Below are 57,671 nucleotides of genomic sequence, written 5' to 3' on the forward strand. Positions count from 1 at the left end.
CATCCCGATCGAGATAGGGAGAGCGGGCGTTTAGCGCCCGGCCTGACACCGATTATTTCTTAATGTCCAACGTATGAATATGAATTAGAAAAGTCGCGTCAAAGTCGCTTCGATCTGGTTAGGTCTCCTTTTGCTTTTGCAAATCTTTGTGGTTTTGAGTGCATGAAAGCTAAAAATAATTCATAAAATCAAAAGCTAAGTGCTAGAAATGGCGAGAATTAAAATCAATTCGAGAAGTTACATATGCGACATGCTCGATATTAAGGGTTACAAGTAAAAACCAAAAAGGAGTTTTAAATGAATGATGATGAAGTAATCAAAAAGCTACGAAGTGCAAAAATCAAGGTTGTTCTTTATGTTTCGGGACTATTCCTATTTCTAACCCTTGTTGATCTTTATTTGGCCAACAGTTCAGAAAAAATAACTGAAAGCATGCTATCAAATTCACCATTCTCTATTGTTATTTTTGTTTGTTTACAATTAGCGATAATGCTTGTTTTTACTTACTTAGAGAAAATTCTCGTAGGTATAAATAAAACAAAAGACAGTGTCAGCATATAGTTGCTTATAACAAGTTGCCTAAGTTCGCCGCGAAAGCACGGCTCGGACAAATGCTCTTTGGGCAAAGCCCAATAACGTTCGCATTTACCTCTTGGCAAAGCGTTAAAACCATCAAGCTCGAACGTCACTCAAACCAGCGAGTCAGGCATTGGTCAGGTTGTGGCAATGGTGACCATGACGGTGAAAACGTTAGAAGCACCAGAGGCTCAACAATTGCGGCTGATTGTTTTGATGTGATCAAGACTTTCTCATTTCTCACTATTTTACAGTTGTCACTATTCATGCTGCTGATTCATGTAACGTTTAGGCGATTGCCCTAACACTCCTTTAAACATGGTGATAAATGCGCTGACTGAGTGATAACCAAGATATTCAGATACGCGTTGCACCGACATTTTTCCAGTAAGTTTTTGCACTGCAATAATCATATGCAACTGGTTACGCCATTTACCAAAGGTCATGCCGGTCTCTTTTTTGATTAAGCGCGCTAACGTGCGCTCGGTCGTGGCCAGTTGGGCTGCCCACTGAGCTAGGGTTTTTCGCTCACACGGATTCAAAAAAAGTTGCTCAGCTAAGCGTGTCACTGTGGGGTGGGCTGACAGAGGTAAGTCGAAGGGCTGAGGGGGCATTTCGCTTAGTAAATCGAGTAATACCTGCGCCATTCGATGGGTGGCACTTAGTACTGAATAATGTTGATCTAATGTGGCAAAGTGACACACAAGCTCCTTGATTAACGGGCTAATTGCCAAAGTACAGGCGTGATCCGGCAAGCGTAGTTCACTTGGCTGAATGAATATATGACATAAATTGGCGTGGTTGAATGCGCGGTTGCTGTGGGGAATATGTGGGGGGATCCAGATAGCGCTATGGGTTGGCACCATCCACATTTTTCCTGCGATTTCACAGGTTACATAACCATGTAGCGCCAATATCAATTGCCCTTTGGGGTGCGTGTGAATAGGCAGTTCGTGGGTGTTATGGGTCTCTTCTATTCGGGCGACAATTGGCTGAGGCATCGACTCAAAATGTTGTAGTTTGTCCCAGTGTAAGTAGTTCAGTAACGTCATTTGTCAGTATTTAGGTGTTTATTGTCATTATTGCTCAATTATATTGCTTTGCTAGCCCATATAATAGCTTTCTCGTTTCACATACTGTCTAAACATAGGGTTATAAATGGAGTCTGTAACAAGGCTAGGTCGGTTAAGTCCTAGTATTTTGGCCTCTTCGTCGTTTGTTTTGGTGTTAGGCATATTTTTTGTCGCCGCTAATCTGCGTGCGCCAATTACCGGCATTGCACCGCTGCTGGACAAAATCATCGCAGCATTTGAACTCAGTAATACCCAAGCGGGTATGTTAACTACACTTCCGCTGATTGCTTTTGCAATTGCATCGCCTATGGCAGCATCACTGGCCAGAAAAATAGGCATAGAAGCCTCCTTGTTTATCTCTTTGCTGCTTATAGGAGGCGGAATTAACCTAAGACTGATTGACTCCGTGTGGGCGCTCTACATCGCCACAGCGACGATCGGCGTCGGTATTGCCATAGGCAATGTATTACTGCCTAGTCTTATCAAGCGCGATTTTCCTGCTCGCGTTGCAGTTATGACGTCGTGTTACGTGCTGGCTATGGGGATTTTTTCTGGCGGTTTTTCAGCGCTTGTTACGCCGTTAGCCAATATGCATTTCTTAAACTGGCAAGGTGCGTTAGGGGTCTTTTCATTAATCACTTTACTTAGCATCGTATTATGGATCCCGCGACTTCGCACTCGTACTATGCCAGACACCGTTACGGCGGACATGTCAGAACGGGTGCCGCCAAACAGTGCAAAAGCGAGTAAGGTGTGGCATTTCCCGCTGGCTTGGCAGGTAACGTTGTTTCTTGGCCTTAATTCTTTTATGACCTATATTTTGATTGGTTGGTTACCGAATATTCTGGTTGAATCAGGGCACACCCCTGAGTACGCCGGGGTGTTGCATGGCTGGTTGCAGGTGGCGTCAGCAGTACCGGGTTTTTTGCTGATCCCATTGCTGCCAAGACTCAAAGACCAACGGATACCGGCTGTCGTGATATCGATTATAGGTGCAGTCAGTACCCTAGGCTTACTGTACGCTCCGCAGTTTGCCATTTACTGGACCATAATGGTGGGCTTTAGCTCTGGAGGGTGCTTTATACTCGGTTTGTCTTTTATTAGCTTTCGTAGTCAAGACGCTGTGCAAGCGGCGTCACTCTCTGGCATGGCCCAGTCTTTTGGTTATTCTTTAGCGGCTATTGGGCCGATGTTGGCTGGTTATCTTTATTCGTCATTGGGCAACTGGTCAGGGGGTTTATGGTTGTGCGCAAGCGCTAGTTTATGTTGCGCCCTTGTCGGTTTAGGCTGCGGTCGTGATCATGTATTGCCTAAATTTCATCCGTCGTAACCGTAAGTGGCGTTCGCCCTAAAGACTTTACATCCCCACCTTGTAATATTTACGCCTATGGTAACACCGTGACTATTTAAGCTATGCCAATTAGGTGGGATATTGTCACCGACATATTTTTTTACGTTTACTTTGCGCCCCGAGCAGTATGACCTGTATCTAGTTTTGCGTTTGTCGTGATTTCATTTTACGCGTCTTGGCGCCTCATTTGCTCCTTGTTGGATGACTCCACATTCATTTTCAATTTTTAGGAGAAAAGAGTATGACAAACACTGTGAAGACGATTAATCCCACCACTGAAGAGCAACTCAGTGAATACACTCTGTTAACAAAAGAAGAAGCCACTAAGGCGGTCGATAAGGCGGATGAGGTATTCCAAACATGGAAGATCACCCACCCCGAAGAACGGGCTAAACTACTGAACAGCATGGCTGACGTGATTGATGACAATCGTGACGCGCTAGTGACGTTAATGATTGACGAAATGGGCAAAGTGAAGGAACAAGGTTACCAAGAAGTTGATTTATGTGCCGCTATTTGTCGTTACAGTGCCGAAAAAGGGCCCGATCTCTTAGCTGATGAGGAGCGTGATTACGAACAGGGTAAAGCACTGGTTAGCTACCGTCCCTTGGGCGTAGTTTTAGGCATACAACCTTGGAACTTCCCTCTTTATCAAGTTATTCGCTACAGCGCGTCGAACTTAATGGCAGGTAATGTAGCGGTGCTTAAACATGCTGCTAACGTGTTTGGTATGGCACAAAAGATCCAAGAAATGTACGAAACCGCTGGATTTCCCAAAGGTGCATACCAGTCAGTTCTAATTGACGGGGAAACGGCCAGTGAATTAATCAAACACCCTAAGGTCCGTGGCGTGTCTTTCACTGGTAGCGATGGTGTGGGTAAAAAAGTTGGTGCCTCAGCAGCTGAAAATGTTAAAAAGTCAGTCCTTGAATTAGGCAGTAACGATGCGTATGTGGTGCTCGACGACGCAGATTTGAACGTTGCTGTTGAAGCATGTGTTATGGGACGGGTTATCAATAATGGCGAAACATGTGTGTCAGCCAAGCGTTTTATCGTAACTGAAAAGAACTATGACGCGTTCAAAGGAGCATTTGTCGGCGCAATGAAAGCCATTAAGATGGGTGATCCGAACCTAGATGACACCGATCTTGGGCCCATGGCACGAGAAGACTTACGAGACAAGTTACATGACCAAGTTACCGATTCTATCAAGGCGGGTGCCACTTGTTTAACGGGCGGAGAAGTTCCAAACCGTAAAGGGTATTTTTACCCAGCGACAGTGCTGGAAAATGTGCAACCAGGTTCGCCAGCTTATGATGATGAGTTGTTCGGCCCAGTCGCGTCTTTAATTAAAGCTAAAGATGATGAAGATGCTATGCGCATTGCCAATGATTCACGTTATGGCTTGGGTGGCGGTATTTTCAGTAAAGATGAAGACAAAGCCATCAAGCTGGCACGTGAAGTATTTGAAACAGGCATGATCAACATCAACGGTTATGGCCTTGCGCACCCTGGTTTACCCTTCGGTGGGGTGAAAGACAGTGGTTACGGCCGTGAACATGGTGGCTTCGGTATTCGCGAATTTGTAAACGTGAAAGCAATTATGATCACCCAATAGTGGCGATCCTGTGGTATTGATTATTGTTGGTCATTAGCACTACATTGGTCGATGTGATTTCACAACTAATCGATTAACCATCATTAAGGTAGGTCAAAAAAAAAGGCAGCTAGACTACACTAGCTGCCTTTTTTATTTCTGTACTTATCTATAAGAAAGTATGCACATTTATAATGCCTATCGGCTAAAAGTAAGCGGAAGCACCTTGAAGGTATTGATTAAATGTACTTTGGTTAGCTTCTTTTAGCTGAGCGCATTGTTCCGATTCATCTTGGGCCACGTCATAGCTACGAGCCATACCGTCGTACTTGTCCATATGCTTTTGATAAAAATCTCGTGCCAATGCTATGTTATGAGCGCTACAACTCGCTGATACATACTCGGGCATACGAGCAATATGATACGCAGGCATTTTAGCCGTGACCTTGTCCATATTTTCATTTAACCATTGATACAAAATATCTTTGTCTTCTCTTGCCCCACTGACCGTTGATAAAAATCTAAGCACATTCGCTGGGCTGACCTCTTTATTAAGGCTCATATCCAATACTTTACGCATGGTCTTTGGCTCTGAGAACAACATGCCGTAACGGATAGCATTTTGGGTATTGGCATCTGTCGTGGCGAAATAGGCCGTTTGATAACGTTCAAACCAACTTTGATCACCACTGACTGCCAAGCTGCGCATGGCGTTGCCAGCAATAGCTCGGCCTGTGCTTGTATCATCTTGCAAGAATTTTTCGGTAATACGCTTGCTTTGAATCGCGACTTCAGGGGTTTGCGCATAACGCCCCAACATCCCAAATACATCGTTACGAAGCCGGCTAACGTCATTGCTGTCGCCTTCTTTTTCAACAACACCCAAGCGCACAAACCAAGGTGACAATTTTGCGCGAATGAAACGAGAAAATAGCGTTTTATTGCTATCGTCAACAAGGTAAGTTAAATCATTTAACGCCGCTACCACAGAGCGAGCGACAACAGGATCACTGTCTTGAGCGAGTGCATCAAGTACTGTCATATGTTGATTCAAACTGATTTTATCAGCGTTCAAAAGCGCATCTGAATTGTAAAGTAGCGACTTTTTCTCTCTGGCATTCAAAGTGTTTACGTCATCTAACAAGGCGCTCATTTGCGATGCTGGGATCTGCCAGCGCATATAACCCATGGCGTTATCATTCGGGTATATCCACTGGGCGTGGGCTAACTCACTGATATTTATTTTTGCTTTGTCTAAAAATAGAGTTGTACGTTGAATTTTATCGTTTTTCTTAAAGGTAATGGCAAGCGGCACTACCCAGGTTTGCGGGTTTACCTCTGCGCCTGTCAAATGATAGCGACTTTGCAGCACATCGCCGTTATTGGCGAAAGTAACTAACGGGTAGCCAGGTTGTTCTAAGTAGGTTTTCATCATTGCCGGTACATCAAAGTCAGCAACGGTAGAAAGTACTTCCCATAAGTCATCGGCCTGGGCATTGCCCCATGCATGTTTTTGCATATAGCTTTGTACGCCCTTTTGGAAGGCATCTTGGCCAACAAGGGCTTCAATCATTTGTAATACTGATTCCCCCTTGCTGTAGTTCAAGCCTAGGCCGTCCATTACGTCGGTTTGGCTGCGGACTTCTTTTTTTACTGCTTTGGTTGTTGGGCTGGCATCTGCGCCAAATGCGCCTTCTTGTACTAATTGTGCTTGGGTATTTTGCTCAGGATAGAGCGCCATGGTGATCTTGCTTTCCATCCATGAAGCAAATGCTTCGTTTAGCCATAAATCATCCCACCAGGCCATCGTAACCAAGTTGCCGTACCACATATGTGCCAATTCATGGGCGATGGTTTTGGTAGGACCACTTTGCTCGGTCAATCGAGGTTCATCATCTAACAGTAATAAGCTACTGCGATAGGTCACTAGCCCGGCGTTTTCCATCGCTCCGTGGGTAAAATTAGGCACGGCAATGAAATCGAGTTTTTCGTAAGGGTAGGGAGTACCAAAATAATCTTCTAAGGCATTGAGGATCTTAGGCGTTTGGGCAACAGCAAACTTCGTACGATGGGCTTGGCCTTTAGGTGTATATATTCGGCCTGGGACTGATAACCCAATGATTTCAGCGGAATCTAGCTCACCCACAGCAAAGGCAACTAAATAGCTTGGCATTGGTTTGGTTTTCTTGAACGTGACGGTTTGCCAGCCATCTGCAGTTGTTTTTGATAATACGGGGGTGTTTGATATAACGGTGTTAATTTGTGGTGCCGTAATCGTTAGCTGATATGGAATTTTAAAATTGGGTTCGTCAAATCCAGGAAAAGCACGTCTGGCGTGCATATCTTCAAATTGGGTAAAGATGTAATTACGCCCTTCAAAGGCAGACAAATACATACCGTCAGATGTGGTGTTCACTTTACCGTTGAACTGTATATGCAACTGATAGGTTTTAGCGGGCAATAATTGTGGGGCCTTACCTTGCTGAATATCATAGTTCTGACTTGTCACTGCCAACGGGATATGATGTTCGCCGTCGATTAATTCCGCTTTGTAAACATCTAATTCACGTTGATAAAACCGCACAATATCAGTGGCTTTATTAATTGTTACCGTGATGGTGGTTTCACCGCTAAAAGTCGCCTGATTCGGATCAATTTTAAGTTGAATTTGTTGAAATGTTGGTCTGACGTTTTCGCCTAGACGATAGGCCACGTCAGAGGCATGGGCTTGCGCAATGATGAAGAAGCTCAAAGCACTGCCCAAGCAGCGTTGTATCAATGTCATGGTTTGTCCCTGTTAAACTGATGTTTGTTATTGGCTGTGTGCGACATGCTTGGCAGTACATGCTATACCCAATGGCAGTACATGCTATACCCAATGGCGAGTATGCGCGGTACCTAGAATGCAATTTCTGACGGGCAGAGTAAGGTAAAATCACAAAAATGCAACTTACAAAGCGTTAACAGTTGTTTCGTTTGAAACAGGGGGGAAATATCAGCTTGTGAAATTAAGCTGCAGATAGCAAAAAAGGCTCATCAGAGCCTTTTATATTTTAATTGAACTTGAGAGCTAGCCAACTTTGTGAGGTGGGTTGGGGAACTCATATTCCTCGAAGGCCTTACGCAGAGCCAATTTATTTAATTTACCCGTAGCAGTATGGGGAAGTTCGTCTACAAACACGACATCATCCGGTAGTGACCATTTGTGCAGTTTATCTGTTAGGAACGACAATATATCTAATGTCGAGGCATCCACATTTTCTACACTTACCTTACGCACGGCAATAAGTAGAGGACGCTCAGTCCATTTAGGATGATATCGGCCAATTGCCGCAGCTTCAGCAATACCTGGGTGACTAACCGCAGCATTTTCAATGTCTATTGAGCTGACCCATTCACCACCTGATTTAATCACATCTTTGGTGCGATCCGTTATCTGCATATAACCCTGCGGATTAATAGTGGCTACATCGCCCGTTTCAAACCAACCTTGCTCGTCTACGGGGCAACCTTCTTCACCTGGAACTTGTGACATACCATAATAGCCACTGACGACCCATGGGCCACGCACTTTAAGTGCACCAAACGCCACTCCGTCCCACGGTAGTTCATTGTTGTCTTCATCAACAATACGCATCTCGATACCAAACACACCACGACCTTGCATAGCTTGTAGGTCGGTTATTTGATCGTCGGTGTAATCTTCCATACCGGGTTGTAAACCAAAAATAGTGCCAAGTGGGCTTGTTTCGGTCATGCCCCAGCCCTGGTATACCATAGTGTTGTGGTTATATTTAAATCGTTCAATAATCGTGCGTGGGCAGGCAGCGCCGCCTACTGATACGCGAGTAAGTGAAGGGATTTTTTTACCACTCTTGTCTAAATAGTCGAGTAACGCTAACCAGATAGTAGGGACACCTGAACTAAAGGTGACCTGTTCCGTTTCTATTAGATTTTGTAACGTCTCCCCATCACCCATTTTAGGTCCAGGCATAACTAATTTTGTGCCTGTCATGATGGTACCAAATGGTAACCCCCAAGCATTAACGTGAAACATAGGCACAACTGGCAGGCAGGTTTCATGACAAGAAGAACTAGTTACATCGGGTAAGGCACCCGCTAATGCGTGCAACAATGTCGAGCGATGGCTATACACCACGCCCTTAGGATTACCTGTAGTGCCAGATGTGTAACACATGCCGCTAGCGCTATTTTCGTCAAACTCAGGCCAGTCGAAGTCACTGGATTTATCCGCAATAAGCTCTTCATAACACAATACATTTTTAAGCGCTGTTTCAGGCATATTGTCTTTATTGGTCAGCACGATAAAGGCTTCTACATTACCTAAATGAGGCGCAAGTGCCTCCACAAGTGGCATAACTAATACGTCAACAAAAATGAATCGGTCTTGAGCATGGTTGATAATGTACGTCACTTGCTCAGGAAACAGCTTAGGATTAATAGTGTGGCACACCATGCCACTGCCTGAAATGGCATAATACAGCTCTAAATGACGGTAGTCGTTCCACGCAAGAGTACCGATACGATCGCCAAATTCTGCCCCTAACGAAGCTAGCGCATTAGCCAATTTCCGTGCTCTAGTGGCCAAATCTTTGTAGGTATAACGATGACGAGGGTTATCAGCGGTAACGGAGACAATTTCACGTTTGGGAAAGTTCTTCTCGGCATGTTTTAAAATATTTGAAATCATCAATTGTGAATTCATCATAAGTGCTTGCATTTGGGGTTCCTTATTCACGTCAAAGGGCAATCATATTGCCCTTTTAAAATCGGTATTTAACAATAATATATTGTGCTACTACCAAGCAGTAACACCGCCATCAAGGGCGATAGATTGTCCAGTCATATAAGTATTGCCAGGTGACAGTACTAAGAGCATGGCATTGACTATCTCTTGTGGTGTAGCTAAGCGTTTCATTGGACAACCCACAGCCAATTGGTTAATACCGTCTTGGGAAATTTCACCATCGATATTAAGGATATTAGTCGGCGTGTAAAAAGGGCAGATTGAATTAGCTCTAATTCCCTTGCGCGCATACTCAATGGCAGCAGTTTTGGTCAAACCGATAACGGCATGTTTGGCAGCGGCGTAAGCTGCGCCTTTAGGGGCACCACCAAGGCCAGCAAGAGAGCTAACATTCAAAATGTGGCCACTGCCTTGTTTTAGCATAACTGCAATTTGATGTTTCATACCGAACATAACGCCTTTTACGTTAACGGCCATCTGTTTGTCCATAGTCGCTTCGTCAAGAGTATGCATGGGCGCCATGCTGTGGGCTATGCCCGCGTTGTTTACGCCGATATCAACTCGGCCGAACTTTTCCATTGCACTATCAACCATGGCTTTGCAATCTGCTTCTTTTGATACATCGCAGTGTTGAGCTATAATGTTGTCAGAGAATTCTTTTAAACCGTCAACTGTCTCAGCTAAACCTTTAGGGTCAATATCACTGATCACGAGTTTACAACCTCGCTCGGCTAAGCCTTTTGATAATAATCGGCCAAAACCACTGCCTGCACCGGTAATTAATGCCACTTGTCCGCTAAAATCTAATAATGAATCCATGTTAAATACTCACTTCTAATTCGTTGAAATAGGGTTGTCGTTAATAAATTGCAAAAGCACTTTGGCTAACTGCACCGGTTGGTCTTCTTGTAAAAAATGCCCACCTTGTTTGATCGTAGTATGCGATTGACCTTGCGTACCCGGGATTAGTTTTTGCATGATCTCGTCACCGCCAGCGGTAACGGGATCACTATCGCTAAACGCAGTGATAAAAGGTTTTTTAAACTGTTGAAGCATTTGCCATGCTTGTCTATTCGCATCAGTTTGCGGGTCGTCAGTGCTAACGGGCACTAACAACGGGAACTGGCGAACGCCTGCTTTATATTCTTCTGTAGGAAAGGGCGCATTATAAGCATCAAGTACGTCAGCGGTTAATTCAGTCACGGTTGCGCCCTTAATAATGCCTGCTACTGGAAACTCAGGGACTTCTTGAGAAAAAGTACGCCACTTCATAAAGGCTTCACCAGGCGCATGATCGCCAGTGGGCAGCATCGTGTTAGCAGCTAACACCCGAGCAAACACCTCTGGGTGTTCTGCGACCAGACGCAGGCCTAGCAAACCGCCCCAGTCTTGGCAGACTAATGTCACTTGGCTTAATGAAAGCTGGGTTAATATATTGCGGATCCAATCTAAATGACGCTGAAAAGTGTAGTCGCCACGCTCGGTTGGTTTATCAGAGCGGCCAAAGCCAATTAAATCCGGCGCAATAACGCGATACCCTTGTTGCGTTAACGGTGAAATCATATTTCGATACAAATAACTCCAAGAAGGTTCGCCATGAAGCATCAATATTACTTCGCCGTCTCTCTCACCTTCGTCAAGGTAATGCATCCGCAATTCCCCCCCTTCGAAGTCATCCACATTAATGTAGTGGGGCTCGAACGAATAACCTGATAAATCTTTAAAGCAGGTGTCTGGGGTACGTAAATGTTGCATAGACGTTATTCCAATGAGTGCTTGAACACACGATGTAAGCACGTTGTTAAACTTGTAAATGAACTAATAGAAAATCATTTAGCCCTGTAAAAGTCAACTCGCCTAAATTAATGCAGAAGTATGAATTTAATGAATAATTAAATGAGAACGTGAATACCTGCGTTATCAGTTAAGATTATTAACAAATATAAAACCAATAAATTTGGATGATTAAGCTCCCTGACCTAGTATTCGTTTACTAATTTATCTGGTAAGAGGTCATTATGAGTCAAGCAGTGATAGCTGAAGTACAAGGAAACGTCGCGGTTTTGTATATGCAAAGCCCACCGGTTAATGCTTTATCTAAGTCAGTACGCGTTGGATTAATCGAAAATATTAAACAGGCGTTAGATAACGATCAAGTGAAAGCCATTGTTATCTCATCTAAGTTGGCACTGTTCTCTGGTGGCGCCGACATCAGTGAATTTTCAGGGGGTAACCTTGAACCACATTTACCAACAGTATTAGACGTCATAGAAAATGCAGCTAAACCCATTATAGCAGTGCTGAATGGTCCTGCGTTTGGTGGAGGGCTTGAAGTTGCTTTGTCATGTCACTACCGCGTGACTTTTGCCAGCAATAAGGTTGGCTTGCCAGAAGTTAATTTGGGTATTTTGCCGGGTGCTGGTGGTACGCAGCGTCTACCACGCCTTGCAGGCGTGCCAAAAGCGCTCGATATGATTGTGTCGGGTCGTCCAGAAAAAGCCAGCAAGCTTAACGGTGTGTTCGATCTAGTGGTTGAAGACCCAAGCAACTTACTGGCTGAAGCAATGGCGTTTGTTGAGAAGGTTATTGCTGATGGTGCGAAAACACGTAAAACATCAGACATCGAAATTGATAAAGCTAGCGCACCAGATGAACTGTTCGCGCAGTATCGTCAAGGCCTTAAGAAGCAAGCTCGCGGTTTCTTTGCCCCAGAACGTTGTATCCAAGCGGTTGAAGCATCTGTTTCATTGCCGTTTCAGCAAGGTCTGGTTCGCGAAGGTGAGTTATTTATGGAATGCATGGGCTCAAAAGAAGCGCGTGCTCAACAACACTTCTTTTTTGCTGAACGTGCAGCTTCACATGTAAGCGACTACGATAAATCTACGCCGGTTCGAGACATTAAAAAGGTCGGTATTATCGGTGCCGGCACTATGGGCGGTGGTATCGCCATGAACTTCGCTAATGCGGGTATCCCGGTCATTATGCTTGAGCTTAAGCAAGAAGCACTTGATAAAGGCCTAGCGTTAATTCGTAAAAACTACGAAAATTCTGCCAAGAAAGGCAAACTTACCGCACAAGCTGTTGAAGATAGAATGGCGCTACTGCAGGGCTCTACTGAATATGCTGCCCTAAGTGACGTAGATTTGGTTATTGAAGCCGTGTTTGAAAAAATGTCGGTTAAGAAAGAAGTATTTGGTGCTCTTGATAAAGTATGTAAACCAGGTGCCATTTTGGCCTCGAACACGTCTACATTAGATGTGAACGAAATCGCAGCATCTACCTCACGTCCTGAAGATGTAATTGGTTTGCACTTCTTTAGCCCTGCAAACGTAATGAAATTACTTGAAGTGGTTAAGGCTGAAAAAACCTCTGCTGAAGTGATTAAAACATCTATGCAGATGGCTAAGAAAATTAACAAGGTTGCGGTACTCGTTGGCGTATGTTTTGGCTTTGTGGGTAACCGCATGATCGAACCTTATGGCCGAGAAGCAGCGCGCTTGATGTTAGAAGGTGCAACACCTCAACAAGTCGACAAAGTTATTTATGATTTTGGCCTACCTATGGGTCCATTCACTATGGGTGATATGGCAGGTTTAGACATTGGTTACTACGTACGTGAATCACGTCGCGAGTTTATTGAACATGATCCTAGTTACTGCGTGGTCTCTGACCGTTTGGTAAAACAAGGTCGTGTCGGTCTTAAGTCAGGCCGCGGTGCGTACATGTACGAACCAGGCAATAGAACACCCGTGCCAGATCCTGAAGTAGTTGAAATGGCAAAAGAAGAAGCAGCACGTTTAGGTATCCCGCAACGTGACATCTCAGATCAAGAAATTCTAGAGCGCATTATCTTCCCATTAATCAATGAAGGTGCGTTGATATTGGAAGAGGGTATAGCGGCTAAATCAAGCGACATCGATGTTATCTATGTATACGGCTATGGTTTCCCAGTTTATCGTGGCGGCCCTATGCAATATGCTGATGAAATTGGCTTGAAAAAAGTTTACGACGCGATGTGTAAATATCGTGATGAATTAGGTGAATACGGTGGTCACTGGTTTGAACCAGCGCCGCTATTGAAAAAGCTCGCTGAGCAAGGCAAACGCTTTGCAGATTTCAAACAGTAACACCTACTTAACCTATTACAAAACGAGAGAAGAATTATGAAAGAAGCAGTCATAGTATCCACCGCAAGAACACCCATTGGCCGTGCTTATAAAGGCGCATTTAACAACCTTGAAGCCCCTAGTTTAGGTGGTCATGCCATCCGTGAAGCAGTAAGAAAAGCTGGCATTGATCCAGCATCAATTGATGATGTGATTATGGGTAGCGCTTTGACCCAAGGCAGCGGCGGTATGAACATCGGTCGTTTAGCTGGTTTGGCTGGTGGTTTGCCCGTCTCGGTTTCAGGTATGACGCTAGATCGCCAGTGTAGTTCGGGTATGTATGCTATTGCGACAGCCGCTAAGCATATTATTACTGACAACGTGCCAGTTATGGTTGCGGGTGGTCTTGATTCCATAAGCTTAGTGCAAAATAAATATATGAATACCCATCGCATGGTTGATCCTGCATTGGCTAAATTGCATAAAAATATTTATATGCCCATGTTGCAAACCGCTGAAGTGGTTGCTGCTCGCTACGGTATTGACCGTGATGCAATGGACGAGTACGCATTTCAAAGTCAAATGCGCACTGCTGCAGGTCAAGCTGCTGGCAAATTTGATGATGAAATCGTGCCAGTGACAACCACTAAAGTTGTAGTTGACCGCGAGACCAAAGAAGAGAGCTTCCATGAAGTTACCTTGAGTAAAGATGAAGGTAATCGTGCTGAAACGACGCTTGAAGGGTTGAAAAGCCTTAAGCCCGTTATTGAAGGCGGTTTAATCACTGCAGGTAATGCAAGTCAGTTGTCTGACGGCGCATCAGCCACAGTCATTATGAGCTCGAAATTGGCTGAACAGCAAAACTTAACGCCCCTTGGTGCGTACCGTGGTATCGCTGTTGCTGGTTGTGAACCAGACGAAATGGGCATTGGCCCAGTATTCGCTATTCCTAAATTACTTAAGCGACACGGTTTAACCATGAACGATATCGGTTTATGGGAACTAAATGAAGCTTTCGCCGTACAAGTTATGTACTGCCGAGATAAGTTGGGCATTCCTGATGAATTGCTTAACGTTAATGGTGGAGCAATCTCGATTGGTCATCCATACGGCATGAGTGGTGCGCGTATGGTTGGTCATGCACTTATCGAAGGCAAACGCCGAGGGGCTAAATACGTGGTATGCACCATGTGTATTGGCGGCGGTATGGGCGCAGCTGGTTTATTCGAAGTTTATTAAATTTTAAGCGCCTCGTAAGAGGCGCTAAAAATGCTAAAGAGGTTACAAAATGGAAGGTTATAAAGCCCCCCAGAAAGACGCATTGTTCGTTATGAATGAGTTGCTAGGATTTGAAAAGCATTACGCAGATCTTGGTTTTGATGATGCGTCACCAGATATGGTTGAAGCTATTTTTTCTGAAGCCGCAAAATTCAGTGAAAACGTTTTGGCACCGATTAATGCAATTGGTGACGAAGAAGGTTGTACTTGGGAGAACTCAGTCGTTACAACCCCAACAGGCTTTAAAGAAGCGTATCAGCAATATGTAGAGGGCGGATGGCCTTCAATGACCCACCCAGCTGAGTTTGGTGGTCAAGAGTTGCCTTACTCGTTGTCGTCAGCGCTAGGTGAGTGGTTATCTGGTGCAAACCATGCTTGGGCCATGTACCCCGGATTAAGCCAAGGTTGTATGGCCACGCTTGAAGCACACGGCACACCTGAGCAACAAAAAATGTTCTTGCACAAACTAGTAGCAGGAACGTGGACAGGCACTATGTGTTTGACCGAGTCTCACTGTGGTTCGGATTTGGGCATGCTTAAAACCAAAGCAGAAAAGAACGCAGATGGCAGCTACAACTTAACCGGTACCAAGATTTTCATTTCGGCTGGTGAGCATGATATGTCAGAAAATATCGTGCATATCGTTATTGCCCGTCTTGCTGGTGCACCGGAAGGAACAAAAGGGATTTCGTTGTTCGCGGTACCTAAATTTAACGTGAGTCCTGAAGGTGAAAACGAAGATCGAAATGCCGTTACCTGTGGTTCAATTGAACACAAAATGGGTATCAAAGGCTCAGCGACGTGCGTGATCAACTTTGATGGTGCGAAAGGTTACTTAATTGGTACTGAGAACCGTGGTTTGAACTGCATGTTTACTTTTATGAACTCAGCCCGCATCGGGACTGGTCTTGAAGGGTTAGCGTCAAGTGAAACTGCGTTTCAAGGAGCACTTGCATACGCGAAAGACCGTTTACAGTTTCGTTCAATGAAAGGTGTACAAAATCCGGCTGGCCCAGCGGATCCGATTATCGTGCACCCAGATGTGCGTCGTATGTTACTAACACAAAAAGCGTTTGCCGAAGGTAATCGAGCGTTAGCTATTTACGCCATGAAATTAGTTGATGTCACTTTATACAGCAAAGACGATGCTGATAAACAGTTAAGTGAAGCGAAATTAGCATTTTTGACGCCTATCGTTAAAGCATTCTTAACCGAAACTGCGCAAGAAGCGACTAGCTACGGCATGCAAGTATATGGCGGACATGGTTTCATTAAAGAATGGGGCATGGAACAACTTGCTCGTGATACACGTATTTGTACTATGTACGAAGGGACTACGGGTATTCAGGCCATTGACTTATTGGCGCGTAAAGTTGTCGGTTCAAATGGTAAGTTGCTTGACGTATTTACCCAAGAAGTACGTGATTACTGTTTAAGTATTCGTGACAAAGGCCAGTTCAACGCGTGGTCTAATGCTATTGAAGTGCATTTAGATGAGTGGAAACAAATAACCGCTGATATAACCAAACGTGCTGCTAGCAATCCAGATGAATTAGGTGCTGCTTCAGTAGATTACTTAATGTATTCAGGTTATGTCACGGTAGGATACTTCTGGTTGAAGATGGCTGTATTAGCACAGGAAAAGCTAGATGCAGGCACGGACAATGCTGAATTCTATCAAGCGAAGTTACACACGGCTAAGTTTTACTTCGATCGTTTGTTAACCCGTACTCGTTCATTGGTATCTGCAATCGAAACCGGTTCAGACAGCTTAATGAGTATGCCAGTCGAGCAGTTTGACTTAGGCGCTTAATAGCGGAATTATTCGAAAGAATAAGTAGAGGCGAACCTTTTTCTTTGGAAAAGTGTTCGCCTTTTTTTTATTAAAGGAATAGACAATGCCTATAAGCCATCATTACGCTGATATCAACGGCGTCTCTTTGCATTACATCGAAGCGGCGTGTCACAATCCACAAGACAGTACGCAAACCTTAATTTTTTTGCACGGTTTTCCAGAGTATTGGGGAACTTGGCAGGCGCAAATTGATTACTTTCGCGCGCATTATCGTGTCATCGTGCCGGATTTGATGGGCTACAATCTAAGCGATAAACCTCAGGCTCAAGAGGCTTACAGTGTACCGAATCTTATCGCCTTGTACGCTCAGTTCGTTGCAAAAATAAGCCCGGACGCACCAGTTAACCTAATCGCTCACGATTGGGGTGGGGCGATAGCATGGCCTCTTGCGGCGTTTCACCCGCAACTTTTCAATAAATTAGTTATTTTAAACGCTGCTCATCCGAGCACGTTTACTCGCGAGATGGCCACTAACCCGAAGCAGCGCCAAAAAAGTGCTTACATACACCAACTGGTAGCTGAAAACGGGGTTGAGTTTGTACAACAAAATGACTTTGCTATGCTCAGAGACATGTTATTTTCTGGCATGCACAACACCCAGTTTAGTGAGCGTCAGAAGGCTGAATACATGCGAGCCTGGAAGCAACCGGGGGCCGTAAACGGTATGCTGCAATATTATCGCGCGATGCCACAATTACCGCCTGAAGCACAGGCGCATATTACAACGGAATATGCTTTAAAAATTCCTAATATTCGTATTGCTACGCCCACATTAGTCTTATGGGGAGAGCAAGATGAAGCATTTGTAACAAGTATTTTAGACGGGATTGAGCAGTATGTACCTGACTGCCGAATACAACGCTTTAGTGATGCCACACATTGGCTGCACCATGAAAAACCGCATGAAGTAAATGCCAGTATTGCGCAATTTTTAGCAGAATAAATAAGCGTTGCTTACACTGCTAATTAACGCTTATGTATGCACAATACATACGCTTTCATTCGAGTCTAACTGATTACGCTTTTTGCTCACTGCGCGACATTGTCGTGTTTTATATATAGTTTTAAAGCGTCTTGTTAGCACTGTTCGTCGTCTGTTACGTCATTGGAAATTACTTGATTGCGGCCGTTCTCTTTAGCGTAATATAAACGCTTATCCGCTGTATCGAGCAGTCTGTTTAAGTCGTAGCCATCTTGTCCGAAGCTCGATATGCCGGCACTTAAAGTAATGTGAATATCACACTTTGGCGTGGTAAACGGGGTTTTCATAAGCAGTTTTCGTAATGCATTAACCTGTTGATGACCCTTTTCTATATCTGTGGCGACCATCAACAAAGCGAACTCTTCGCCGCCAAATCTGGCGAGCAAATCTGACTTTCGAGTATTCTGTTGTAGAAAATTAGCGACATGTCTTAGGGCGTCGTCTCCTACTGCATGGCCGTGAATATCGTTGATAGTCTTAAACAAATCCAGATCAAACAATACCACTGTTAGTGGGTCATGATGACGTGCGGCCAAGGCGCTCAGCTGGTTAAAACTTTCATTCAATTTCATACGATTAGCGAGCCCCGTAAGAGGGTCGGTACCTGCAAGAGACAGCAATCTGTCTTCATTCTGCTCACGGTTCGTTTCGTAAACATGGGCGAATGTCATCATTAGAAACGAACTCAATATCACGTTAACTGATATAGCCACATTGAGAGAAAAATTATGCTCTGTGCTGATAAAACGCCAGTGATAAGCCATAATCCCAAAAATAATAAAGGTTAATGAAAACCAAAAGCCTTGCTTGCGTCCCATTAATAGATAAGAGATCACTGGAATGGTTAAAATCCATACAAAGATAGATTCAGATGATTGAGGAACGGACAAGCCGTAAATCATAATGACAAAAAAAGGCACCACATAAATAGTGACCCATTTTTGGAAGTATTTGGTGGTCATTATTTGACGCCAAAGCCATAATGAGAATAGCCCATACACCAGTTCTATTATCGCTAATGGCCATATGCCGCGTTGAAAATTAACCACAGAAAAAACACAACCGCCAATAAAAGTAATAATAAGTAGCACCCGCATTACATCGCGTCGGTACTGAAAATTCTGCACTAACTGATCTGTCATTTTTATCTCATACAATGTTAGCCTAGGAAAATAAATGCACCGTAAAGCTTATTGTCTTGCATTTAACATACGCATTAGGGGAGAAATACTTGATGCACTGGGATAAATTCATTACCAAGATTAAAAATCAAGTTTTAACATAACGATAAATAGTCTCGTTATCAATATATTAGGCTGACAATTGTGGTTTATAGCAGATTTAATTCCACCATAACTATTTACTGGTAATCCAAGCATTATATAGGTTTGAAAAAACGGCACATAAGAAGCCGTTTTGCTAATTGCCTAGTACCGCTACTTAGCAATTTTTTGAGTGAGTCTTTCAAAAACATGTTGAAAATACTGATGGGGGCACTGGGTTTGCGTACCTCAATAAATATTCTTGTTTGACACGGTTGCTAGATTCGGTCGTTTAGTACTGCAATAATCGGTGAATTGGTTAAACCATTTTCAGTTGCCCAAGCCGCAACGGTTTTACCGTCTGGTTCAGGTGTACTCAAGTCACTTTTTGGCATTTTCTTAACCATTAAGGTTCCGGTTTCAATTGCATCGTTTAACATGGCGGTACGGATCAAACTGTTACCACCACAACTGATACCTGAATAATAATCTTGTAATTTAAGACGGTAATCTGACTGAACGCGTTTCATTTTTTTGCGAAGTTCGCCTTTATCATCCGCTTTAACAATAGTGCAGATATTCTGTAATGCTTCAGCTACGTCTGCTTGAGCAGGTGCAGCAAAAACAAGAAATGTAGTGGCGATAGCGATAGAAGTTTTAACAATTTTCAACATGGTCAATTCCTCGGTTCTTAAGGTAATTTTAATCTCGTTTCGTTGAACTTATTAAACGCCATTTTGATTGATTAAAAAATCTACAGCTCGATACTTTGGTATGATGCTCAATACCTTTATTGGCCCTTATTCTGCCTGAGCACAATTGATAGGCTCATTTATAACGGGCTTCTACAAGGACATAGATAAGAACAAGTGACTAAGGAAATGCTTAGGGACGCACAATTTAAGCGTGCGCCGCCAGTCAAGCATCACTGATGTCTAAGGACTATATGACGTGCAAGTTAAATGCTTAAATCAAGTAAGTTATAGTCTTTTAGCTTAGCAAGAGTATCTGGCTGCCAGCTAAAATCTGTACTCGAATGAGCAAGGGGCTTATAACTATAGGGGGTTTCATTGGGATACTGGGCACGTCGTGCCTCAATAGCATAACCTATCGCATGTGCACGTTTTTCGATCATATCAGCATCATAAATCGCTGCCTCGCTATGTATGCCAGCTCCTTTTACATCGAGTACCGATGAGCGTTTATGAAAGCCAAAGTTAATGGTAATGCGTGGTTCAAACCCGGTATTGGCAAATGAGCCATGCACTAGTTGACGGTTGCAGATCACTACATCCCCGGCATTACATATGATAGGTAGGGCATCAGGTAGGCGCTCGCTGCCTGCATCTACAACCATTTGCTTAATATTTTGGCGCCCTAGAACATGCGAACCTGGTACAACCCAAACGCCGTTTACAGCTGTGCTTCCGTAAGCTTGAGCCATAAAGTTAAAGCCGTGGATTTGTGCATCGAATGCTGGAGTATCCCAATGGGTATCACCGTCTTGGTGCCAAGATACTGCCGCACCTAGACCGGGCTCTTTGATAAATAAGCATTCATGAAAAGGGGCGAAATCTTCGCCATTGATAGCTTGCGCCACTTTTAATAACTCTGGATGAGCATAAGTGCGTAAACAGGCGGGTGAAAATTGTAATGAGCCTAGCAGTACAAAAGGTGACTCTTCTGGGGCATCGATTGCTGCCGTTGGTTCAAATAGTTTGACTTGGTGTCGGCCATTGGCAATAGGGGTGCCTCCAAGCGGATCACCAAGCGGCTTAGCCCACAACAAATTAGGGGCTTTACAATCTACCCCGAGAGCGGTCTCACCCTTAGCGTTAACCTTATCACCGTTCTTAACGGCAAAGCGTTGCTTTAACTGGGTTAGGTCTTGTTCAATATCGCTCAACTCTTGTGCATCCAGCACGTTTTCAAAGATATAAAAACCGTATTTAAGGTACGCCGCACGAATCTCACTGCTTAGCTGCCCGTCGGCTTCAAACAATATTGGTCCTCGGTTTGGCAGTTCAAGGGATTTTTGCTGGCCGTCGATCAGGTATTGACGCATCGCGTCAGCGTCGTTGCCATAGTGGGCCGCGCAGGCTTCGATAGAATCGCTAATGTCTGTGAACATGATGTATCCTTATATGTAAATATTTAGTTAACGAAGCTATTCTTAATCCTTTGTAAATTTTATGCAATATAAAATTTAATATATGTTAAAGTTTACTGTGTGGAACATATGAGCTAGATGTTATGAAACCAGTTAGAGCGCAGGGCGGAGTGGCAACACGCACCGCCAACAAATTGAAACGCAAACAAACTATCCTCAATACAGCTAGGGATATTATTGCTAGTGGCGGGTACGCCTGTTTCACCCTTGCTGAATTGGCCAGTCAAGCAAATGTGACAGTGCCAACCATACATAATTTAATTGGCAATAAATCTGAGGTGCTTAAACAGTTGGTAGTAGACATGGTCGAGCGCACTGAAAAGGTGCTATCTTCCACCGCTTTTAGCGATCCTATTTCAGCCGTAGAGTCATTCACTGACAATTTAATGTCGCTTTATCAAGATGATGAAGCTTTTTACAAAGCGGCATTTGTAATTGGTGAACAAGAATCCATGTTCGAACATGGACATTCAGGTGGTATTTTTAAAAAGTCACTTAAGCTTGCATATCAGGTTTGCCTTGATGCAAAAGAACATGGTTTCCTCGCTGGAAACATCAATAGCGAATTGCTCGCTGATAGGCTATTTGCTAATCAACGAATTGCACGTTACGACTGGATGCACGGCTATATAAATTTGTCTGAGTATCGATGTCAGATGATTTGCGGCATGTTGTTAACGTTTTCTGCTGATGCAACGGACCAATATCGCCCAATACTGATAGCCAAAATTAGTCATATCTTCGCACAAAGCGCTAAATAATAACGGTGTTTACTAGGATGGTTAATATCCTGCTTAAGCACACGGTAATACACGTGAATACAGTTTAGGTCAATCGAGATGAAAGATAATCAACCACTGGTTTTTAGATAGGGATTTTCTCGGTAGGGCCTACACCATTGCAACAAAATTAAAGCGTAATTAATCAACTTATTACCTAGTGTAAATAATCTAAACATAACAGCAATACGACAATTCAAATTGCGCGCTTTATACTGGCCTTCCCAATTAATTTATTAAAGCATGCATCTAGCCCTCAAACCGCCTGCAAAGAAGTTTCACGATTTTTGGGTATGGATATAACCGCTACGGTAAGACGGTCATTACCGACGCTTGACGGGCAATCCAGTGCAACAATTCTAAAACATTTAAAGGTAGTCTAAATTGTTTCTTAAACGACATACCTAATTTGATCGTTATCATGTTCGTAAACAGTAATGCTCTTTAACCATAATATGGCATATGCCATATGCCATATGCCGTTGTTTTAATTATCATCAGTAGGTTAAAAGAGACATCTGTTTTAACTCGTCCTCGAATGAACGTTTAAATATCAGCAGAGTATGAGTGCCGCTCTACTATGATCAAGTGGCAGAAAGATCTAGACGATTGGGCGCATTTCTTTTATACATTAAAGGGGGGGTATTTGAGTAATATGCTTAATGGGGTGTCAAGTAAAGGTATCTTGCTTGATGAAAAATTATTTGCGCGAACAGTAATTCAACTCAAATCCCAAATGACGAAAGACGCCTCAGCGACTACACCAAAACGGATATATGTGTGAAATGAAACAATATTTACAGGTTTGTGTATATGTTCTAATTGGTTTTTTGCCTGCGTACTCATTTGCGGATACCTTTAGCGCTCATTGTCGTAATTATCCGCCTGATTTATTCTTTGATGGAAATAAGTGCGTTGGTATCATACCGGAGCTGGTTACAGATATCTTTAGTGACCTTGGGCATGATATTATCTGGTTAAACGCACCGTGGAGTCGCTCCTATCGAGAAGCTGAAAAAGGCAATGTAGACTTGATGATCCGTCATTCAATGATTCCAGAGCGACGATCTGTTTTGCTTCCAATTACCTACGGCTACGATATTCGATCCCTTTCTTTTTATAAATCGCCAAATTTTAAAGGTGATATAAAATCTTATGAGGATTTAGAGAAAGTTAATGTCGGTGCTATTAGAGGCGCGTATTATTCCCCCCGTTTTTCGAATATTGTCCCAGTAACACTCACGTTAGTGGGCGAAACGAAGCAGTTATTAGAGATGCTCGAACGTGAGCGAATTGATATAGCAGTAACATCAGTGTCCCAAAGTGCAGCGTTATTTGCAGCACGTTTTGAGAAGGCTACTTTTGTTGACAGCTTTATTAATCATTTTTACATCAGTATTCCTAAAAAATCCAAAGCGGTCGGTATTTATGATGCTGTGTCTGAACGAATGTTGGAATACCGAAAAAGTGGCAAAATAAATCAATATTTTGAACGATATGGAGCTAAGCCGCCGCAGCAAATTTATGAATGAACTTAGTGTTTGAATATAGGTGTTAATACTAGGAACATTATTTTGCTGGTTATCAGGCAAACTACTTGAAAATAGAGTTAGCCTTACTACAGGGGACTGCTGATTTCTATGCGTTATACATTTTGCCATCAAGACCAACAGGATATCATTCACCCAGTTGTTGTTGCTTGGCACGGCCTCCAGAAAATTTCAGCGATACTGAATAACTATTTCCGATCTTTGAACTTCAGCGTAACGAAAAATAATATAAAGTAGCAGCCAAACGCAAACCAATAGGGCAGCGCGCCATCTATCGAATACAGATAGGTGCCTAATAACGGGCCTACGGTGAAGCCTAATGGAGGACATGCGCCAGCGACACCAGCGACGGCACCTTGCTCTTCAGATGATACAGCAACTGAGGCCCCAGCCATAAAGCCGGGTCCGGCCAATCCCATTCCTGAGCCCAAAATACACATGGCTAGCATGTACATATTCTGTGTTTCGCTGATAGCCATAATGGCAAACGCGACCATCATCATGGGCATTGATATTCTAAGCAGAACGAACGGTCTCACAGAAAGCCGCGGTATGACCAACAATTGCACGAGCAAAGCTGCGGCGGCTGAGAACATCATACTAATACCGACAATTTTTGCCGTTTGGGTGCCATCGAGCCCTAGCATATCTTGAAAACGAAAGGCGATCGTTTGCTGCACAATAGCAAACCCCATAAAGAGCATTACACCCGCCACCACCAATGGAAAAATTCTAGGGTCGGTGTACTTAAGCTTTTGTGTCTTTCGAATATGGATAGGTTTGGGTAAAACGGGTAGGGCGTAAACAGCGAGTACCCCGGCAGCCACCGTTAACAACACCGAAAAATATAGGGGGGTGATCAAGCTAATACCAGCAAGTAAGCCCCCTATAGCGGGCCCTAATATAGATCCAATGTTAGTTGCCGCTCCAAGTGCCCCCATGCCCTTTATACGATCTTTTACGGTGGTAATATCCGCCATATAAGCATTTGCAGAGGGGGAAACCGCAGCCATAACGGTAGCATTTGCTACGCGAGTAGCAATCAAAAGAACGAGGGCAACGATAGGGATAAGATACCCCAGTAAAGCGGCTTGAAACACACCGGCAAACAGCATAGTGCCTGCCGAGTAACCAAACAAACCAATTAACAGCACCTTTCGTCTACCCCATGCATCGCTGGCACGGCCCCAAAGAGGGCTGATCAGAAATATGGTCAATGAAGACGACGAAATAATGGCGCCAATTTGCACTTCTACCAAACCAATTTCGCGTCCTAAAGGCGCAAGTATGGCGAACAATACAGTTTGTGCAAAACCCATAGCAGCCACGGCGAGAAGCAGAGTACGTTTAGCTAAGGCAGTGGATGCTTGAGTCTGGTTCATAGTGTTCACTTGTGAGTTTGGCTTTTACGATTTAGTCTTAAGACAGAGTCGTAAGCGCTTCGCCTGAGTATTGCTCGAGTTCTTCAAGCTTACCGTCACGAATTTTATTGGCCCAATTAGGATCTTGTATCAAGGCACGACCAACCGCAACTAAGTCAAACTCACCTTTGTCCATCCGTTCAATCAAGTCATCGATTGAACGTGTATTTGAGCCTTTACCCGCAAAGGCACTGAAGAAATCTTCATTTAACCCTACAGAGCCTACCGTGATTGTGGGTTTACCAGTAAGTTTTTTAGTCCATCCGGCTAGGTTAAGTGAGCTATTGTCGAACTCATTTTCCCAATAGCGGCGTGTGGAACAATGGAATATATCTACTCCAGCTTCATTCAGTGGCGTTAAAAATTCTTCAAGTAGCTGCGGCGTTTCAGCCAATCTGGCGGTGTAATCTTGCTGCTTCCACTGTGAATAGCGAAATACAATCGGGAAATCAGGCGAGGTCGCTTCGCGGATACGCTTGATAATCTCTACAGCAAGGCGACTACGATTAGCCATGCTGCCGCCCCATTCATCGGTACGCTGATTCGTGCCACTCCAAAAGAACTGATCAATTAAGTAACCGTGAGCACCATGAATTTCAACGCCATCGAAACCAATGCGCATCGCATCAGCCGCTGCGTTAGCAAAGCCACTTATAACGGTTTCAATTTGCGCGGCCGTCATGGGTTCAGACACTTGTTTACCTGGAGCAAGCAAACCTGAAGGACCGACACTGGGCAACTCTGGATAAGGTGCTTTCTTAGGTGAACGGGCCATACCCACGTGCCAAAGTTGAGGCATAATTTTACCGCCTGCACCGTGTACTGCTTTAACAGTTTTTTCCCAACCTGCAAGGGCTTGCTCACCGTGAATTTGTGGAATGCGTTCACCCATGGTCGCAACAGGGTCGTTAATGGTGGTGCCTTCAGTAATAATTAGGCCAGTTCCACCTTCTGCGCGGCGACGATAATAGTCAGCCACATCATTGGTAGGAATACCACCAGGTGAAAACTCACGGGTCATTGGAGCCATCACAATACGATTAGGAAGGGTCAAGCCTTTAAGGCTGAACGGATTAAATAACGCATCTACATTTTTACTCATGTTTTATCCTTTTAATTTTTCAATTCAATAGGGTGAGTTAATTCGTTTAACCGCTTCGAGTTCGCTCGGTTCGGCGCTTACAGCGCGTATTAAAGAACGGATCATCACTGCGGCTAATTCGTCAATTTCTCGGGTAACTCCCAGTAAATGAGCTAAATGTAATGAGATTAGGCCGTGTAAACCTGCCCACAGTACATAACAAATATTTATGGGATCGCCCGTCATGCAGCCTGCTGCTAGGCCATTATTAACGATGCGGCGCATAGGTTCGCCACTGCGTAATATTTCTGCTTCAAGTTCACTATATTGAGACGGTTCAGGCTGAGCGACGGTATACATGACGCGATAAGAATCTGGATTCTCAATGGCAAAATGAAAATAGGCACGGCATAGCGCTTCTAATTGCTTACTAGGATTCAGTTCTTGCATTAACGCCCCTTCAAGGGCGTCAGCAATTCGGCCAAACTCCCTTTGGCGAAGCGCAGCAAGAATGTCCGCCTTGTTTTTAAAATACCGATAGGGTGTCGTACGACTGCAACTTAAATCGGCTGCCAATCCCCGTAAGGAGATCCCATCAACGCCATGTTTGGCAAAAGACGTCAGCGCGTGATCGCACATACGGTTGCGAAAACACTGTATTTCATCATCTGATAATACTTTAGGCATGAAAACTCTTGGCTGATTGTTGTTAGCACATCATCGGCATACGTTTCTTTTTAACACACCCTGACTGGTATCCCTCGGATGAAGATGATTTAACCTAGGCTGAGAGCCCACATAATATATTTTATATTGACACTGTCAATTTTAAAAACATTATGGCGCTAAATAATAAAATGTTGAAAGTATTTAGAGCCGAATATGCGTAGCGTGCGAGCTGATCAAATTTGGACCATCAATTTTAAGGGGCAAAATCGAGGGAACTAAAATAAGAACTTTTTTTAAGTATCTTCGTATCATAATGGTATCAAGTGAGAGCGAATGAGCAGCTAAATGGGTCACAGTCTCGTGCTTGGCAATCATCTTAGAACTCATTTTAGTACTCATATAAGGACCTACAATGAAATCTGTATTAGCAAAATTTGTTTCGGTATTTTTAACCCTTTTTATCGCTGGGTGTTCAGTAGTTGGTCATAACGGAGTCGCCTCGGCACCTTATACGCTGCTAAAATCCGATGATAGCGAAAAAATAGAGGTGCGTAATTACGCTTCAATGGTATGGGTATCAACGAGCATGTCACAGGGGAGCGGGAGTAGTGCGTTTAGAAAATTGTTTGCTTACATTGGTGGTGAAAACGAAGGAGCGACAGAGATAACCATGACTGCGCCAGTTATTATGAGCGATAAAGAGTCGTCAGGAAAGGGCACTAAAATTGCCATGACGGCCCCGGTATTTATGGACGATAATGCGTTAGCTGCTAATGGCAACGCAGTGATGTCATTCGTTATGCCCAATGATTTCACTTTGCAAACAACCCCTAAGCCTACCAATACGGATGTTGTAGTAAGCGAGGTCAAAAATTACAAAGTGGCGGTAATTGAATTTAGTGGCAGACTTAGCGACAGTAATATCAAAAAATATACAGAACGTTTAACTAACTGGATAGATACCCATGGTTACACCGCCATAAGTACTGCTATTAAAGCCGGCTATAATGGGCCGTTCACCATTCCTATGTTTCGTAAAAACGAACTACTGATAGAGATTAAATAGTGATGGGGGCTAGCGTCTATCGTAGGTTTAAGTCACGCGACGTGTAACCTACAGCCTGATATTACTAAGCGAGTATTGATACGTATCAGTTCATTATTGCAAATAATTGATTACACTCTATAAACAAGTGATGTACTAGGTGGATTCAGTGGAATACTTGCACGTCTTAATGGCCGGTTTAACGGCGATTATTCTGTTTATTTTTGGATTAGAGAATTTTTCTAAAGAAATAGAGCGCCTTGCTGGAGATCATTTTAGAAAGTCGTTAAGTAACGCAACCAAGTGGCCAATTGTTGGCGTCATTATAGGTGCGCTTGTCACCATGGTTATTCAATCTAGTTCTGCAACGTCTGTGATTGCCATTGGACTGGTTAATGCTGGAGTGTTGTCTTTTAAAAATAGCGTCGGCATTATCTTTGGTAGCAATATCGGAACGACCGTAACGGCTCAACTTGTCGCTTTCAAGATGACTTATTTCGCTCCGGTATTTATTATTTTGGGATTTTTTGTCAGTTTATTGCGTTCGCGTTATTCAATATTTGGCAAGGCTATCTTTTACTTCGGATTTGTCTTTTTTAGTTTGAACCTGATTTCCTCAAGTCTTGAACCTCTACAACATTCTCCCGGCGTACTTAAATTTTTAACTGAGGCACATAATCCTTTGTATGCTATTGCGCTTGGCTGTTTATTTACTGCGTTAGTGCAATCGAGTTCTGTTACAACCGGATTAGCCATTATTTTGACTCAGCAAGGGCTGGTTAGCTTAGAAAATGCTGTTCCATTGATAATGGGGGCGAATATAGGTACCACATCTACTGCACTTATCGCTATGTTCAATATGGATGTGTCCGCTAAAAAAGCAGCCTTGAGTCATTTTTTGTTTAATGTGGGTGGAGTCATGCTATTTACCCCATTGTTATTTTTATTTGGTGACAGGCTAGGCCAGTTCAATCAACACCCTGCGATTGCGCTTGCCAATATTCACCTTATTTTTAATCTCACTACCAGTCTTATATTTACTCTAGCAATAGGCCCATTTACACGGATGGTCGATATGCTACTTGGGGAGGGTAAAATGGATTTTGAGCGATTAAATTTACCGACTTACGATGAGCAAGATGGTTTCGCGGAAATCGAAGATAAATTTACTCAGGCACAGGTTAAGTTATTTCGATTTCTTCAAGAAAACTACAATACGGTAACGTTAAGTATCGAAACAAATTATGAAGGCGTTTATGAAGCAGCAGGTAAGCGACTAGAATACACCCAGTTTGTAAAAAATGAATATCTGCACTACTTCTCAAAAGTGGTTAGCGCGATAAAGCAAGAAGACGAGTCGAAGCAACTGATGACCCGTATAAATCGCTTTGACTATTTATTTCAAATACACGACTCAATTAATGACCTGTTTGATTCTAAGCGCATTATGAAAGAGCAATACATCGAGCTCAAAAGCGACGTTTTGCTTATTGTTAGAAGTTTATCTAGCCAGACATTAGAATATTTTGATGATATTGGTGATGCCATGGAAAACAAGCAAGCTATTAATGCTAAGTTGCTATCAAAAGCGTTACAGCACAATATTGATGACGCTAATCGGGCTCTACTGTTGTTACTTATTGACCCCAAACGGGAAGACGCGGGGGCGTTAACTAACTTTGTTACCTATTCACAGCGAATGAAAGACAAGTTATACAACTTCGCCTCACTTACTCTTGATCAAGATGGCGCCAGTAACTCCCTCGAAAAATCTCACGAACCCGGGTAAATGGAAAGGTTATCTATTATGTGCATCACGTGTATTCAGCACCTGCTTAAATCACTTAATGAATATTAGTACTGGTTAGATATTTACGGTATGGCCAATGTGGTTAGGCTTGTATAATAGGTTTTCGCTATAAAAAAACCGCAGTTAAGCGGTTTATATATCAAATTGAGCGTGGTTTTAGCGAAAATTTATTCGCTTGTTTTATCTTTATTTTCAACTTTATCGTCGGCTTTTTTAACGCGTATTTTATTTGCACCTAAGGTATGGCTATTTAAGTTAATAGTTGCGGCTTTTGCGTCACCTATTTTTGGCATTTCAACAAAACCGAAGCCCTTTGAGCTTTTAGTGGCTGGGTCTTGCACGATAGTGCATGATTGCACAACACCATAGCCTTCAAATAATGTGCGTAATTCGTCTTCGGTGGTCGCTCTATCAAGGTTGCGGATCAATAATTTCATAGTAATACCTTTCAAAAATATAATACCTATATGGTAACAGCCTTTCAGTGGTATCCGTATGTGTTAATTGTGCCAGCGTATTTATGCTCTAAACCATAAAGAAAGATGCAAAGCAATTGTTGATACTTAAAGCGCATAAAAGTGCATAGAAGCGCATATTGATCTTGCGCATCAGGGTGAAAATTAGTGGGTAGGGGGATTGTCCGCGAAAAATAATTTACCTGAAAGCAGTAATATGAATTGGTTATATGCGCAGCTTTTACGTTAGCGTTGCCGCTATAATTAGCAATATTTAATATTACACCTTGCTGTTAAATATCGTTAACGTGCTGTTTTATTTTTTTGCTTTTACCTTTCTTAATTTCACTTTAGTCTATTAATTTAATACATTTAAATGTTTTTAGCCGCTTTTTTTGAGTTTTAATGATTTATTTGAATTTATGTTTTTTCGGTTAATTTCGTCGAACGTGAATTTTAAATTGATATCTCTCAGTCTCCTGTTTGAACTTATTTTTAAGTCGTAAAATAAAAAATTACGCTATAAATTTATGAAAAATTAGGGGCTAGTATTTTTAAATTTGTTGTCCTATTATCCGCATTCGCTCTCGGGGCGCCTCTTTTGGCTGAGATGTAGCAATACAAACCCGTAGAACCTGATCCGACTAGTATCGGCGTAGGAATGAGCAGCACATCTCTGTTTTGGGATGTTTGTTTTCGTTTTCCGCGCGCCTGTATTTTTTTAAGGAAAACAAAATGAACACTATCCTTTCTTCCAGTGAGGCGGTTGCTAACAATCACGTTAGTGCAACTACGTCATCTGAAAGCCAAAAAATTACACGCACACCTCTTCCCGCCAGCAAAAAAGTATATGTGGTATCACCTAACGATCCGTCTATTCGTGTGCCTATGCGCGAAATTAGTTTAACAGACGGCACTTCGGTTACCTTGTACGATACGTCTGGTCCATATACCGATGAAACGGTAGATATTGATGTAAACAAAGGCATCGCTGACGTGCGAAGTGAGTGGGTGTTATCCCGCAAAGACACCGAGCAATATCAGGGCCGAGAAGTACAACCCCAAGACAATGGCCATTTCAGTCAAGAGCGAGCTTTTCAATATTACAATGATGACTTGCAGCGCACACCAAGGCGTGCTTTGCCAGGCAAAAATGTTAGCCAAATGCACTATGCCCGTCAGGGGATTATTACCAAAGAAATGCAGTACATTGCCGTTCGCGAGAACCAGGCGCGGGAAGCCCTAAGCAATGAATTCACTACGGATGAGCGAAACCAGCGCTTAAAAGGCAACTCTCTCGGGGCCGATTTGCAACCCATCACCCCAGAATTTGTACGCAAAGAAGTGGCAGAAGGTCGCGCGATTATCCCTGCTAACATCAATCATACCGAGCTTGAACCTATGATCATCGGGCGCAACTTTCTGGTTAAAATCAATGGCAATATTGGCAATTCAGCGCTGCGTTCATCCATTGAAGAAGAAGTCGAAAAGCTGGTGTGGTCAATTCGTTGGGGTGGCGACACCATTATGGACTTATCAACGGGAAAAAATATTCATTCAACTCGGGATTATATCGTGCGTAATTCGCCGGTGCCCGTGGGCACTGTGCCTATTTACCAAGCGTTAGAAAAAGTAAAAGGTGTCGCTGAAAACCTCACATGGGAGGTATTTCGCGATACCTTGATTGAGCAAGCTGAGCAGGGCGTTGATTACTTCACTATTCATGCCGGGGTGCGCTTACACCATATTCCAATGACGGTAGAGCGCGTCACTGGGATTGTTTCCCGTGGAGGTTCAATCATGGCGAAGTGGTGTATTGCGCATCATCAAGAAAACTTTCTGTACACCCACTTTGAAGATATTTGTCACATTATGAAAGCCTACGACGTAAGCTTTTCACTCGGTGATGGATTACGCCCAGGTTCATTAGCAGATGCCAACGATGAAGCTCAGTTTGCGGAGTTGATGACCCTAGGAGAGCTAACCAAAATTGCCTGGAAGCACGATGTGCAAACCATGATCGAAGGCCCAGGTCACGTGCCTATGCATATGATCAAAGAAAATATGGATATGCAACTTGAGCATTGCCATGAAGCACCATTTTATACCCTTGGTCCACTAACTACCGACATTGCCCCTGGGTACGACCATATTACTAGCGGCATCGGAGCGGCGATCATTGGTTGGTATGGCTGTGCGATGTTGTGTTATGTGACGCCCAAAGAACATTTGGGGTTACCTAATCGTGATGACGTGAAACAGGGAATAATGGCTTATAAAATTGCAGCCCACGCTGCGGATATTGCTAAAGGTCATCCGGGCGCACGTTATCGTGATGATTTATTGTCCAAGGCACGATTTGAGTTTCGTTGGGTTGACCAATTTAACTTAGGATTGGATCCAGACACAGCGCGAGAATTCCATGACGAAACTTTGCCTAAAGACTCCGCCAAAGTGGCACATTTCTGTTCTATGTGTGGGCCAAAATTCTGCTCAATGAAAATATCTCAAGAAGTACGGGAGTATTCAGCTGATCTTAAAAATGCTGAAATTGAGGCTGGTATGGCGCAAAAGTCAGCGGAGTTTACCGCCTCAGGCGCCCAGATTTATGTTGCTCAAGCGGAATAAGCAAGGTGAGCGAAAGTCATCAGGGTAAAATACGTATTGCCATTGTTGGGGCAGGGATCATGGGTCGAACACTGGCTTGGCAATTACTCAATCAAGCCAAATCAGTGGCTATTACAGTGTTTGACAAAGATCCAATTAGCCATGGCGGAGCAGCGGCATATACCGCTGCGGGCATGTTGTCGCCATACAGCGAATTGGAAAGTACAGAGCTGAGTATTTTTAATATGGGGCTGGCGTCATTGACGCGCTGGCCTAGTGTGATTGCGAGCCTATCGAAACAAACGCACAGACAGGTTGACCTATTTTCTATTGGCACAGTGGTGGTGTCACATCAACAAGATCAGGTGGACTTTCAACGTTTTCAGCAACAAGTAGCCATGAAACTACCGGATTACATTCATGATGATATGGGGCGACACATGCAGCTCCTGAATCAATCGGCCCTTGGTCAACTTGCGCCGCAATTAGCCAAGCGTTTTGATTACGGTGTGTATTTACCCAATGAAGCTTGGCTAGATAATGGCCAAGTTATGGCTACGTTTGGCGAGTACCTGCTTAACGCTGGTGTTGATTGGCAGGAAAATAGCCATGTTAGTCATATTGAAAACTGTGTTCAGCAAGACCAATCATTTGGCGCAACAGTATGCGTGGCATCCGCTAAGCAGACGTTTGATTACGTTATAGATTGCCGAGGCATTGGGGCTAAACAAGATATGCAAGGATTGCGAGGCGTAAGAGGAGAAGTCATCACTTTGCATGCACCGCAAGTTACACTTAAGCATGCTGTGCGACTTATTCACCCCAGATACAAGTTGTATATTGCGCCGCGACGAGATAATCACTTTGTGATTGGGGCAAGTCAAATTGAAAGCGAAGATGATGGACCTATCAGTGTGCGTTCTGCTCTTGAATTACTGTCGGCTGCGTACTCCATCGACCCCGGCTTTGGTGATGCTCAAATCGTTAAGTTAGCGGCGAATTGTCGCCCAGCTTTTAGCGATAACTTACCGAGAATTTCCTGCAAGCAGCGTGTTATACATATAAATGGTCTCTTCCGCCACGGTTATCTTTTGGCTCCTATTATCGCCGAACAAGCCTGTAAACGGTTGTTCCAAATTGATTTTAAATCGCCCTTTACGAATCTAATTGAGGAGGTTGCATGTTGACCATATTATTCAATGGTGAGCACTATCAGGTTAAAAGTGCAGCACTGAAATATGTATTAATTGAGTTAGATGCCCCAGCACTATGCGCAGTAGCAGTGAATGGTCAGTTTGTACCTAAAGCAGAGCACGAAAATGTCATGCTGAGGGATCAAGATACCCTTGATGCCTTCACGCCCATGCAGGGGGGATAATTATGAGTTGGCAACTTGCTGATGTGATCCTCAATAGTCGGTTTTTAATCGGTTCGTCTATTTACCCTTCGCCTTACATTATGAGCCAAGCTATCAAAGCATCATCTGCCGAAGTGGTGACCGTATCACTTCGTCGTCAATCACCTGAATATAAAGGTGGTGATGAATTCTGGCAGCATATTGAACGCCTGAACTGCCATGTTTTACCCAACACAGCAGGCTGTTATAGCGCTAAAGATGCCATAAATACCGCTAATATGGCACGAGAGTTATTTGCGACAAATTGGATAAAGCTTGAGGTGTTAGGGGACGAGTATAACTTACAGCCTGATCCCTTTGCGCTATTAGAGGCCACTAAGGAGTTAATATCCCAAGGCTTTCAAGTGTTCCCATATGCTACGGACGATCTTGTGCTCGCTGAGCGCTTGGTGGCGGCAGGTTGCAAAATTGTTATGCCCTGGGGAGCACCTATTGGCACAGGCAGAGGATTGATGAATCCTTATGCCTTAAAAACGCTTAGAGCGAGATTACCCGACACTATCTTGATTGTTGATGCAGGAATCGGTGCGCCATCTCATGCGGCAAGCGTCATGGAAATGGGGTTTGATGGCGTGTTATTAAATACCGCGGTTGCCGAAGCGAGTGATCCCAGTCTTATGGCCAGCGCATTTCGTGATGCAATAATTGCGGGTCGTGCTGGTTTTGAGGCGGGGATAATGCAACAACGGGACTTAGCCAAACCTAGCACGCCAGTGTTAGGTACACCTTTTTGGCATCAAACGCTGCCCATACGTGAGGGGCGATAGATGATAAGCAGCTTAGCTGATGTCAGTCATCCATATACGAAGGCAAGTAAACCATCGGTATTAACCTTTTCGGGTAGCGATAGTGCTGGGCTTGCGGGTATGCAAATGGACGTAAAAGTACAACATGCTCTTGGCGCGCATTGTCTGAGTGTGATTACCGCCGTTACTGCGCAGAACAATCAGCAAATGTTAGCAATACAAGCCATTGACCGTGACATGTTTAACGCGCAGATACGCGCGCTGTCGGTATTTTCTGCTAGGGCTATCAAAACCGGTTTAATCGCAAATAACGAACAAGCGCACATTATTGCGCATACCCAACAAGCCCTTGGTATCCCGCTTATTTTCGATCCTGTAAGACAGGCAACAAACGGCGGCGCTCTAAGGACTGATAGTAGCCTGAACAAAGATACGATTAGCGATATAATGTTACCCCACTGCACCTTAGTTACACCTAATATCCCAGAAGCAGAAAAGCTCGCGGGTATATCAATTAGAGATGCTATCGATATTAAAAATGCCGCTCAGATGATTGTCGCTAAGGGTGTCAAGGCTGTCTTAATAAAAGGCGGGCACGCAGCGAACGATGGACACATAGTAGCGGACTATTTTTGTACATCTGATGAACAATTTTGGCTTAAAAACGAGCGAGTTGAAACACGGCACACTCGCGGAACAGGTTGTGCCCTTGCATCAGCCATTGCCAGTTGTTTGGCTCTGGGGTATTGCCTTAAAGATGCACTGGTAATCGCTAAAATGACAATTACTCAAGGCTTATTAAGTGCAAAAGGACTAAGCATTGAAAAAGGTATTTCAAGTGGCTTTGAAAAAGACAACGAAAATGAGCTAGCAAAAGGTCCGGTGAACGTGCAGGCCTTTCCAGACAAAGAAACAAGCTTACCTATTTTACTTTTTGATGCTCAACATGATGTATGTTCTTCTGAACACGCAAGTAAACATCAAATATTACCGCCATTTCCTGATATTGGCGACACACCTTTGGGTTTATACCCTATTGTTGATCGCGCTGCATGGCTTGAAACGTTGTTACCCTTGGGGGTGAGCACTATCCAGTTAAGGATCAAGGATTTAACCGGGCAAGCTCTTGAAGATGAAATATCTTTAGCCGTTTGCATTGCCAAGCGCTTTCAGTGTCGATTATTTATTAACGATTATTGGCAATTGGCTATTAAGCATGGTGCATATGGTGTGCATTTGGGTCAAGAAGATCTGATACGAGCGAAGAGTGATAGGGTTAAGCAAATTACGCAAATCTATGCTGCTGGGCTGCGGCTTGGTATTAGTACTCATTGTCATTTCGAGGTCGCTACGGCCCATGGATTTCGACCTTCTTATATTGCTTATGGGCCGGTATTTGCGACTAACAGTAAAGATATGCCTTGGGTGCCTCAAGGGTTAAAAGGGCTCGAATACTGGCAGAAATTGCTAGATTATCCGCTTGTCGCCATAGGGGGTATTGATCAACTAAGGGCGCAAAAAATCCATGCTTTAGGCGTATCGGGTATTGCGATGATAAGCCAAATTACCCACGCGGAGGATCCGATTGCCGCCACAAAAGCTCTGTTGGCGATTACACAAAAATGAGTATATTTAGTGCAGGTGAATGGCAACAATATCAGCGCCACGTGCAGTTGCACGAAGTGGGTGTTATCGGTCAGCAACGCTTAAAAAATGCGCGTGTCTTGATTGTTGGCGCCGGTGGCTTAGGATGCCCCGTCGCGCAGTATTTGGGCGCTGCTGGGGTGGGGCATATTACTTTGATTGATAATGACCTTATTGCACAATCAAATTTACACCGCCAAATACTGTTTGGGTATAACGATATCGGCCAAGCTAAAGCTCAGGTGACGGCTAAGCGCCTGATGGCAAATAATCCATTTATCGAGGTTCAAGCAATTGTGACGTATTTGAATCCACTCAATGTAGAGGAGTTAGTCACAAGCGCGGATATTGTGCTCGATTGCAGCGATAACTTCGCTACTCGTTTGCTTATCAATCAAGCTTGTGTGCACTTTAAAACCCCTTGGATATATGCCAGTGTCTTAGGTTTGAACGGACAAGTTGCTCTGTTTACTGCTGAAACTGCCTGTTTTCACTGTGTGTTTCCTGAGATCTCTCCTGATATACCTGATTGCAATGGGGCTGGGGTGCTCAGTACCGTGCCGGGGTTATTGGGTATTGTACAGGCCAATACTTGTCTGCATTTTTTACTCGGCACTGTAGAGGCGTATCAAGGCAAGTTGCAGCTTTATGATGGTGCTCGTAATTATTTTCGGGCGATTGCGCTGGCAAAAAATGAGGAGTGTGCATGTTGCGGTATCACAACAAAACATACTCACGGTCAGCGTCTTCTCAACAGACCAACTGGCACTGCTGTACCTGATGCTCATACAAAAATTGATACCATGGCGCTAAGCAAAAATAGCGCATCACAAAAGCGCGTATGTGAAACCAACTTACAGTCGGATACATTAACGCCAGAGGTTTTTGTTCAAAGGCTTTCCCAAACGAACAATCTATTATTAATTGATGTGAGAAGTCGATTGGAGCATCAAGGTTTCAACATAGGGGGGCAGTGCATGGGTGATAGTGGCGATTTCATAGACGCCGTCAGAAAGTCATTCCCTGATGTTATTCGCCCAATATTTCTGTATTGTCAATCCGGTGTACGCAGTAGCAAGGCTGGTGAAAATTTGCGTTCACTGGGCTATCTTCGAGTTTATGATTTAAAAGGTGGCCTAGCAGAGCTGCTGACTCATGAGCATTTACGTGAGAATTTACTATAAGCTAGAGTCGTTTTTACTATCACTCAATAATCGGTGCTGTTCACTACCGCGAATAATGACAGTTATGATTAACTGCAAATAAACGATTTGAGCATCGACTTGCAAGGCCAATCTTTCAACAACTCCTAGGTCGAAACTATCTTTTTTATGGGCCGTTAGGTTATAAAATTCAACTAATCGTATTTGATCAACTCCGAACTACCGACCACACTTATTGCTCATTACCGATAATATGAAGAAGAACTAGAAATGAGTAACCCAGTCGGATGGTTTGAAATTTATGTGAATGATATACAAAGGGCAAAACTATTTTATGAAGCGGTGCTAAAGGGACGTTTAGAGCCGTTAACCGTCCCTTCAGACGATCCTGCCCAAATGTGGGTATTTCCTTCTGATATGGAACATTACGGCGCATCTGGTGCGTTAGTTAAAATGGATGGTGTCACCGCCGGTGGCAATAGCACGCTGGTTTATTTTAATTGCGAAGACTGTGCCATTGAGGAAAGCCGCGTTGAAGAAGCTGGTGGTAAAATTGAAAGGGCAAAAATGTCAATAGGTGAATATGGCTTTTGCACCCTTGCAACTGACACTGAAGGTAATATGTTCGGCCTACACTCTGAACTATGATAAGTGATAAAAAAATGGCTCGGCTGTTATCGGTCGAAACTCGATCAAGTTACGTAAATAATATGAGTATAAAGGCGCTGTTTTAGAATGTAGCGCTCTTCCTGTATTTATTTTGCGCAGATTTAAAACATAGCTTTTGTGAAGTGTAGCTGCTTAATACTCTAAATTATTACGTATGTGGGTGGGCATGGCTTAGCGCCAAGGATTGTGGTTGAAACTTGATTGCCTATAATTAAGTTGTGTAGGTTTTATAACTTGCTAGGGTAAATGAGTTGTAAGGCCCAATGCCAAATTCGTCTGGCTAAAAAATATGAAAAGAGCTCGTTATCCGTAAGCTACGTTTCGCTGGGTTAATGCTGGGTTGTTTGCTAGTATAATTTATCCACATTTTTAGATGAAATATACTGAAAAATTCAACCAACAAAAACCACGAAAACGACGGTGATGCTGACTCGGCTGGTAAGCTAAATAACCTATCCTTGCCTTTCAAACCGGTCAAATATCTCTCTCAGCCTGGCCGTGCTCGCAATGCTATTTTGATATGGTTACTGGTATGTGCCATCAGTATTGCTCTCAGTACCCTTACACGTTATCTAAACTGGACTGGTATTAATCTCAATGTATTTGGGATTACCTTACACATGACAATCTATATTCCAACCTTGATCTGTATTCCCATTGTACTTTGGTATGGGTATTTATGGGGAGCAATTGTGGCTTACTTGGCCAGCTTTACTGTAGCGTTGGTAGGGGGGATGCCGTTGTATTGGGCGTTAATTTTTGCATTTTCTAATCCATTAGGATTATTGATGTATTCGCTGTTTTATCGTGTGTCTCAGCTTCGCACTGACATGCGCGGTTCGAACGCTATTGTTGGTTTCGTACTGATCTCATTGCTGGCTTCACTAGCCGGCTCTACTGGTTCTTTTATTTGGACTCACACCAATCAAATTGGCATCCATCAGACGTTTGCCGTTTGGCAAGGTTGGTGGTTGGGAGAGTGGCTTCATTCCTTACTCATTGTTTTACCAATACTATATTTTTCAAGCTCTTATGTGCAAGCGTGGCTTCATCCTTTAAAAGATAAAGACGCGGTCTTTACGAACACCCGAAAGACAGTCACAGTGGCGATTTCGAGCTTATTGGTCGTACTAGTCGGGTACGTTTTGACGGCTAGGATGTTCAGTGTCAAGCAGGCTGAAGAAGCCATAAAATTAATAGATCAACCACTTATATCTGAACACATTTCTAATGCCGTTGATGGAATGTCATATCCTTTATTTGTGCTAATCGTAGTAATGCTCGCAATGGCGTTTTTAGGCTATCAGGTTGTTTTATATTTTAATCGAGTGTTGCTAGCGGCTAATGAAAAATTGTCTGAACAGAATATTACACTTGAATCACTCGCCAATGTCGATAGTTTAACGGGCATATTCAATCGCCGCAAAGCGATGGAGTTTTTTGAACTCGAATTTTTAAGGGCAAAACGAACGCAAAAATGGCTATGTGTCATGATGTTAGACGTAGATCATTTTAAGTCTATAAACGATACGTTCGGTCACCTAGTAGGTGACGAAGTACTCGTTGATATTGCGAAGCAAGTCAAAGCCAATTTAAGGCCCTATGATCTAGCTGGACGCTACGGCGGCGAAGAATTCATCCTCGTACTGCCCAGCACTTCTTTGGATGAAGCAGTTCAGGTTGGTGAGCGTATTCGCCAAACGATAAAAGACGCCATCATCGAGATAAATGGCCTGGAAATCCATGTGACGATGAGTATTGGTATTTCGTCTTACCACGAAGATGATTCAAACTCTGCGCAATCATTAACGCGTGCTGATGACGCATTATTTAGAGCCAAGCGTGCTGGACGTAATTGTGTCGTATTTTAATATCTATTGGGAAGTGACTACCGAAAAGCCGTGTAATCGACCCGCCGATAATAGATTGACCCTACTGGGTAGTTGATTAGTTAGTTAGATAGATAGAGCTATGAACGAATTGCAAACTATCAGTGGGACAAATATTAAATACATCTTAGAACGTAGCAGACACTAAAATATAACGCATAAATTCCCTACGGATCATATTATGTATAACGAGGCTTGGCACTTATCAAGGGGGCAAATGGGCTTGGGTAAATTTATTCTGGACTAATTTTATAGCGCCTTCTAAAGCACTATTTTCTCTTTCTTCAACATGAGAAGATAATCATTTATTTAACCCAGCAAGTAAAATTATGAACATATTTTCCAAGTTTATTTTAATCACTACGTTATGCTTCATTCACGTAGCAAAAGCGGATGAAGATTATACTATTGATGATGATAAAATACTGATTACAATAGTCCTCAAACATCAACAAGACAAAAACCTAACTGAGCTGCAGGCAAAGATGGATGAGAATCGATTTTGGCAGTCTTTTCCTCCCAAGGGTATGGAAGTTGATTCATGGTACGTCATGATGGGACTAGGGCAGGTGATAACAGTAAAGGTCCATCCAAAAGATTTGCGAACACTTAACCTGGCCGTTGAAAAATCGGCTTGGGGTATTTTTGAAACTGATATTTATCCTACCTATGAATTTAAAGCGATAGCTGAATCGATTAAAGGGAAAAAAGCCGTAGAAGAAAGCAAATAACGTTGAGTTTTTACCTAGCAAGTCAACTAACTTGCTAGGGCATATCTTGCTCGTTGTTTGTTCATATACGTATCACTGCGCCGATTCTTTTATAGTCAGCAACCGACTTGCGTTAATCGCAGAGGTGATTGATAAGCGCGATAAGCTTATCTGGATCGACTGGCTTTTGCAGCACGTTGCAATTGCTCAGATTGTTGTTGTCAATTTCCTCTGTTGATGCCTCCCCAGTGACAAGTATAGCGGGTAGATTAGTCCCCGTTGCTATCCGCACTCGGTCAATGACCTCGATACCATTGTACTTAGGTAAACGGTAGTCTGAAAGGATGACATCAGGACGAATACCGGCGTCGACGATGGCGAGAGCGTCTTCGCCAGATAAAGCACTGTGTACTTTCATACCACACACGCTTAATAACATAGTCGTTGCATCTAAAACTGCCGGATCATCGTCAACAAACAGGACTACGGGATCGTGGCCACTAAGCTCTATTTTCTTGAGCACCTCTGCCTTAGTGTTCGTATTCAGTTGACCAAGAGGAACTGCTACTGAGAAGGTTGACCCATCATTTGGCACAGACGTAACATCGAGTGAGTGATCAAGTATTTGGCTTATTTGTTTAACGATTGACAAACCCAAGCCCAGACCCTTGCGCCTATCTCGCACTTGATTATTAACTTGGTAGTACTCTTCAAACACACTCTTAATATGATTTTCTGGTATTCCAATACCTGTATCGCTTATTGCTACTCGCACCGAGTCTCGCTCACGCAGACAATTGATCCGCACATGACCCTGTTCGGTATATCGGATCGCGTTTGTTACCAAATTTTCGATAAGGCGCTCTAGCAATCCAGGATCCGTGTGAACGACAAAATCTACTGTATCGCACTCAAGTTGAAGCCCCTTACTCTGGGCCTGTTGAATGTTGTTAATAACAACTCGCTCAAGTAACTCTTGTAAGTTGACGTCGCATAGATCTGCGGTGATCGACCCGCTATCGAGCTTCGAAATATTCAGAAGTGAATCAATTAGTTCTCCCATTGTACTGAGGGATTGACGCATTTTATAGATTATATTTTCTTGTTCTGATTGAACCGACAGTTTTGACAATGCCGCCAAATATAACCCTAATGATTGTAAAGGTTGACGTAAATCATGGCTCGCTGCGGCTAAGAAACGTGTCTTTGTTTGCGAGGCAGCTATTGCAATTTTTTTAGACTTGTCTAACTCTGCTGCGATAGCGGTGCGTTCGGTCACATCAAAGCCAGTGCACAACATACCGGTGATCTGGCCATTCGCTTTATCCAGCGTTTTGGAGTGCCACTCTATAATGCGTTGCTCGCCATCCTTAGTCAGGATCGAATTGGTATATCCGTCATTAAGACCTTTACTCATGACTTTGTTAAAAAACTCACGAATGGCTACTCTGTCGTTTTCCGGAATAAATGTCTCAAACCAATCCACGCCTATTATCTCGCTCGCGACATAACCTGTTAGATCTACGAAGTAAGAATTACATTGGGTGACTTGTCCCTTAGAATCTAGAATGACAACAATTCCGCGGATCATTTCAAAGGCATCTTTAAAAATAATACTATTTTCTTGCAAGGGCATTAGTGCTTAGTAACTGAATAGAACAATCAATATATGCAACATAACAGTTTGTGTAATTAATGTCGTGTTAGATAAGAGACTTGCTTTTTCATTTGGGGGATGTCCATATTTATCTGATAAATTTGGTAGCAAAAATATCTGGATAACAGATAAATAGAGTAAGTGGAGGTCGACATGCTAGAAAGTGGTTTTTTACTATTGGATTAAGCTTTGCTGTGGGTAATAATATACCACTGTTTTTTATTGGTTTAGTTATGCGATTTCACATCCTGTTTTTCTCTGTAGTCTTGGGTTTTTTCTCAGCTTTTTCGTCTGGACAGGAGGTCATACGAAGCTCTGTATCCAAAGAGTTTATCAATGGTCTGCAAGTCAAATACCTTAAAAATATTGCCAAACATATGAATATGGAAATTGACATTATTCCAATGCCTTTTGCACGACGAATTAGGGAGTTCCGTCAAGGAAATTTAGATATGTTGGTTGGGTTGCAACGTGAGAATGGCAAACAGGACGAAGTGGTTTATATCACCCCAAGTTACGAAACCCTAAGACATACCTTTTTTATTCTTAAAAAGAATGTAGATGGGCTACAGAGTTTTGCAGACTTAAAGACCATGAGTATTGGCGTTACCCGCAACGCAAAATATTTTGACAGGTTTAACCAAGAGTCAGACCTGATAATGGTTCCTGTATCGACCCTAAAACAAAAGATAGAGTTATTGGAAAAAGGAAGAATTAATACATTTGTTCATTTTCAAGAAAGTGCACTACCCCAGATTATTAAAATGGGCCTGCAAAAAGATATTGTTCTAGCGAAATACCAACCTATCGAAGTGAATAGCTATTATGTGACTATAAGCCAAAATTCGCCGCTTATTAGCAAAAAATACCTGTTTGAGTCGGCGGTTAGAGCCGCTATCGCCAATCATGAATTTGCGACTATTCGTCGTGAACACTATGCGTTAAAACGCGACTAAAATTGAATGGCGACGTTTATCACTAACCATTAGCAAATAACACCAAATCTAGTTTGAAAATAGAAAAGTGTATTTATGCTTATCGTTTTAACTTTGATTTGACCTTATTAACTAGTCAAGAACGTTAGCCTGAACGAAGTAAACCAAGGGGTTAATTTGACTGCTTAGTCAATCGCTCTTCGCACAGCAACACACGTTGCACCTCGCTTTAGCTAGATAAAGTGTAGCAAGGCAACACACCGCCAATAGATTTAATTATGCACCGTAGCTTAACGATGATTTCGCTATACCACCGTATGCAGCATTAGATACTAATTTCGACCGGCATATTTTCTTGTTTACGCTGAATATGGCGCAGGCGCAATCCAAGCAATATTGCCGCTGACGTTAATCCACAGATAAAGCCAATCCAGAAACCGGCTGGTGCCATCCGCGGCACAATCCAATCGGTTAATGCTAAAATGCAGCCTATTGTCATGCCTATTACCCAATAGGAAATAAAGCTTAAATAGAACATGGCGGCAGTGTCTTTATAACCCCGCAGTGCGGTAGCTGATACCACTTGAATTGCGTCTGAAAATTGAAATAGTGCGGCTAACATCATTAGCCCAGCGGCCATGTTGATAACCTCAGCGTTATTACTATAAAGCTCGCCAATGTGGACTCTGGCAAGATAGGTCATGGTTGCGGTTAATGTGGCAGTGGTTAAACCCATGAGCAAAGCTGCACGGGTAGCCATTTTTGCTTGCAGCGGCTTATTCTCGCCTAACAGGTGACTGACACGAATACTGGTTGCCATGCCTAGGCTAAGAGGTAACATAAACATCAACGATGAGAAGTTCAGAGCGACCTGATGGGCTGCTACTATCGTAGAGCCAAAAGGAGCAAGCAGAATAGCGACCACTGTAAAAAGTGTCACTTCAAATAATATAGTTAACGCGATAGGTAAGCCGAGTTTTAAACTAGCCCAGATGTCATGCATATTTGGCGCAAAAATACGAGTGTACAAAGCGTACTGTTGTAGCTTTTTAGAGTTAAGGGTGTAAATCCAAGTGGCAAACATCATGGCTACAAATACTAAACCTGTTGCAATTCCACAACCGGCTCCGCCGAATGCCGGTACACCAAATTTTCCGTAAATAAACACATAGTTAGCCGGTATATTTACCAACAAACCAATAATCATAATAATCATGCTGGGCTTAGTGATAGATAAGCCCTCACAGACATTTCTAAGCACTTGATACAAAGCAAAGGCGGGCATTGAGTAAAGCACAAAGCGTACGTAGTCAACTGTAATGGTACGCAGTTCAGGCTCCATATCTATCATCGAAAAGAGAAACGTTAAAAACGAGCTCAGCACAAGCGCGAGCACAGCGAAAAATAGCGTCAACCACATCACCTGATAACTGGCATTGGCAACTTTATCAACCTGTTTTGCCCCATTAAAGCGGGAAATAATCGGCGGCAAGGCGAGGGTTAGACCTTGGATAAAAACCAACATCGGCATAGTAAAGCTAAAGCCTATGGCAACGGCCGCCATATCGGTGGCTGAAAAACGCCCAGCCATAATGGTGTCTGAAACGCCCATTAATGTTTGGGTTACTTGGGCAATCAATAACGGCCAAGCCAAATGGGCTAAAGCTTTGAATTCTATTTTTAGGGTCACTTAATAAGCCAATGAAGTAAAAGGTTGTATTTGCACTGTGCTACCTTGTTCGATGCTGCCAGTGTCTTGGGGAAGAACGATATAGCAATTAGCGTGGGCAATGCTACTCATTACACCTGAGCCTTGCTTGCCATTTGGACTAACAAATAGCTCGCCATTGCTATCAAGGCGGTAAATACCACGTTGATAATCGGCTCTACCGGGCGCTTTGCGTATGTCACAATCTGCGGTGGCATTCAGTAAAAGGGTAGGGCGACGCGTTTGGCCACTTAACGTTTCAAGTACGGGTTTGACTAGCTGCTCAAAGGTTACGTAAGAGGATACTGGATTGCCGGGCAACCCACAAAACCACGCTTGACTAAGCTTACCAAAGGCAAACGGTTTACCCGGTTTAATGGCAACTTTCCAAAAATTGACGCTACCTAATGCCTGTAATACGTCTTTCACATAGTCGGCATCGCCCACTGAAACCCCACCACATGACAACACGATATCGCAGCGAGTGTCAGCATCAGCAAACGTCTGCTTTAAACTGTCGAGCTTGTCTTGGACAATACCAAAATCAATGACATTGGCGCCAAACTCTTGCAACATTGCATGCAGCGCATAGCGATTACTTTCGTATATTTGGCCTGCCTTTAACGGTTCGCCTGGTGATACCAATTCATCTCCTGTGGCAATCAAACCCACGTTTAATTTCCGTACCACCAAAACATTGGCAATACCGACCGACGCCAACAAAGACAAATGTGATGGTAGTAAGCGAGTGCCTTTTTTAAGCACAACCGCACCTTGGCATATATCTTCGCCTGCTTTGCGCACGCTGTTGCCCAACTTGGGACGCTGGGTGAATTGGATTATTTTTGCTTGCTGCTTGTTAGTGTCCGCCACTGATACACGTTCAGTGGTGTTTTCTTGCATCACGACAGCGTCTGCACCAGTTGGAATAATGGCGCCAGTCATAATGCGCACGCACTGACCTTTACTGACTGCTCCTTCAAATGGAATACCGGCAAAAGCGCTACCAATTAATTCTAAGGTGTCATTTTCTTGTAAATCGGCGGCAACCATGGCGTAACCATCCATAGCGGAGTTGTCACTAGGCGGTACATTTACCTTAGAAATAACATCTTCAGCCAAAATTCGACCGCGCCCGCACATAAGACTACATTGTTCATAATCTTTAACGGCAGAAATAGCACCGCGCATCGCATTTAGCGCTTGCGATATAGGTAACAAACCAGGGGTGTCGCAACTGACTATCATAAAATAAGGCTACTCAATCGAAAAATAACTTAGCTACCCACAATGTTACTGACAAGGGGCACACAACGAAAGTCTAAATGTGAAATAAATACGGCGTTTTTTGTGTGAAAAAATGTCTTATAAAACCAGTGGTTACTCTGATGTCTAGGGATTAGCTTAAGGTGGGTTGGAACAGACAGTGCAAGCGGGATTTTTAGGAATTGAAAAACGATGAAATTGCAGTGATTTGGCATCAAATAGTTGTAAAATGCCGTTAAGTAGTTCGCCGGTGCCAGTCAATAGCTTCATGGCTTCTAATGCTTGCATGCTGCCAATCACGCCGACCAGCGGTGGAATAACGCCAGCTTCGACGCAGCTCAGTTGCTGTTCTGGGAAAACATAGCTCAAACATTGATAGCATGGGCCATTTTGATCCATAAGGTAGGTGCTAATCTGCCCTTCAAATCGAATAGCTGCACCGCTAATAAGAGGCACTTTATGAGTAAAACACAAAGCGTTGATTTGTTGGCGTGTCGCCAAATTGTCGCTGCAGTCTAAAACAACGTTGTGCTGGGCAATTTGCTGACTCAATGCGTTATCGTCTAAACGTTGGGCAAATGTGTTAATTACGCACAGACTATTATTGCTATTAAGCGTGGCTTTAGCTGAATTAACTTTTTTTATTCCTACGTCGTGCTCGTGATGTAGCACTTGTCGGTGTAAATTAGATAATTCAACCACATCGTCGTCGACCAGTGTAACTTCACCAATACCTGCACTGACAACATATTGCGCTGCTGCGCAACCTAGTCCACCCACGCCAATAATTAATACCTTCGCTGCCATAAGTGCCTCTTGACCATCAAGATCAATATCAGGCAGTAAAATCTGCCTTGCGTAGCGCAGGGCAAGTTCTTTGGTAATGGTAGGGGGCATAATATCCTGTCGGTTTTAGTAGGAGTATATTGGTTAGATTATAGTTTTTCGATACTATAACCTTGAGTTTTTAATTGCGTTAATACGCTGTCTTCCCCGGCTAAATGCATCGCGCCAACCATAATAAATTCAACTTCAGCTGTTTTGAGCATATCTTCTATTTGTGGCATCCAGTTTGCGTTGCGCGTGACCAGTAAATCTTGGTAAATTTGCCCGTAATCTGCCTTAAATGGCACAATGCTAATTTCTGCCATTTTCTGCATATCACCTTCGCGCCAACTGGTGCGCATGTCAGCAATTATGGCGGGCATTTTGGTAATATCACGCAGGGTATAGTCGATTAAAGCATCGTTATCGTTGCCCCCCATATTAGCCAAAAATCCCAATTGTTCGTCTGGCGTTTCAAGCCATTTAATAGCTTTACTCTCTTGTGAAGCTTTGTCTGCATAGAACTGGTCGACTCCTTCACTGGTAAAACCAAGACCTTGGAGTTCAATCACGCTCAAGGTGATACTGATAAGGCTCGGCTTCATTGCAGCCATTTGAGCAATGGGAATTCCACGCTCGCTAAGATGCGCTTCAAGTTTCGCGTAACTGTTAGCTGACAAATCATCTTCTAATGAGCGACCGTCGGTGTACGTCATCATACCAAGCATTTTTTGTTGAAATGCAGCGCTTTTAAGCGCTGCCATATCTGTTTCAAATACAAGGGTTGATGCCTTTTGATAGGCGATATTGTATTCGTTTGGTAGCGGATAATCTTCGGGCGCAAGAATATGAATGGTGCCGCCTATGAATAAGCTATTTTCACCTGAGGTGACTTTCCATACGGATGCCGCATCAACGGTTGCGGTGAACATGGATGTCGCGGCTATTAATGTCAGTGAGAGTGAGCGAAATAGTGACATAATGAGGTGTCTTCCTTTGCATGAGAGTAGGCAGATGGTTTTGAGTACCAACCGTTAAAGCTGCGGAGGTAGACAGGGGTAACAAATTCGTTAATACAATAGTGTGCCGTTTTTGGCTACACAAGGGAAACAAAAATACTGGCTTGTGGCCTGTTTGTTCAAACAAGCAGCATTTCGTGGGCCGAAGACGACAACCCCTGCATTTATTGGTGTCTGCCCGTAAGTTAATAAACCCTACCCAGAATAGGATTGGCAGCACTTATTTGTAAAAGTAGCTTTTACTGTTGGCGTTAATATTACCGTGTGGCTTATACACCTTAAATTGATAAACGTTATCATCTATTGAAATGCCTAAGGCTTGCTCCAATTTCGACATTTTGCACCACATTAACGCACGGTATATTCACTAATTTAATTCTCAAATTATAACCTTATGATTTACAAGGGTTAAATTGTTGGCCGTGATCCTGCATTAGTTTTTGTACACTAACCGGATATTATCCGCGTTCTAAAATTTATGTGATGTGTTAGCAATAGCGTTTAACACGGAACAGGCAAAGAAGCCCACTTTGATTGAACTCATCAATCTCGTGGGCTTTTTTTATAGGCAAAATTTAGTTGAGCAAATTCATCGACCAGGGGATCAACATGTCAGCAAATACAATAAACATAGTCGTGGTAGGAAATGGAATGGTAGGGCATCATTTTGTTGAACAGATCACCAGCCATGGAAAAACCGACAATGCAGTAACCTATAACGTGACTGTGTTATCGGCAGAGCCTCGATTAGCTTATGACAGGGTACATCTCTCTGAATATTTCTCAGGCAAAACGGCTGATGATTTAGCGTTAACCACTCCTGAACAATATGAAGCCCTTGGGGTTGATTTTCATCTTGATGCTGCTGTAGTCGATATTGATAAACAAGCGAAATTAGTTAAAACCAAGTCTGGGCAAACCTTTGCTTATGACAAGTTGATAATGGCTACCGGCTCGTACCCATTTGTGCCTCCAATTGAAGGCAACGATCAGCCTCATTGTTTAGTCTATCGAACCATCGAAGATTTAGAAGATATCAGTGCCTCATCAAAAGTCAGTAAAACGGGCGTGGTAGTGGGCGGTGGTCTATTAGGCTTAGAAGCGGCGAATGCCCTTCGCGAAGCGGGCCTTGAAACCCACGTGGTGGAATTTGCTCCACAATTAATGGCTGTGCAGGTTGATACAGGCGGTGGGCGCTTATTAAAAGATAAAATTGAGTCACTTGGGGTAAAAGTGCATACCCAAAAAGCGACCCAACGTATTGAAGCGGGGCAAACGAGTCGCTATCGCATGTGTTTTGCTGATGGCGATTTCCTTGAAACCGATATGATTTTGTTCTCTGCAGGTATTCGCCCTCAAGATACTTTGGCGCGTCAATATGATTTAACCATTGGTGAACGTGGTGGCATCGTAGTGAATAATCACTGTTTAACCTCTGATCCGCATATTTATGCTATTGGTGAATGTGCTTTATGGAATAACTTTATATTTGGTCTCGTTGCTCCTGGCTACACCATGGCCCGTGCTGCTGCAAGTCACATCACTGGTGGTGACGTTGAATTTCTAGGCGCTGACATGAGTACTAAACTCAAATTGATGGGTGTAGAAGTAGGATCAATTGGCGATGCTCATGGACGTATACCCGGGGCTCAGACTTACATCTACGAAAACCAGCCCGATGGCGTGTATAAAAAAATAGTTGTTAATCACGAGCAAAGTGTATTGCTTGGTGCTGTGTTAGTTGGCGATACCAGCGACTATGACACGTTATTACAATATGCCTTAAACGGAATTGATTTACCTGAGCACCCTGAAAGCCTTATTTTACCTGCATCTGGCGATGCACCTGCGGGGTTAGGGGCTGATGCCTTACCGGACACGGCAACTATATGTTCATGCCACAACGTATCAAAAGGCGACATAATTGCTGCCTTCGATGGCGGCGCTTGTGACTTATCCGCTATTAAATCATGCACTAAAGCCAGCACAGGTTGCGGCGGTTGCTCTGCACTATTAAAAACCGTGGTCGATAGCGAGCTTGAAAAACGCGGCGTTGAAGTGAAAAAAGATATTTGTGAACACTTTGCTTATTCACGCCAAGAGCTTTATCACATGGTTAAGGTTGGAAAAATCACAACATTCGACGGCTTAATCGAAAAACACGGTCACGGTTTAGGGTGCGAAATTTGTAAACCCGCAGTGGGCTCTATAATGGCGTCAGTGTGGAATGATTTTGTGTTAGAAAAACCGCATGTAGCATTGCAAGACACCAATGATACTTACCTTGGTAATATGCAAAAAAACGGTACCTATTCTGTGGTACCACGTATCGCTGGCGGCGAAATTACCCCAGACAAATTAATTGTGCTTGGCCAAGTGGCTAAAAAATACAACTTATATACCAAGGTAACAGGTGGTCAGCGTATCGATTTATTTGGTGCGCGAGTTGAACAGTTACCCCCGATCTGGGAGGCGCTTATCGCGGCCGGATTTGAAACAGGTCATGCTTATGCGAAATCTTTGCGTACCGTGAAATCATGTGTGGGCAGCACGTGGTGTCGTTACGGCGTACAAGACTCTGTGGGCAAAGCGATTGATCTAGAAAATCGTTACAAAGGCCTTCGCGCACCACACAAAATAAAATTTGGTGTGTCAGGTTGTACCCGCGAGTGTGCTGAAGCGCAAAGCAAAGATATTGGCATAATTGCGACAGAAAATGGCTGGAATTTATACGTCTGTGGTAACGGCGGTATGAAACCGCGCCACGGAGACTTATTCGCTACCGATTTAGATGACGCCACGCTAGTGAAATATATCGACCGAGTATTGATGTTTTATGTGGCAACTGCCGACCGTTTACAACGTACCTCAGTATGGTTAGAAAACCTCGAGGGTGGTTTAGCGTATCTTCAGGACGTAGTGATCAATGATTCTCTGGGTTTGTGCGAAGAGTTAGAGCAACAAATGCAGCACATTGAAGATACTTATCAATGTGAATGGAAAACAGCTATCGAAAGTGAATCATCACGTAAACGATTCCGTCAATTTGTAAACAGTGACGAAAGTGACAAACAAGTCGTATTTGTGCAAGAGCGTGAGCAAATTCGCCCGGCCACAGAATCTGAGCTTGAAGCGTTGGCGTCTGAGTCAAAAGGCACACAAGAAATAATCGATGTTGAGTTGGTGTAAGGAGTAATTTATGAGCGAAGCTAAAAATTGGACCGATATTTGTAATCTTGATGATTTAGTCGATAACTCTGGGGTCTGTGCCCTTATAAGTGGTAAACAGGTCGCTATCTTTAAAATTAAGCAACAAGGTGAATCACACTTTTATGCCATAAGTAATTGGGATCCTATCGGCAAAGCGAACGTCCTTTATCGTGGACTGATTGGCTCAGTCGCCGACAAAACGGTGGTTATTTCTCCTTTGTATAAACAGCGTTATTGCTTAACAAGCGGTGAATGCTTGGATGACGATCTACAGCACGTAGATGTATTTGGTGTGCGTGTTGAAGGCAGCAAGGTACAACTGGCTGTTGCCTAGTATTCATACTAATGCTTGTCAGTACGCTTAGGCGATAGCGCAATGTTGCGCTATTCATCCTCAGTTTATTGGGCTAAGGCCGTTTAGTCGGAACTTTCGATTTGGCTTTCTTCAGCACAGCAAAACCACGTTATTCAAATATGCAAAAGGCCATCGCCATGACAGACAAAATGCCTCTATCTCAACTTGTTAGCGCCGTGAAAGCCGTGCCTGATAGCCATGGAACATGCTCACGGCTAAGCACCACAACGTGTCCCTATTGTGGGGTTGGTTGTGGTGTAGACGTGACCACTGAAATACGTGGCACAGCTCAGCAATTAGTGAGTGTGCAGGGCACCGCGAGTCACCCGGCTAACTTTGGTCGCTTATGTGTTAAAGGCAGTAAACTTGCTGAAACGAACGGGCTTGATGGACGTTTGCTTACGCCACAAATTAAAGGCAGTACAGTCACATGGCCTGAAGCCATCAATACTGTGGCCGATAAATTTGCCGATGTGATCAAGCAACATGGACCCGACGCCGTAGCATTCTACGTATCAGGTCAACTCTTGACCGAAGATTATTATGTAGCGAACAAGTTGATGAAAGGCTATATCGGTAGCGCGAACATCGATACTAATTCACGTCTTTGTATGTCGTCTGCGGTTGCTGCATATAAGCGGGCATTTGGTGCAGATACCGTACCCTGTTGTTACGAAGACTTAGAACAAACAGAATTGTTGGTGTTAGTCGGTTCAAATGCAGCTTGGACCCATCCGGTATTATTTCAGCGCATTGAACGCGCCAAAAAGATAAATCCAAATATGCGATTAGTGTTTATCGATCCTCGTCGCACGGCAAGTTGCGAAGCGGGCGATTTACATTTAGCCATTAAACCGGGTACTGATGTCGCCTTATTTAATGGTTTATTACGTTATTTGGCTAATAATAATGGCCTAGACAGTGATTATATTCGTTCATTTACTGAGGGTTTCGACACTACGCTTGAGGCTTGCGATCACTGGACCCTTGAGGCCGTTACGCAGTATTGCGATATAAATATCGCTGATGTTGAGCAATTTTACCAATTGTTTGCCAACAGCACGTCTGCGCTGAGTTTTTACTCTATGGGCGTGAATCAATCAACCAGTGGTGTTGATAAAGCTAACGCGATTATTAACTGTCATTTAGCCAGTGGTAATATTGGACGTGAAGGGTGTGGTCCGTTTTCGATTACGGGGCAGCCAAATGCGATGGGCGGACGAGAAGTAGGGGGCTTAGCCAACATGCTGGCCTGTCACATGGATATCAATAATGCAGAACACCGCACGTTGGTGCAAAATTATTGGCAGTCACCCAGTATTCCCACTCAGGTCGGGCTTAAAGCGGTAGACCTTTTTGATGCTATCGAGCAAGGTAAAATAAAAGCCATTTGGATCATGGCGACCAATCCCATGGTCAGCATGCCTAACCGCCATAAAATTAAAGCTGCATTGGCAAAATGTGAAATGGTTGTGGTATCAGATTGCGTCGCCAACAACGATACCATTGCGCTGGCTGATGTTGTGTTACCCGCCACTGGTTGGTCAGAGAAGAACGGCACAGTAACCAATTCAGAGCGAAGAATATCGCGTCAACGTGGTTTTTTACCATCTGCGGGTGAAGCTCGTCATGATTGGAGAATCATGTGTGATGTGGCTATTGCCATGGGATTTGATACTGGGTTCAACTTCACCGATCCCAGTGAAATATTTGCAGAATATTGCGGTTTAACCGCCGAAAAAAATAACAATACCCGCGATTTAGATTTATCGGGTTTGTGTGGATTAACCCAAACCCAATACGACAACTTATTACCCGTGCAATGGCCAGTGAACGCGGCAAACCCGAACGGGGTGAAACGTATGTTTAGCGATGGTCGTTATTTTACCCCCAGTAAAAAGGCACAGTTTATTGCCCTTGAGTCCCGCGTTCCCGAGCAACAGACGAGTAGCGAGTTTCCCTATGTGTTAAATAGTGGTCGGGTACGTGACCAGTGGCATACTATGACGCGCACAGGAACCAGTTCCGATCTTACTAGTCATATCGGTTATGCCACGCTAAGCATGCACTCAAGCGATGCGACTAAGTTGGGCGTTGAAAATGGCGATTTATTGGCGCTTTCATCCGCGCTAAATACTAGCTTGAGCCAAGTAATGTTACCTGTTCAAATTGACGATGGGCAACGTCCAGGGGATTTCTTTGCTCCTATCCATTGGAGCGAGCAAAATACCTCAGCAGCCAATATAAGTTACCTATTTACGGATGCAAACGACGCTATTTCAGGTCAACCTGAATTAAAACATGCAGCTATTAACGTCAGCAAAGCGTTATTTTTACACCACGGCCAAGTTTTTATTGCAAATGATATTAAAGAGCGTGTGTCAGTTATCGCGAAATTATGTGCTGAAGTAGACTATTGGCGGTTGAACAAAATCGCGGGTGGCGAGATGTTAACGTTTGCCACCGGCCGCATTAAATTGTCGGAGCATACTATTGATGCAGATAGCGAAAAAACAGTGGGGGTGGCTGAAGAAAATATTCCGGTATTAATCTTAAAAGATCTTATGCAACAAGCATGCAGTCAACAATACAGTTGGGCAGTACATCAATCAGGCACCCAGCAAGGCTTATACGCTTTGCATAACGACGCCTTACAGTTAGCGGCATTTTGTGCGCTTCAGCCTATTGATATAAACACTCTATGGCTCAGTGCTTTACATGAAGCAGAAAGCTTAAAAATTGAGCAGAAAAGTGCATTGTTACGTGCAGAGCCTGATGAGCAGTTTAATCAGGGACGCTTAATATGTAGCTGTTTTAAAGTCGGGATTAACCCGATTATTGAGCAGATTGAGCAAGGGTGTACCAGCGTTGATGCCATGGGCGAAAAATTAAAATGCGGAACCAACTGCGGCTCATGCAAAAGTGAGTTGCAACAACTGATCAACGAGTATGGCCGAATTGATGCTAGCACCATAACCATCGATGGCTCTGAGGTCGCCCCGTTAAATATTGATGCCCAAACCAAAACAGACAAATCTAGTCAACATAGCGGTGAGCGTATTGCCGTGGAGGTCATACTATGAATATATCGTTAAGCGTTTTTTCTCCTCTCAATTTATTAGTACCACAGGGATTAAGTCAGTTTGTTAGCCACGTACTAAAATTTAGTACTAAAGGCGACGTGGCAAATCGTGAGTCGTTAAATAGACTAGATAAGTTAACGCATGGATACACGCCATCCAATGCTAAGCTTTATGGCCACAAAGGCCCCCACCAAAACGGCCATGTGCATTTAATTGGTTCAGGGCCTGGAGATGCAGAGTTACTTACCTTAAAAGCGTATCGCCTATTACAGAGTGTTGATGTGGTCATGTATGACTGGTTAGTTAACCCGGAAATACTTGATATGATCCCAGCTCATGTCGAGCGCCGCTTCGTGGGTAAAAAATGTGGTCAGCACAGCATGACACAAGTGCAAATCAGCGAGCTGTTGGTTAGCGTGGCCAAGCAAGGAAAGTCTATTGCGCGCTTAAAAGGCGGCGACCCTGCTATTTTTGCTCGGGCCGCCGAAGAGTGTGAAATGCTAACGCAACATCAAATACCGTTCAGTATTGTACCGGGAATCACCGCTGCATCAGGCGCATCTGCCTATGCCGGGATCCCATTAACCCATAGAGATTGTGCCCAGTCAGTACGCTTTATTACCGCCCATTTAAAAGATCCTGCTTTACAGCCAGATTGGCAAAGCTTGGTTAGTGGTGCGATGCCCGATGAGCAAGGCAAAAACGCTGAAACGTTGGTATTTTATATGGGACTAAGACGCATTAAATCGATTATGCAGCAGTTACAACAACACGGTTTACCCATGGATATGCCGGTAGCGATTATTGATAAAGCCACAAGTACTGAGCAACAAGTATGCATAGGACATGTAAAAAACATTGCTCAGCGATTAGAAAGTCGCCAATTTACCGGGCCTGCACTGATAATTGTGGGAGAAGTGGTAAGTAAGCGTCAGCGAGTGGTTTCGTATCACCAACAAGACAGTTTACAATGCTCTGAACATTATTTAGCGGCGCACTCTGCTTAGGACACCTTGTACTTAGGTCTGCCATTGGTACGTTGCGCCATATTATTTATGGGCAACGTAGCCTACAGGCAATGCAATCGATATGATAAAGAAAAGCAGTAGCACATCCATTACCCAACCTGAATTTAAAGCGTTTATTCGCATTATCGGACGCGGCCAACGTGCTGGAGGTACGTTAACCCAGACTCAGGCATATCAAGCCATGGGCATGTTAATCAACAATGAAATTACGCCCGAGCAAAAAGGCGCATTTTTAATGTTGCTTCGCGTGCGAGAAGAAACCGCCGAAGAATTAGCCGGTTTTATTCAGGCATTTCGTGAGGTAAATAATCCTCATTTAGCTGCGTTACCTATTGATATCGACTTGGGATGCTATGCGGGTAAACGACGACATTTACCGTGGTTTTTGTTGGCAGTGATAGCCATCGCCCAAGCGGGCAAAAAAGTCTTTCTACATGGCACCCACGAGCCCGACTCAAATCGTTTGTACTTAAAAGACGTATTGCCTCAATTAGGTATTAGTGTGGCTAAAAATACCCTTGAGGCCACGTTGCAGCTAGAGCGGGTTGGGTTTAGTTACATGGACTTGGGGGATATTAATCCACAACTTGATGCGATGATTCAGTTGCGCAGCCAGTTTGGTTTGCGCTCATGTGCGAATACCTTGGCACGTATGTTAAACGCTAGCCATGCACCTTGCAGTTTACAAGGGGTATTTCATCGTGATGTGGACCGTAAACATAGTCGTAGTGCTGTGCTGGTTAATCAGCAAACACCTAATGAAAATAACAAAATTTTGTGTTTTCGCGGAGAAGGGGGCGAGGTCGAGTATAACCCTGAGCGTGACGTAACATTGCATTTAGCACAGGGCGATGTTGAATCTACCGTTGATGTGCCAGCATCACTTTCTCATTGGGTAACAAAGCCTAGAACGTTAGATGTGAGTCAGTTAGTGTCGGTATGGCAAGAGAACGAGATCAACGAATACGCCACGCATGCCATTATCGGTAGTCTAAGCTTGATGTACCTCTTAATTGACAATATTTCACTAGCAGAAGCGCAAATTAAAGCGCAGCAATGTTGGCAAGCACGCAATAAAAACTGGCCTTTTAGTGTATCTACCCAAGATGATGCATCTATCTTTGATACCAGCGGTAAGCATCAAGCACATTAGTCGCCTGTTAATAGCGCAATATAGCGTCCGTTTTTATGCGCTGAAGAGCCTTCACACCGTGTGCTACGTGGGGCTGCAACGTATTGTAATACAGTACTTCTTTAAGGTTAATAAATTTCGCGGTTGATTTTTGTGCAACTCGACGCACCTTTCTGGTGCGCTTGCACAATGGTATACAAATAAATGTAATTTTATTATTTATTTATAAAGTTAACTTGTTGTTTTAATTGAGGTAATCTTTTGGCTTAAGCTTTGCACTTGTGACGCTCAAGACATATAGAGATTATTAATCTGGGAACATCCTTTGATATCCATAGCGAAACCTCAATCCAATTCAGCTGCCTCGGCACAACTGAATATTTTGCTCATTGATGAAAATGTTCAGCGCGCTGAGTCGATAGTCACTGCCCTGGATAAAACGCGTTACAAGGTGAGCCATTTAGCCTCTAGCCAGATAGGACTGTTGAAGCAGGTTGATAAAATTCAACCCGATATTATTGTTATTGATATTGAGTCGCCAAACCGAGATATGTTGGAAAGCTTGCATACCATTTCGCATCACAATCCCAAACCAGTGGTGATGTTTTCTTCACAACAAGATACCGAAACGATAAACCTCTCAGTACAATCTGGCGTGAGTGCCTATGTGGTAGGTGATATCGATCCCGAGCGCGTAAAACCTATACTCGATGCAGCGGTGGCACGCTTTAGAGAATTTCATAAATTAAAAGACGAATTAAACGACACCAAACATGAACT

Annotated in this window: 44 protein-coding genes and 1 riboswitch (1 of these 45 running past the window's edge); of the genes, 27 read left to right on the forward strand and 17 right to left on the reverse strand. The window is 43.5% G+C overall.

The window, feature by feature from the left end; all coding sequences use genetic code 11:
- Window positions 1–297: 297 nt before the first annotated feature.
- Window positions 298–561 (forward strand): hypothetical protein, encoded by a 264-nt coding sequence (locus GQS54_RS09420; protein ID WP_166423751.1) that lies wholly within the window; start codon window positions 298–300, stop codon window positions 559–561.
- A gap of 275 nt (window positions 562–836) precedes the next feature.
- On the opposite strand, the gene GQS54_RS09425 is transcribed toward GQS54_RS09420, so the two are convergent.
- Complete coding sequence (locus tag GQS54_RS09425; protein WP_166423752.1) at window positions 837–1,628, reverse strand: helix-turn-helix transcriptional regulator; 792 nt, start codon at window positions 1,626–1,628, stop codon at window positions 837–839.
- Window positions 1,629–1,734: 106 nt separating this feature from the next.
- On the opposite strand from GQS54_RS09425, the gene GQS54_RS09430 reads away from it, so the two are divergent.
- Together GQS54_RS09430 and GQS54_RS09435 are read left to right on the forward strand one after the other, a co-directional pair.
- Window positions 1,735–2,979: a CynX/NimT family MFS transporter gene (locus tag GQS54_RS09430; RefSeq protein ID WP_166423753.1), complete on the forward strand. Its 1,245-nt coding sequence runs from the start codon at window positions 1,735–1,737 to the stop codon at window positions 2,977–2,979.
- 262 nt (window positions 2,980–3,241) lie between these two features.
- A complete protein-coding gene (locus GQS54_RS09435) occupies window positions 3,242–4,618 on the forward strand; it encodes an NAD-dependent succinate-semialdehyde dehydrogenase (protein ID WP_166423754.1) in 1,377 nt (458 codons plus the stop codon).
- Between the two features lie 184 nt (window positions 4,619–4,802).
- Here the strand turns inward: GQS54_RS09435 and GQS54_RS09440 are convergent, their stop codons facing one another.
- The 4 genes from GQS54_RS09440 to GQS54_RS09455 all read right to left on the reverse strand — a co-directional run bounded on the left by GQS54_RS09440 (window position 4,803) and on the right by GQS54_RS09455 (window position 11,120).
- A complete protein-coding gene (locus GQS54_RS09440) occupies window positions 4,803–7,382 on the reverse strand; it encodes a M1 family metallopeptidase (protein WP_166423755.1) in 2,580 nt (859 codons plus the stop codon).
- A 285-nt stretch (window positions 7,383–7,667) separates the two neighbouring features.
- A complete protein-coding gene (locus GQS54_RS09445; protein ID WP_166423756.1) occupies window positions 7,668–9,338 on the reverse strand; it encodes a long-chain-fatty-acid--CoA ligase in 1,671 nt (556 codons plus the stop codon).
- 78 nt (window positions 9,339–9,416) lie between these two features.
- Window positions 9,417–10,184: a glucose 1-dehydrogenase gene (locus GQS54_RS09450; RefSeq protein WP_166423757.1), complete on the reverse strand. Its 768-nt coding sequence runs from the start codon at window positions 10,182–10,184 to the stop codon at window positions 9,417–9,419.
- A 15-nt stretch (window positions 10,185–10,199) separates the two neighbouring features.
- Window positions 10,200–11,120: a haloalkane dehalogenase gene (locus GQS54_RS09455; RefSeq protein WP_166423758.1), complete on the reverse strand. Its 921-nt coding sequence runs from the start codon at window positions 11,118–11,120 to the stop codon at window positions 10,200–10,202.
- 263 nt (window positions 11,121–11,383) lie between these two features.
- On the opposite strand from GQS54_RS09455, the gene GQS54_RS09460 reads away from it, so the two are divergent.
- The 4 genes from GQS54_RS09460 (at window position 11,384) to GQS54_RS09475 (ending at window position 17,547) form a co-directional block, all read left to right on the forward strand.
- The gene (locus GQS54_RS09460) at window positions 11,384–13,492 is read left to right on the forward strand and encodes a 3-hydroxyacyl-CoA dehydrogenase NAD-binding domain-containing protein (RefSeq protein ID WP_166423759.1); all 2,109 of its coding nucleotides are present in this window, start codon (window positions 11,384–11,386) and stop codon (window positions 13,490–13,492) included.
- Window positions 13,493–13,528: 36 nt separating this feature from the next.
- Complete coding sequence (locus GQS54_RS09465; protein ID WP_166423760.1) at window positions 13,529–14,710, forward strand: acetyl-CoA C-acyltransferase; 1,182 nt, start codon at window positions 13,529–13,531, stop codon at window positions 14,708–14,710.
- A gap of 49 nt (window positions 14,711–14,759) precedes the next feature.
- On the forward strand, window positions 14,760–16,562 hold the full coding sequence (locus GQS54_RS09470; RefSeq protein ID WP_166423761.1) for an acyl-CoA dehydrogenase C-terminal domain-containing protein: 1,803 nt from the start codon (window positions 14,760–14,762) through the stop codon (window positions 16,560–16,562).
- An 85-nt stretch (window positions 16,563–16,647) separates the two neighbouring features.
- Window positions 16,648–17,547 carry an alpha/beta hydrolase gene (locus GQS54_RS09475; protein WP_166423762.1) on the forward strand — a complete coding sequence of 300 codons (900 nt, stop codon included), beginning with the start codon at window positions 16,648–16,650 and terminating at the stop codon, window positions 17,545–17,547.
- Between the two features lie 134 nt (window positions 17,548–17,681).
- On the opposite strand, the gene GQS54_RS09480 is transcribed toward GQS54_RS09475, so the two are convergent.
- From GQS54_RS09480 to GQS54_RS09490, 3 genes are all read right to left on the reverse strand, one after another.
- Window positions 17,682–18,728 carry a GGDEF domain-containing protein gene (locus GQS54_RS09480; protein ID WP_205967698.1) on the reverse strand — a complete coding sequence of 349 codons (1,047 nt, stop codon included), beginning with the start codon at window positions 18,726–18,728 and terminating at the stop codon, window positions 17,682–17,684.
- 398 nt (window positions 18,729–19,126) lie between these two features.
- Window positions 19,127–19,522, reverse strand: coding sequence for a DUF3718 domain-containing protein (locus GQS54_RS09485; RefSeq protein ID WP_166423763.1), 396 nt, complete (start codon window positions 19,520–19,522; stop codon window positions 19,127–19,129).
- Between the two features lie 284 nt (window positions 19,523–19,806).
- Complete coding sequence (locus tag GQS54_RS09490) at window positions 19,807–20,979, reverse strand: phytanoyl-CoA dioxygenase family protein (RefSeq protein WP_166423764.1); 1,173 nt, start codon at window positions 20,977–20,979, stop codon at window positions 19,807–19,809.
- Window positions 20,980–21,101: 122 nt separating this feature from the next.
- Between GQS54_RS09490 and GQS54_RS09495 the strand changes: the two genes are divergently transcribed.
- A complete protein-coding gene (locus tag GQS54_RS09495) occupies window positions 21,102–21,779 on the forward strand; it encodes a TetR/AcrR family transcriptional regulator (protein WP_166423765.1) in 678 nt (225 codons plus the stop codon).
- An 803-nt stretch (window positions 21,780–22,582) separates the two neighbouring features.
- On the forward strand, window positions 22,583–23,329 hold the full coding sequence (locus GQS54_RS09500) for a transporter substrate-binding domain-containing protein (RefSeq protein WP_166423766.1): 747 nt from the start codon (window positions 22,583–22,585) through the stop codon (window positions 23,327–23,329).
- Between the two features lie 206 nt (window positions 23,330–23,535).
- Here the strand turns inward: GQS54_RS09500 and GQS54_RS09505 are convergent, their stop codons facing one another.
- From GQS54_RS09505 to GQS54_RS09515, 3 genes are read right to left on the reverse strand one after another with little or no spacing between them, the layout of a single operon-like run.
- The gene (locus GQS54_RS09505) at window positions 23,536–24,729 is read right to left on the reverse strand and encodes an MFS transporter (RefSeq protein ID WP_166423767.1); all 1,194 of its coding nucleotides are present in this window, start codon (window positions 24,727–24,729) and stop codon (window positions 23,536–23,538) included.
- A 37-nt stretch (window positions 24,730–24,766) separates the two neighbouring features.
- Window positions 24,767–25,870, reverse strand: a complete 1,104-nt coding sequence (locus tag GQS54_RS09510) for an NADH:flavin oxidoreductase (RefSeq protein WP_166423768.1) — start codon at window positions 25,868–25,870, stop codon at window positions 24,767–24,769.
- Window positions 25,871–25,894: 24 nt separating this feature from the next.
- Window positions 25,895–26,536 (reverse strand): TetR/AcrR family transcriptional regulator, encoded by a 642-nt coding sequence (locus tag GQS54_RS09515; RefSeq protein WP_166423769.1) that lies wholly within the window; start codon window positions 26,534–26,536, stop codon window positions 25,895–25,897.
- Between the two features lie 394 nt (window positions 26,537–26,930).
- On the opposite strand from GQS54_RS09515, the gene GQS54_RS09520 reads away from it, so the two are divergent.
- Complete coding sequence (locus GQS54_RS09520) at window positions 26,931–27,584, forward strand: heme-binding protein (protein WP_166423770.1); 654 nt, start codon at window positions 26,931–26,933, stop codon at window positions 27,582–27,584.
- Between the two features lie 148 nt (window positions 27,585–27,732).
- Window positions 27,733–29,352: a Na/Pi symporter gene (locus GQS54_RS09525; RefSeq protein ID WP_346766564.1), complete on the forward strand. Its 1,620-nt coding sequence runs from the start codon at window positions 27,733–27,735 to the stop codon at window positions 29,350–29,352.
- Window positions 29,353–29,540: 188 nt separating this feature from the next.
- Here GQS54_RS09525 and GQS54_RS09530 read toward each other — a convergent pair whose 3' ends face one another.
- Window positions 29,541–29,810, reverse strand: coding sequence for an RNA-binding protein (locus GQS54_RS09530; protein WP_166423771.1), 270 nt, complete (start codon window positions 29,808–29,810; stop codon window positions 29,541–29,543).
- 596 nt (window positions 29,811–30,406) lie between these two features.
- Window positions 30,407–30,507: riboswitch (TPP riboswitch) on the forward strand.
- A gap of 56 nt (window positions 30,508–30,563) precedes the next feature.
- On the opposite strand from GQS54_RS09530, the gene thiC reads away from it, so the two are divergent.
- The 9 genes from thiC (at window position 30,564) to GQS54_RS09575 (ending at window position 40,694) form a co-directional block, all read left to right on the forward strand.
- Complete coding sequence (thiC, locus tag GQS54_RS09535) at window positions 30,564–32,456, forward strand: phosphomethylpyrimidine synthase ThiC (RefSeq protein ID WP_166423772.1); 1,893 nt, start codon at window positions 30,564–30,566, stop codon at window positions 32,454–32,456.
- A gap of 5 nt (window positions 32,457–32,461) precedes the next feature.
- On the forward strand, window positions 32,462–33,622 hold the full coding sequence (gene thiO, locus GQS54_RS09540) for a glycine oxidase ThiO (RefSeq protein WP_166423773.1): 1,161 nt from the start codon (window positions 32,462–32,464) through the stop codon (window positions 33,620–33,622).
- Window positions 33,616–33,813, forward strand: coding sequence for a sulfur carrier protein ThiS (gene thiS, locus GQS54_RS09545; protein WP_166423774.1), 198 nt, complete (start codon window positions 33,616–33,618; stop codon window positions 33,811–33,813). The genes thiO and thiS overlap by 7 nt, the downstream gene beginning before the upstream one ends.
- Before the next feature lie 2 nt (window positions 33,814–33,815).
- Complete coding sequence (locus GQS54_RS09550; RefSeq protein WP_166423775.1) at window positions 33,816–34,619, forward strand: thiazole synthase; 804 nt, start codon at window positions 33,816–33,818, stop codon at window positions 34,617–34,619.
- Complete coding sequence (gene thiE, locus GQS54_RS09555; RefSeq protein WP_166423776.1) at window positions 34,620–36,224, forward strand: thiamine phosphate synthase; 1,605 nt, start codon at window positions 34,620–34,622, stop codon at window positions 36,222–36,224.
- A complete protein-coding gene (locus tag GQS54_RS09560) occupies window positions 36,221–37,426 on the forward strand; it encodes a ThiF family adenylyltransferase (RefSeq protein ID WP_166423777.1) in 1,206 nt (401 codons plus the stop codon). Before thiE ends, GQS54_RS09560 begins: the two co-directional genes overlap by 4 nt.
- Window positions 37,427–37,675: 249 nt before the next feature.
- On the forward strand, window positions 37,676–38,053 hold the full coding sequence (locus tag GQS54_RS09565; RefSeq protein ID WP_166423778.1) for a VOC family protein: 378 nt from the start codon (window positions 37,676–37,678) through the stop codon (window positions 38,051–38,053).
- A 641-nt stretch (window positions 38,054–38,694) separates the two neighbouring features.
- Window positions 38,695–39,945, forward strand: a complete 1,251-nt coding sequence (locus tag GQS54_RS09570) for a GGDEF domain-containing protein (RefSeq protein WP_166423779.1) — start codon at window positions 38,695–38,697, stop codon at window positions 39,943–39,945.
- A 347-nt stretch (window positions 39,946–40,292) separates the two neighbouring features.
- Entirely contained in the window at window positions 40,293–40,694 is a 402-nt protein-coding gene (locus GQS54_RS09575; protein ID WP_166423780.1) for a hypothetical protein, read from the forward strand.
- A gap of 112 nt (window positions 40,695–40,806) precedes the next feature.
- On the opposite strand, the gene GQS54_RS09580 is transcribed toward GQS54_RS09575, so the two are convergent.
- Window positions 40,807–42,303: a hybrid sensor histidine kinase/response regulator gene (locus tag GQS54_RS09580; protein WP_166423781.1), complete on the reverse strand. Its 1,497-nt coding sequence runs from the start codon at window positions 42,301–42,303 to the stop codon at window positions 40,807–40,809.
- A gap of 359 nt (window positions 42,304–42,662) precedes the next feature.
- Between GQS54_RS09580 and GQS54_RS09585 the strand changes: the two genes are divergently transcribed.
- Entirely contained in the window at window positions 42,663–43,286 is a 624-nt protein-coding gene (locus GQS54_RS09585; protein ID WP_166423881.1) for a transporter substrate-binding domain-containing protein, read from the forward strand.
- Window positions 43,287–43,590: 304 nt separating this feature from the next.
- Here GQS54_RS09585 and GQS54_RS09590 read toward each other — a convergent pair whose 3' ends face one another.
- The 4 genes from GQS54_RS09590 to GQS54_RS09605 all read right to left on the reverse strand — a co-directional run bounded on the left by GQS54_RS09590 (window position 43,591) and on the right by GQS54_RS09605 (window position 48,044).
- Complete coding sequence (locus GQS54_RS09590; protein ID WP_166423782.1) at window positions 43,591–44,955, reverse strand: MATE family efflux transporter; 1,365 nt, start codon at window positions 44,953–44,955, stop codon at window positions 43,591–43,593.
- Entirely contained in the window at window positions 44,956–46,221 is a 1,266-nt protein-coding gene (gene glp / locus GQS54_RS09595; protein ID WP_166423783.1) for a gephyrin-like molybdotransferase Glp, read from the reverse strand.
- 156 nt (window positions 46,222–46,377) lie between these two features.
- Window positions 46,378–47,136, reverse strand: a complete 759-nt coding sequence (locus GQS54_RS09600) for a molybdopterin-synthase adenylyltransferase MoeB (RefSeq protein ID WP_166423784.1) — start codon at window positions 47,134–47,136, stop codon at window positions 46,378–46,380.
- 38 nt (window positions 47,137–47,174) lie between these two features.
- Window positions 47,175–48,044, reverse strand: coding sequence for a TraB/GumN family protein (locus GQS54_RS09605; protein WP_166423785.1), 870 nt, complete (start codon window positions 48,042–48,044; stop codon window positions 47,175–47,177).
- A gap of 648 nt (window positions 48,045–48,692) precedes the next feature.
- On the opposite strand from GQS54_RS09605, the gene nirB reads away from it, so the two are divergent.
- From nirB to GQS54_RS09635, 6 genes are all read left to right on the forward strand, one after another.
- Complete coding sequence (gene nirB / locus GQS54_RS09610; protein ID WP_166423786.1) at window positions 48,693–51,272, forward strand: nitrite reductase large subunit NirB; 2,580 nt, start codon at window positions 48,693–48,695, stop codon at window positions 51,270–51,272.
- A gap of 10 nt (window positions 51,273–51,282) precedes the next feature.
- Window positions 51,283–51,627 carry a nitrite reductase small subunit NirD gene (gene nirD, locus GQS54_RS09615; RefSeq protein WP_166423787.1) on the forward strand — a complete coding sequence of 115 codons (345 nt, stop codon included), beginning with the start codon at window positions 51,283–51,285 and terminating at the stop codon, window positions 51,625–51,627.
- 158 nt (window positions 51,628–51,785) lie between these two features.
- Complete coding sequence (locus tag GQS54_RS09620) at window positions 51,786–54,731, forward strand: nitrate reductase (RefSeq protein WP_166423788.1); 2,946 nt, start codon at window positions 51,786–51,788, stop codon at window positions 54,729–54,731.
- Window positions 54,728–55,738, forward strand: coding sequence for a uroporphyrinogen-III C-methyltransferase (cobA, locus tag GQS54_RS09625; protein ID WP_166423789.1), 1,011 nt, complete (start codon window positions 54,728–54,730; stop codon window positions 55,736–55,738). The genes GQS54_RS09620 and cobA overlap by 4 nt, the downstream gene beginning before the upstream one ends.
- Window positions 55,739–55,820: 82 nt before the next feature.
- A complete protein-coding gene (locus tag GQS54_RS09630; protein ID WP_166423790.1) occupies window positions 55,821–56,912 on the forward strand; it encodes a glycosyl transferase family protein in 1,092 nt (363 codons plus the stop codon).
- 304 nt (window positions 56,913–57,216) lie between these two features.
- On the forward strand, window positions 57,217–57,671 hold the 5' portion of the coding sequence (locus GQS54_RS09635; RefSeq protein WP_166423791.1) for an ANTAR domain-containing protein. 184 nt of this gene lie beyond the right edge of the window; 455 of the gene's 639 nt are visible here — the first part of the coding sequence; its start codon is at window positions 57,217–57,219; its stop codon lies beyond the right edge, outside the window.

The sequence above is a fragment of the Paraglaciecola sp. 20A4 genome (assembly GCF_011378905.1).
Classification (GTDB): Bacteria; Pseudomonadota; Gammaproteobacteria; order Enterobacterales; family Alteromonadaceae; genus Paraglaciecola.

What these genes read in the sequence shown, in the direction of transcription:
- GQS54_RS09420 (WP_166423751.1), top strand. Translation starts at nt 298, where the DNA reads ATGAATGATGATGAAGTAATCAAAAAGCTACGAAGTGCAAAAATCAAG.
- GQS54_RS09425 (WP_166423752.1), bottom strand. Translation starts at nt 1,628, where the DNA reads ATGACGTTACTGAACTACTTACACTGGGACAAACTACAACATTTTGAG.
- GQS54_RS09430 (WP_166423753.1), top strand. Translation starts at nt 1,735, where the DNA reads ATGGAGTCTGTAACAAGGCTAGGTCGGTTAAGTCCTAGTATTTTGGCC.
- GQS54_RS09435 (WP_166423754.1), top strand. Translation starts at nt 3,242, where the DNA reads ATGACAAACACTGTGAAGACGATTAATCCCACCACTGAAGAGCAACTC.
- GQS54_RS09440 (WP_166423755.1), bottom strand. Translation starts at nt 7,382, where the DNA reads ATGACATTGATACAACGCTGCTTGGGCAGTGCTTTGAGCTTCTTCATC.
- GQS54_RS09445 (WP_166423756.1), bottom strand. Translation starts at nt 9,338, where the DNA reads ATGCAAGCACTTATGATGAATTCACAATTGATGATTTCAAATATTTTA.
- GQS54_RS09450 (WP_166423757.1), bottom strand. Translation starts at nt 10,184, where the DNA reads ATGGATTCATTATTAGATTTTAGCGGACAAGTGGCATTAATTACCGGT.
- GQS54_RS09455 (WP_166423758.1), bottom strand. Translation starts at nt 11,120, where the DNA reads ATGCAACATTTACGTACCCCAGACACCTGCTTTAAAGATTTATCAGGT.
- GQS54_RS09460 (WP_166423759.1), top strand. Translation starts at nt 11,384, where the DNA reads ATGAGTCAAGCAGTGATAGCTGAAGTACAAGGAAACGTCGCGGTTTTG.
- GQS54_RS09465 (WP_166423760.1), top strand. Translation starts at nt 13,529, where the DNA reads ATGAAAGAAGCAGTCATAGTATCCACCGCAAGAACACCCATTGGCCGT.
- GQS54_RS09470 (WP_166423761.1), top strand. Translation starts at nt 14,760, where the DNA reads ATGGAAGGTTATAAAGCCCCCCAGAAAGACGCATTGTTCGTTATGAAT.
- GQS54_RS09475 (WP_166423762.1), top strand. Translation starts at nt 16,648, where the DNA reads ATGCCTATAAGCCATCATTACGCTGATATCAACGGCGTCTCTTTGCAT.
- GQS54_RS09480 (WP_205967698.1), bottom strand. Translation starts at nt 18,728, where the DNA reads ATGACAGATCAGTTAGTGCAGAATTTTCAGTACCGACGCGATGTAATG.
- GQS54_RS09485 (WP_166423763.1), bottom strand. Translation starts at nt 19,522, where the DNA reads ATGTTGAAAATTGTTAAAACTTCTATCGCTATCGCCACTACATTTCTT.
- GQS54_RS09490 (WP_166423764.1), bottom strand. Translation starts at nt 20,979, where the DNA reads ATGTTCACAGACATTAGCGATTCTATCGAAGCCTGCGCGGCCCACTAT.
- GQS54_RS09495 (WP_166423765.1), top strand. Translation starts at nt 21,102, where the DNA reads ATGAAACCAGTTAGAGCGCAGGGCGGAGTGGCAACACGCACCGCCAAC.
- GQS54_RS09500 (WP_166423766.1), top strand. Translation starts at nt 22,583, where the DNA reads ATGAAACAATATTTACAGGTTTGTGTATATGTTCTAATTGGTTTTTTG.
- GQS54_RS09505 (WP_166423767.1), bottom strand. Translation starts at nt 24,729, where the DNA reads ATGAACCAGACTCAAGCATCCACTGCCTTAGCTAAACGTACTCTGCTT.
- GQS54_RS09510 (WP_166423768.1), bottom strand. Translation starts at nt 25,870, where the DNA reads ATGAGTAAAAATGTAGATGCGTTATTTAATCCGTTCAGCCTTAAAGGC.
- GQS54_RS09515 (WP_166423769.1), bottom strand. Translation starts at nt 26,536, where the DNA reads ATGCCTAAAGTATTATCAGATGATGAAATACAGTGTTTTCGCAACCGT.
- GQS54_RS09520 (WP_166423770.1), top strand. Translation starts at nt 26,931, where the DNA reads ATGAAATCTGTATTAGCAAAATTTGTTTCGGTATTTTTAACCCTTTTT.
- GQS54_RS09530 (WP_166423771.1), bottom strand. Translation starts at nt 29,810, where the DNA reads ATGAAATTATTGATCCGCAACCTTGATAGAGCGACCACCGAAGACGAA.
- thiC (WP_166423772.1), top strand. Translation starts at nt 30,564, where the DNA reads ATGAACACTATCCTTTCTTCCAGTGAGGCGGTTGCTAACAATCACGTT.
- thiS (WP_166423774.1), top strand. Translation starts at nt 33,616, where the DNA reads ATGTTGACCATATTATTCAATGGTGAGCACTATCAGGTTAAAAGTGCA.
- GQS54_RS09550 (WP_166423775.1), top strand. Translation starts at nt 33,816, where the DNA reads ATGAGTTGGCAACTTGCTGATGTGATCCTCAATAGTCGGTTTTTAATC.
- thiE (WP_166423776.1), top strand. Translation starts at nt 34,620, where the DNA reads ATGATAAGCAGCTTAGCTGATGTCAGTCATCCATATACGAAGGCAAGT.
- GQS54_RS09560 (WP_166423777.1), top strand. Translation starts at nt 36,221, where the DNA reads ATGAGTATATTTAGTGCAGGTGAATGGCAACAATATCAGCGCCACGTG.
- GQS54_RS09565 (WP_166423778.1), top strand. Translation starts at nt 37,676, where the DNA reads ATGAGTAACCCAGTCGGATGGTTTGAAATTTATGTGAATGATATACAA.
- GQS54_RS09570 (WP_166423779.1), top strand. Translation starts at nt 38,695, where the DNA reads ATGACAATCTATATTCCAACCTTGATCTGTATTCCCATTGTACTTTGG.
- GQS54_RS09575 (WP_166423780.1), top strand. Translation starts at nt 40,293, where the DNA reads ATGAACATATTTTCCAAGTTTATTTTAATCACTACGTTATGCTTCATT.
- glp (WP_166423783.1), bottom strand. Translation starts at nt 46,221, where the DNA reads ATGATAGTCAGTTGCGACACCCCTGGTTTGTTACCTATATCGCAAGCG.
- GQS54_RS09600 (WP_166423784.1), bottom strand. Translation starts at nt 47,136, where the DNA reads ATGCCCCCTACCATTACCAAAGAACTTGCCCTGCGCTACGCAAGGCAG.
- GQS54_RS09605 (WP_166423785.1), bottom strand. Translation starts at nt 48,044, where the DNA reads ATGTCACTATTTCGCTCACTCTCACTGACATTAATAGCCGCGACATCC.
- nirB (WP_166423786.1), top strand. Translation starts at nt 48,693, where the DNA reads ATGTCAGCAAATACAATAAACATAGTCGTGGTAGGAAATGGAATGGTA.
- nirD (WP_166423787.1), top strand. Translation starts at nt 51,283, where the DNA reads ATGAGCGAAGCTAAAAATTGGACCGATATTTGTAATCTTGATGATTTA.
- GQS54_RS09620 (WP_166423788.1), top strand. Translation starts at nt 51,786, where the DNA reads ATGACAGACAAAATGCCTCTATCTCAACTTGTTAGCGCCGTGAAAGCC.
- cobA (WP_166423789.1), top strand. Translation starts at nt 54,728, where the DNA reads ATGAATATATCGTTAAGCGTTTTTTCTCCTCTCAATTTATTAGTACCA.
- GQS54_RS09630 (WP_166423790.1), top strand. Translation starts at nt 55,821, where the DNA reads ATGATAAAGAAAAGCAGTAGCACATCCATTACCCAACCTGAATTTAAA.